General features: G+C 63.9%; 54 protein-coding genes (1 of these 54 only partly in view). 47 read left to right on the top strand and 7 right to left on the bottom strand.

All coding sequences use genetic code 11. The annotated features are described in order from the left end of the window. The first annotated feature begins 194 nt into the window (after nucleotides 1–194). The 34 genes from QT382_RS14070 to QT382_RS13915 all read left to right on the top strand — a co-directional run bounded on the left by QT382_RS14070 (nucleotide 195) and on the right by QT382_RS13915 (nucleotide 23,307). Nucleotides 195–611 carry a hypothetical protein gene (locus QT382_RS14070; protein ID WP_289254658.1) on the top strand — a complete coding sequence of 139 codons (417 nt, stop codon included), beginning with the start codon at nucleotides 195–197 and terminating at the stop codon, nucleotides 609–611. Between the two features lie 70 nt (nucleotides 612–681). Beyond that, nucleotides 682–1,080, top strand: coding sequence for a hypothetical protein (locus tag QT382_RS14065; protein WP_289254657.1), 399 nt, complete (start codon nucleotides 682–684; stop codon nucleotides 1,078–1,080). Nucleotides 1,081–1,160: 80 nt separating this feature from the next. Beyond that, complete coding sequence (locus QT382_RS14060) at nucleotides 1,161–1,454, top strand: hypothetical protein (RefSeq protein WP_289254653.1); 294 nt, start codon at nucleotides 1,161–1,163, stop codon at nucleotides 1,452–1,454. Nucleotides 1,455–1,572: 118 nt separating this feature from the next. Beyond that, complete coding sequence (locus QT382_RS14055; protein ID WP_289254656.1) at nucleotides 1,573–1,911, top strand: low molecular weight protein tyrosine phosphatase family protein; 339 nt, start codon at nucleotides 1,573–1,575, stop codon at nucleotides 1,909–1,911. A gap of 175 nt (nucleotides 1,912–2,086) precedes the next feature. Next, nucleotides 2,087–2,548 carry a hypothetical protein gene (locus QT382_RS14050; protein WP_289254655.1) on the top strand — a complete coding sequence of 154 codons (462 nt, stop codon included), beginning with the start codon at nucleotides 2,087–2,089 and terminating at the stop codon, nucleotides 2,546–2,548. Between the two features lie 73 nt (nucleotides 2,549–2,621). Then, on the top strand, nucleotides 2,622–3,197 hold the full coding sequence (locus QT382_RS14045) for a DUF4272 domain-containing protein (RefSeq protein WP_289254654.1): 576 nt from the start codon (nucleotides 2,622–2,624) through the stop codon (nucleotides 3,195–3,197). Nucleotides 3,198–3,277: 80 nt separating this feature from the next. Next, the gene (locus QT382_RS14040) at nucleotides 3,278–3,571 is read left to right on the top strand and encodes a hypothetical protein (RefSeq protein ID WP_289254653.1); all 294 of its coding nucleotides are present in this window, start codon (nucleotides 3,278–3,280) and stop codon (nucleotides 3,569–3,571) included. 128 nt (nucleotides 3,572–3,699) lie between these two features. Next, on the top strand, nucleotides 3,700–4,023 hold the full coding sequence (locus QT382_RS21095) for a hypothetical protein (RefSeq protein WP_353957273.1): 324 nt from the start codon (nucleotides 3,700–3,702) through the stop codon (nucleotides 4,021–4,023). Between the two features lie 856 nt (nucleotides 4,024–4,879). After that, nucleotides 4,880–5,209, top strand: a complete 330-nt coding sequence (locus QT382_RS14035; RefSeq protein ID WP_289254652.1) for a DUF6968 family protein — start codon at nucleotides 4,880–4,882, stop codon at nucleotides 5,207–5,209. 477 nt (nucleotides 5,210–5,686) lie between these two features. Further along, the gene (locus QT382_RS14030; protein WP_289254651.1) at nucleotides 5,687–6,013 is read left to right on the top strand and encodes a hypothetical protein; all 327 of its coding nucleotides are present in this window, start codon (nucleotides 5,687–5,689) and stop codon (nucleotides 6,011–6,013) included. An 85-nt stretch (nucleotides 6,014–6,098) separates the two neighbouring features. Then, the gene (locus QT382_RS14025; protein ID WP_289254650.1) at nucleotides 6,099–6,698 is read left to right on the top strand and encodes a PIN domain-containing protein; all 600 of its coding nucleotides are present in this window, start codon (nucleotides 6,099–6,101) and stop codon (nucleotides 6,696–6,698) included. 1,071 nt (nucleotides 6,699–7,769) lie between these two features. Continuing rightward, complete coding sequence (locus QT382_RS21125) at nucleotides 7,770–8,222, top strand: DUF6998 domain-containing protein (protein ID WP_502929875.1); 453 nt, start codon at nucleotides 7,770–7,772, stop codon at nucleotides 8,220–8,222. 82 nt (nucleotides 8,223–8,304) lie between these two features. After that, a complete protein-coding gene (locus QT382_RS14020; protein WP_289254649.1) occupies nucleotides 8,305–8,700 on the top strand; it encodes a hypothetical protein in 396 nt (131 codons plus the stop codon). Nucleotides 8,701–9,192: 492 nt separating this feature from the next. Continuing rightward, entirely contained in the window at nucleotides 9,193–9,690 is a 498-nt protein-coding gene (locus QT382_RS14015; protein WP_289254648.1) for a hypothetical protein, read from the top strand. A 569-nt stretch (nucleotides 9,691–10,259) separates the two neighbouring features. After that, a complete protein-coding gene (locus tag QT382_RS14010; RefSeq protein WP_289254647.1) occupies nucleotides 10,260–10,496 on the top strand; it encodes a hypothetical protein in 237 nt (78 codons plus the stop codon). A 1,251-nt stretch (nucleotides 10,497–11,747) separates the two neighbouring features. After that, the gene (locus tag QT382_RS14005) at nucleotides 11,748–12,053 is read left to right on the top strand and encodes a hypothetical protein (RefSeq protein ID WP_289254646.1); all 306 of its coding nucleotides are present in this window, start codon (nucleotides 11,748–11,750) and stop codon (nucleotides 12,051–12,053) included. 89 nt (nucleotides 12,054–12,142) lie between these two features. After that, nucleotides 12,143–12,577 carry a hypothetical protein gene (locus QT382_RS14000; RefSeq protein ID WP_289254645.1) on the top strand — a complete coding sequence of 145 codons (435 nt, stop codon included), beginning with the start codon at nucleotides 12,143–12,145 and terminating at the stop codon, nucleotides 12,575–12,577. Nucleotides 12,578–12,652: 75 nt separating this feature from the next. Continuing rightward, nucleotides 12,653–13,234 (top strand): MltR family transcriptional regulator, encoded by a 582-nt coding sequence (locus tag QT382_RS13995; protein WP_289254644.1) that lies wholly within the window; start codon nucleotides 12,653–12,655, stop codon nucleotides 13,232–13,234. A gap of 1,060 nt (nucleotides 13,235–14,294) precedes the next feature. Beyond that, nucleotides 14,295–14,723, top strand: coding sequence for a hypothetical protein (locus QT382_RS13990; protein ID WP_289254643.1), 429 nt, complete (start codon nucleotides 14,295–14,297; stop codon nucleotides 14,721–14,723). Between the two features lie 91 nt (nucleotides 14,724–14,814). Then, complete coding sequence (locus QT382_RS13985) at nucleotides 14,815–15,087, top strand: hypothetical protein (RefSeq protein ID WP_289254642.1); 273 nt, start codon at nucleotides 14,815–14,817, stop codon at nucleotides 15,085–15,087. 93 nt (nucleotides 15,088–15,180) lie between these two features. Next, on the top strand, nucleotides 15,181–15,519 hold the full coding sequence (locus QT382_RS13980; protein WP_289254641.1) for a low molecular weight protein tyrosine phosphatase family protein: 339 nt from the start codon (nucleotides 15,181–15,183) through the stop codon (nucleotides 15,517–15,519). 118 nt (nucleotides 15,520–15,637) lie between these two features. Beyond that, the gene (locus tag QT382_RS13975) at nucleotides 15,638–16,084 is read left to right on the top strand and encodes a DMP19 family protein (RefSeq protein ID WP_289254640.1); all 447 of its coding nucleotides are present in this window, start codon (nucleotides 15,638–15,640) and stop codon (nucleotides 16,082–16,084) included. Nucleotides 16,085–16,143: 59 nt separating this feature from the next. Then, nucleotides 16,144–16,665, top strand: a complete 522-nt coding sequence (locus tag QT382_RS13970) for a GNAT family N-acetyltransferase (protein WP_289254639.1) — start codon at nucleotides 16,144–16,146, stop codon at nucleotides 16,663–16,665. A 127-nt stretch (nucleotides 16,666–16,792) separates the two neighbouring features. Next, nucleotides 16,793–17,203: a hypothetical protein gene (locus QT382_RS13965; RefSeq protein WP_289254638.1), complete on the top strand. Its 411-nt coding sequence runs from the start codon at nucleotides 16,793–16,795 to the stop codon at nucleotides 17,201–17,203. A gap of 550 nt (nucleotides 17,204–17,753) precedes the next feature. Next, nucleotides 17,754–18,230: a GNAT family N-acetyltransferase gene (locus tag QT382_RS13960; RefSeq protein ID WP_289254637.1), complete on the top strand. Its 477-nt coding sequence runs from the start codon at nucleotides 17,754–17,756 to the stop codon at nucleotides 18,228–18,230. Between the two features lie 88 nt (nucleotides 18,231–18,318). Next, complete coding sequence (locus tag QT382_RS13955) at nucleotides 18,319–18,828, top strand: GNAT family N-acetyltransferase (RefSeq protein WP_289254636.1); 510 nt, start codon at nucleotides 18,319–18,321, stop codon at nucleotides 18,826–18,828. Nucleotides 18,829–18,910: 82 nt separating this feature from the next. Further along, on the top strand, nucleotides 18,911–19,312 hold the full coding sequence (locus QT382_RS13950; protein WP_289254635.1) for a hypothetical protein: 402 nt from the start codon (nucleotides 18,911–18,913) through the stop codon (nucleotides 19,310–19,312). 103 nt (nucleotides 19,313–19,415) lie between these two features. After that, nucleotides 19,416–20,090: an FG-GAP repeat protein gene (locus tag QT382_RS13945; protein ID WP_289254634.1), complete on the top strand. Its 675-nt coding sequence runs from the start codon at nucleotides 19,416–19,418 to the stop codon at nucleotides 20,088–20,090. 163 nt (nucleotides 20,091–20,253) lie between these two features. After that, nucleotides 20,254–20,640 carry a tautomerase family protein gene (locus QT382_RS13940; protein WP_289254633.1) on the top strand — a complete coding sequence of 129 codons (387 nt, stop codon included), beginning with the start codon at nucleotides 20,254–20,256 and terminating at the stop codon, nucleotides 20,638–20,640. A gap of 73 nt (nucleotides 20,641–20,713) precedes the next feature. Beyond that, nucleotides 20,714–21,055, top strand: a complete 342-nt coding sequence (locus tag QT382_RS13935; RefSeq protein WP_289254632.1) for a YciI family protein — start codon at nucleotides 20,714–20,716, stop codon at nucleotides 21,053–21,055. A gap of 63 nt (nucleotides 21,056–21,118) precedes the next feature. Continuing rightward, nucleotides 21,119–21,514: a GFA family protein gene (locus tag QT382_RS13930; protein ID WP_289254631.1), complete on the top strand. Its 396-nt coding sequence runs from the start codon at nucleotides 21,119–21,121 to the stop codon at nucleotides 21,512–21,514. Nucleotides 21,515–21,627: 113 nt separating this feature from the next. After that, a complete protein-coding gene (locus tag QT382_RS13925) occupies nucleotides 21,628–22,365 on the top strand; it encodes a hypothetical protein (protein WP_289254630.1) in 738 nt (245 codons plus the stop codon). A gap of 77 nt (nucleotides 22,366–22,442) precedes the next feature. Next, complete coding sequence (locus QT382_RS13920; protein ID WP_289254629.1) at nucleotides 22,443–22,868, top strand: RidA family protein; 426 nt, start codon at nucleotides 22,443–22,445, stop codon at nucleotides 22,866–22,868. Nucleotides 22,869–22,968: 100 nt separating this feature from the next. Next, nucleotides 22,969–23,307 carry a hypothetical protein gene (locus tag QT382_RS13915; RefSeq protein ID WP_289254628.1) on the top strand — a complete coding sequence of 113 codons (339 nt, stop codon included), beginning with the start codon at nucleotides 22,969–22,971 and terminating at the stop codon, nucleotides 23,305–23,307. 18 nt (nucleotides 23,308–23,325) lie between these two features. Here the strand turns inward: QT382_RS13915 and QT382_RS13910 are convergent, their stop codons facing one another. From QT382_RS13910 to QT382_RS13900, 3 genes are read right to left on the bottom strand one after another with little or no spacing between them, the layout of a single operon-like run. Continuing rightward, nucleotides 23,326–24,420, bottom strand: coding sequence for a rhodanese-like domain-containing protein (locus QT382_RS13910; protein ID WP_289254733.1), 1,095 nt, complete (start codon nucleotides 24,418–24,420; stop codon nucleotides 23,326–23,328). A gap of 31 nt (nucleotides 24,421–24,451) precedes the next feature. Further along, entirely contained in the window at nucleotides 24,452–24,871 is a 420-nt protein-coding gene (locus tag QT382_RS13905; RefSeq protein WP_289254627.1) for a DUF6691 family protein, read from the bottom strand. Between the two features lie 17 nt (nucleotides 24,872–24,888). Beyond that, nucleotides 24,889–25,332: a YeeE/YedE family protein gene (locus tag QT382_RS13900; protein ID WP_289254626.1), complete on the bottom strand. Its 444-nt coding sequence runs from the start codon at nucleotides 25,330–25,332 to the stop codon at nucleotides 24,889–24,891. Between the two features lie 63 nt (nucleotides 25,333–25,395). Here QT382_RS13900 and QT382_RS13895 point away from each other — a divergent pair, with 63 nt between their 5' ends. Beyond that, nucleotides 25,396–27,060, top strand: coding sequence for a helix-turn-helix domain-containing protein (locus QT382_RS13895; protein ID WP_289254625.1), 1,665 nt, complete (start codon nucleotides 25,396–25,398; stop codon nucleotides 27,058–27,060). Here QT382_RS13895 and QT382_RS13890 read toward each other — a convergent pair. Together QT382_RS13890 and QT382_RS13885 are read right to left on the bottom strand one after the other, a co-directional pair. After that, the gene (locus tag QT382_RS13890; protein ID WP_289254624.1) at nucleotides 27,057–27,947 is read right to left on the bottom strand and encodes an alpha/beta fold hydrolase; all 891 of its coding nucleotides are present in this window, start codon (nucleotides 27,945–27,947) and stop codon (nucleotides 27,057–27,059) included. The genes QT382_RS13895 and QT382_RS13890 overlap by 4 nt on opposite strands. Then, entirely contained in the window at nucleotides 27,944–28,681 is a 738-nt protein-coding gene (locus QT382_RS13885) for a substrate-binding periplasmic protein (protein ID WP_289254623.1), read from the bottom strand. The genes QT382_RS13890 and QT382_RS13885 overlap by 4 nt, the downstream gene beginning before the upstream one ends. Before the next feature lie 84 nt (nucleotides 28,682–28,765). Here QT382_RS13885 and QT382_RS13880 point away from each other — a divergent pair, with 84 nt between their 5' ends. Next, a complete protein-coding gene (locus tag QT382_RS13880) occupies nucleotides 28,766–29,302 on the top strand; it encodes a histidine phosphatase family protein (protein WP_289254622.1) in 537 nt (178 codons plus the stop codon). A 3-nt stretch (nucleotides 29,303–29,305) separates the two neighbouring features. On the opposite strand, the gene QT382_RS13875 is transcribed toward QT382_RS13880, so the two are convergent. Both QT382_RS13875 and QT382_RS13870 read right to left on the bottom strand, forming a co-directional pair. Beyond that, nucleotides 29,306–31,090, bottom strand: coding sequence for an ABC transporter substrate-binding protein (locus tag QT382_RS13875; protein WP_289254621.1), 1,785 nt, complete (start codon nucleotides 31,088–31,090; stop codon nucleotides 29,306–29,308). A 2-nt stretch (nucleotides 31,091–31,092) separates the two neighbouring features. Continuing rightward, nucleotides 31,093–32,919 carry an ABC transporter substrate-binding protein gene (locus QT382_RS13870; protein ID WP_289254620.1) on the bottom strand — a complete coding sequence of 609 codons (1,827 nt, stop codon included), beginning with the start codon at nucleotides 32,917–32,919 and terminating at the stop codon, nucleotides 31,093–31,095. An 88-nt stretch (nucleotides 32,920–33,007) separates the two neighbouring features. Here QT382_RS13870 and QT382_RS13865 point away from each other — a divergent pair, with 88 nt between their 5' ends. From QT382_RS13865 to QT382_RS13815, 11 genes are all read left to right on the top strand, one after another. Beyond that, nucleotides 33,008–33,946, top strand: a complete 939-nt coding sequence (locus tag QT382_RS13865) for an ABC transporter permease (protein ID WP_289254619.1) — start codon at nucleotides 33,008–33,010, stop codon at nucleotides 33,944–33,946. Then, nucleotides 33,943–34,971, top strand: a complete 1,029-nt coding sequence (locus QT382_RS13860; protein ID WP_289254618.1) for an ABC transporter permease — start codon at nucleotides 33,943–33,945, stop codon at nucleotides 34,969–34,971. The genes QT382_RS13865 and QT382_RS13860 overlap by 4 nt, the downstream gene beginning before the upstream one ends. Before the next feature lie 5 nt (nucleotides 34,972–34,976). After that, the gene (locus QT382_RS13855) at nucleotides 34,977–36,662 is read left to right on the top strand and encodes an ABC transporter ATP-binding protein (RefSeq protein WP_289254617.1); all 1,686 of its coding nucleotides are present in this window, start codon (nucleotides 34,977–34,979) and stop codon (nucleotides 36,660–36,662) included. Nucleotides 36,663–36,760: 98 nt separating this feature from the next. Beyond that, on the top strand, nucleotides 36,761–36,955 hold the full coding sequence (locus QT382_RS13850) for a hypothetical protein (RefSeq protein ID WP_289254616.1): 195 nt from the start codon (nucleotides 36,761–36,763) through the stop codon (nucleotides 36,953–36,955). Nucleotides 36,956–37,041: 86 nt separating this feature from the next. Beyond that, complete coding sequence (locus QT382_RS13845) at nucleotides 37,042–37,932, top strand: SPFH domain-containing protein (RefSeq protein ID WP_289254615.1); 891 nt, start codon at nucleotides 37,042–37,044, stop codon at nucleotides 37,930–37,932. Nucleotides 37,933–37,948: 16 nt separating this feature from the next. Then, the gene (locus tag QT382_RS13840; RefSeq protein WP_289254614.1) at nucleotides 37,949–38,563 is read left to right on the top strand and encodes a hypothetical protein; all 615 of its coding nucleotides are present in this window, start codon (nucleotides 37,949–37,951) and stop codon (nucleotides 38,561–38,563) included. 12 nt (nucleotides 38,564–38,575) lie between these two features. Continuing rightward, nucleotides 38,576–38,800: a type II toxin-antitoxin system antitoxin gene (locus tag QT382_RS13835; RefSeq protein WP_289254613.1), complete on the top strand. Its 225-nt coding sequence runs from the start codon at nucleotides 38,576–38,578 to the stop codon at nucleotides 38,798–38,800. Nucleotides 38,801–38,851: 51 nt separating this feature from the next. After that, nucleotides 38,852–39,457 (top strand): TetR/AcrR family transcriptional regulator, encoded by a 606-nt coding sequence (locus QT382_RS13830; RefSeq protein WP_289254612.1) that lies wholly within the window; start codon nucleotides 38,852–38,854, stop codon nucleotides 39,455–39,457. 77 nt (nucleotides 39,458–39,534) lie between these two features. Then, on the top strand, nucleotides 39,535–39,657 hold the full coding sequence (locus tag QT382_RS13825) for a hypothetical protein (protein WP_289254611.1): 123 nt from the start codon (nucleotides 39,535–39,537) through the stop codon (nucleotides 39,655–39,657). Next, complete coding sequence (locus QT382_RS13820) at nucleotides 39,657–40,532, top strand: alpha/beta hydrolase (protein ID WP_289254610.1); 876 nt, start codon at nucleotides 39,657–39,659, stop codon at nucleotides 40,530–40,532. The genes QT382_RS13825 and QT382_RS13820 overlap by 1 nt, the downstream gene beginning before the upstream one ends. A 132-nt stretch (nucleotides 40,533–40,664) precedes the next feature. Then, nucleotides 40,665–42,713, top strand: partial view of a diguanylate cyclase domain-containing protein gene (locus QT382_RS13815; protein WP_289254609.1) — the 5' portion only. It continues 54 nt past the right edge of the window; the window shows 2,049 of its 2,103 coding nt (coding positions 1–2,049); the start codon lies at nucleotides 40,665–40,667; its stop codon lies off the right edge, out of view.

Raw genomic sequence — 42,713 nt, 5'->3', positions numbered from 1 at the left:
TTGTGCGCGAGGAAGGCCGGATGGTCGACCGCGATCTTCGAGTCTGGGCTGGGTGGTTCAGAATCAGGCGCCACAGTTCAGTCGGTCTGAGTTTCGAGGTGTGTCCTGCGTGGCAGCGGAATCCAGACCTAACCAATCGTTCCACCGGACGGCCTACGGCCGCCGGTGAACTCAGACGTTAGGCATCACAACGCATGCTTTGGACCACCATAGAACTTCGGATTGAGCCCGATATTGAGCGCATTGGAGAAGGTGCGCTCGCCATCCAAGTCCAAATCAAAGAGCGAGATGAAGACCTTGACGCCGAGTACCGACTTTGGCGTGGCTCGCTGTTCGGCCCAGTGACAAGCGATCTAATGAAGCAGGCTGCAACTCAGCTTGACCCAGGCCTTGCTCTTTCGCTTTTGACAGAGCTGAGGTCCGCGAACATAGCCGCATGCCCAAGGTTTGAAGTCTGGTTGCATCCAGTTGTCTATCGCTTAGAAGTCAACTCAGGTTTCAACACCGCGCAGTACTCTTGGCAAGAGGAATTGCCGGAGCAATGGCATCAACTTGGCTCAGTCGTTGCGCTTCTCAAGCGCATTGCGGAAGAGGCAAGAAATGATGCCTAACCAGTCGCTCGAGCCGACTCGCGTCGGCAAGCCGCCGCTCGCGGCTCAGCTTCAACGTTAGGGCGCGCGAATGCTTCGAATTGCAGGAATGCTTGCGCTTGCTAGCCTCATTGGTGTCGTCGTCTCGACATCGGCTGCTTGCGCCATTGGACTTTCTCGGGGAACAGATACCTGGTGCGGCTTTGTCCTTGTCTGGCCTATCGGAACGATCATCGCTGCGCCATTCGCGGTGGTCGTCGGCATTCCGGCAGATGCACTATTTCGTAGAGTCGGGCTTAAGCACTGGATCTGGTACGTTTCGGGCGGCTTGGTCCTTTCTTTGCCAGTTTGGTACGAGCTCGCGCAGCCGTTCGATTCACCGCGCTGGAATAGCGCAGGTTTCTTTGACTCGCTTCAGTATCTGGGCACCGGGGCGGTAGCCGGTCTGGCGTTCTGGGTGCTTCGTCGTTGGAAACAAAATGCGCCCTAACCAGTCGCTCGAGCCGACTCGCGTCGGCGTGCCGCCGCCGCTCGCGGCTCAGCTTCAACGTTAGGTCTCAGGAAGAAGCGATGCGCGGAATCATCGGATTGGCTGTTGTAGTCGCCTTAGCCTTCGCGACCGATCATTGGTTCGGTGCTATCGGCGTGACGCGTCTGTTCGGCTTGTTGGTTTTGGGTGCTTGCGTGTACGCGTGCTTCGCTCCCTCGTTCACCATTGCAGCGGGAAACACAGAGATAGCGAAATTGACTGGCTGGAAGAAGGTAGCTGCGCTCGTGCCGCTTGGCGCGGTTGGCCTGGCGCTCGTTCTCTATGCTCCAGCAGTCACGTGCATTTCTTCCAAGTACAAGCATCTTTGTGCGTAGCCAAATCAAAATGCAGCGGGTCGCTCTTGCGCAAGGTCTGAGACCTAACCAGTCGCTCGAGCCGACTCGCGTCGGCAAGCCGCCGCTCGCGGCTCAGCTTCAACGTTAGGCCGCATACATGGTCCGTGCATTGTTCGTTTGCTCACAGAATCGCCTTCGCAGCCCGACGGCCGAACAAGTCTTCTCGCAATACGAGGGAGTCGAATGCGAATCCGCCGGGGTTCACGAGTCGGCGAACGTGCCACTAGACCCTGAACTAATTGCCTGGGCCGACATCATCTTCGTGATGGAGAAATCGCACCGGAACAAGATCGCGAAGAAGTTCAAGCGCCATCTCGACGGGAAGCGGGTTGTTGTGCTTGGCATCCCGGATGAATACGAATACATGGATCCGTTCTTGATCAGACTGCTGGAGGCAAAAGTGCCGCCACTTCTTCGCGGGCATGCATCAAGATGAAGTGCAACGTGCAAGCCAAGGCTGTTGGCATGCTTGCGGGCCAGCGGCCTAACCAGTCGCTCGAGCCGACTCGCGTCGGCAAGCCGCCGCTCGCTGCTCAGCTTCAACGTTAGGCCACACGATGCTTTCGATGACACCCGAGTACGCGAATCGCCTGGCGCTCGCATACCGAGACATGGACGATGTGCAGAGGTATTTGGCCGCACATATGGACCTCGATCACCTGCAGCGGCAGTCCGGCAATTCGCGCTACTTCGATCACTGTGAAGCTGCCCTTGTTGCTGCAGTGGTTGCCTATTGCCGATCCTTCAAGCGATCGGAATCCAAAGGCAATGCAACTTCCAAACTGCAAGGTACCGATCTAATCTGCATAGAGTCAAACACCGAATTTGAAGAGCTACATTCCCTTCTGCTTGAACGTCGAGACACGGCTATCGCCCATGCGGATTGGGTTCAGCACAACACTGAGCTACTTTCCGTCGAGGAGAACTCTGTTTTTCGTCGCGTTTCTGTTCCGAACTTAGTCCAAGGAATTGACGTGCAAAAGTTTATGCAGCTTTCCGAAGCCATTCGGCAAGAGGTCGTAGCGAAGAGCCACGCCATTGACGTAAATGGTGGTTCGCGTGGAGTGGCCTAACCAGTCGCTCGAGCCGACTCGCGTCGGCGTGCCGCCGCCGCTCGCGGCTCAGCTTCAACGTTAGGTATCAGAAATGAGCAGTGTGTTGGATGAAGAGCCCGAAGACGAAATTCGCGATGCGGCGGCGATTGCGCGTCGTGCCATGGCACTCTTTGTTGTGGTCGCAATCTCCCTGGGTGCAGAACGGCGTAGGTTGACTGAATGGCTTCGTGTTGAAGACCTATGGGCTGAGCTCTCGCCAATCGAGCTGGCGTTTGTCGAATCTGATGAGCCGAGTGACAGGCAAATCATTAACGCTTCGTGGCGGAGCGAGGCGCTTTTGGTCCTGCTATGGTCGCTTGAGCTTATTCCTTCCATTCCTTCTCCAGCAGAGATCTGTGACCCTGAACTGTTCAAGGCAATCATGCCGCCATACGTCGAGCAGTCGGCACAGCAGTTCATTGCATCAGCGCGCAGAAGATCGGACGATGAACTCTTGGGAATGTCCGAGGCACTTCTCGACTTTCATTGGGAGGCGCGTGATGCGGCAATCAACGGTGTGCCAAACCCGAATGTTCACATTGGCATCGCTCAAGAGCGGCATCACGGAATCAACTGGGTTGTTGGGTACTGCGGGCTTCCCTGGGATGAAGTTACGACTGATACCTAACCAGTCGCTCGAGCCGACTCGCGTCGGCGTGCCGCCGCCGCTCGCGGCTCAGCTTCAACGTTAGGTCTCAGGAAGAAGCGATGCGCGGAATCATCGGATTGGCTGTTGTAGTCGCCTTAGCCTTCGCGACCGATCATTGGTTCGGTGCTATCGGCGTGACGCGTCTGTTCGGTTTGTTGGTTCTGGGTGCTTGCGTGTACGCGTGCTTCGCTCCCTCGTTCACCATTGCAGCGGGAAACACAGAGATAGCGAAATTGACTGGCTGGAAGAAGGTAGCTGCGCTCGTGCCGCTTGGCGCGGTTGGCCTGGCGCTCGTTCTCTATGCTCCAGCAGTCACGTGCATTTCTTCCAAGTACAAGCATCTTTGTGCGTAGCCAAATCAAAATGCAGCGGGTCGCTCTTGCGCAAGGTCTGAGACCTAACCAGTCGCTCGAGCCGACTCGCGTCGGCAAGCCGCCGCTCGCGGCTCAGCTTCAACGTTAGACATCAGGAGAGTTGATCCGTGCCACTGCGAAGGATCGAGGAAGTCGCGCTTGAGAGTTCCGGACGTCTGTTGGTGCGGCCGGAGCTGGTTGGTGGCGAAGGCTACGAGCAAATCTATCGCGCTGCGAATGGGCTCAGATGGGACCCAGGTCAGAAGGTGTTCTTTGCCTCTGAGCCGGAGCGTTGGGCGCACTCAGAATTTCTTTCCCACCTGGTACGTACGCTCGCGAATGAGTGCGGTACAACCTTGCAGGTTTCGAATTCGACGCGATGGGTGAATATCTCGGGTGAACTTCTAGCCGAGCTTGCCGCCGCTGCAGCCGGAGATGCGCCAGATGTCTAACCTGTCGCTCGAGCCGACTCGCGTCGGCAAGCCGCCGCTCGCGGCTCAGCTTCAACGTTAGGTCTCGGGAAATGCTGCTGATCGCTTGCCCACGAAGTCAAAGTGCTGCATTGCCATGCGGCGAGAACGACGAGTGTGCGAGCGCGGGAGCAGCCGAGGCTTGGAGGCTTCGAAGTCAGTCCTTCGCTAGTCGCAGGCGCGTTGTTGTGGCGAGGCAGAACAGTCAGTTCGTTGCAGGCGCTTCGCGCCGCAGTGCTGCGCCTGGCAGTCGGTTTGTCGAGTGGTCTGCGAGAGGCTGCTCGGTGGCCTGGCGCAAAGCCAGCCTGCGCAGAGTTGCAGGGCGCTGCTTGTGCGCGAGGAAGGCCGGATGGTCGACCGCGATCTTCGAGTCGTGGGCTGGGTGGTTCAGAATCGGGCGCCGCAGTTCAGTCGGTCTGGGTTTCGAGGTACGTCCTGCGTGGCAGCGGAATCGAGACCTAACCAATCGTTCCACCGGACGGCCTACGGCCGCCGGTGAACTCAGACGTTAGGCCGCTTGAATGAAAGTGATGCTCGCCATTGCCGGAGGTTTCTTGCTCATGTGGCCACTCGGATGGCTATTCGGAGCAATGAACTGGCCCGTCTTCCACAGCTGGGGTCTGGTCCACGGCGCGTTTGTGCTGGCTTGGCCCCTGCTGTCGGTACTCTGCTTTATCGCCTTCTGGCTTCTCAGCCGTGCAAACCGGTCGGGGTCTTCGTGAGCAAGCTTCCTAGGCGGCCGCCTAACCAGTCGCTCGAGCCGACTCGCGTCGGCAAGCCGCCGCTCGCGGCTCAGCTTCAACGTTAGGCATCTGGCGCGTCAGGGAGATAAGTTGCGATGACCATGTTTGCGGAACGAATCCTTCAGGCTATTGCGCCTGACGATGAAGAGTTCGAGATGAAGATTCGCGTTGGTAGTCCTCGACCTGATGGCGATGACTGGTCTTGCTTGGTCAGCATCACGCGAATTTTTGAAACCCCGAGGGAACTGCTCGGTGTCGATTCTTGGCAAGCCGTTCAAGTCTCATTGCAATTCGTTTCGACAATGCTCGATGACTTTGTGCGTCGTGGAGGCCAGCTCTTCTGGCCAGGCACGACTGATGTCGTATGCCCGGCCAGCATGTTTGTGCAGCCAGCAGATCGCTTGGTAGGCAACGAAGATGCCTAACCAGTCGCTCGAGCCGACTCGCGTCGGCAAGCCGCCGCTCGCGGCTCAGCTTCAACGTTAGAGCGCAATACATGATTTCTTCTCTGCCACCAGAGGTCGTCTCCAACTTGCCGGCCGGTCGTCTCGCTTCGAATGGGGCCTGGTTGGTTTTGCCTGAGACCGACGATCTAAGGGACGGAATCAGCACCGTGAATCGATGGCTGCGCGCTGAAGACTGGTATCCGTCTACGCTTCAAGATGTGATTTGGTTTGGGGACGACGGAACAGGAAACTTCTTTGGTTGGAGGCCGGGGCCGCAGTGTGCTGTGCTTTGGAACCCCGAGGACGGTGCATCGCCTTGGAAAGAGGGTAGCGTTCATGCCCTTTGGGAGTTCGTGCTCAATGGCTACAAGAATGCGCCCTAACCAGTCGCTCGAGCCGACTCGCGTCGGCAAGCCGCCGCTCGCGGCTCAGCTTCAACGTTAGGCCGCAGTCCTGATGATCTTGCTCGACGATTCTCTTCAACCTGTCGATCCACCTGATCCCTATTCACGGGCGTCAGACGTGATCTCGTGGAGAAAGTCGAATGATGGGTCGCTCGTTCTCGAGGTGTTCCGGCGCAGCTCGGGGTTGATTGGTTTCCGATTTCACGCATGGGTTGGTTGGCGCGATGCGGCCGATGAAGTTCGTGCCCATGGTTGGCACGACGTGGAGCCTAGTCCTGCCTTAGTGACGGATGACGTTCCGGAGGCGCGTCGGCTTGCCGAAGTAAGTGCAGCAGATTTTTCGGTGGTCTATGCTGGTGAATGGAACCATGCGGCCTAACCAGTCGCTCGAGCCGACTCGCGTCGGCAAGCCGCCGCTCGCGGCTCAGCTTCAACGTTAGCCATCTTCAAGAGAGGTTCGCCCTTTGCGAAAGAACGTTGTTCTAGTGGACTTCGAAAGCGTGCAGCCGGAGTCCTTAGCATCGCTTGATCACGATCACTTCAAGGTGATGGTGTTTCTTGGCGCTAGCCAAGCCAAGGTACCCGTTGACCTGGCTATGTCAATTCAACGACTGGGCGAGAGAGCGGAGTACGTTCAGATCAGTGGCAATGGGCCCAATGCGCTGGACTTTCATATTGCTTTCTACATTGGGCAGCTCGCCGCGATCGATCCGACAGCCTTCTTTCACGTGATCTCGAAAGACAAAGGATTCGATCCGCTGATACAGCATTTGAAGTCACGGAAGATCTTTGCTGGTCGATCGGCTGACATAGCTTCCATCCCGTTGGTTAAGAGCTCATCCGTCAAATCGCCCCATGAGCGGGCGGTCGCCTACATGGCAAAGCTACATGAGCCCAAAGTCACTAGGCCGCGCGCGATGAAGACCTTGTCCGGCTCAGTTCGATCCTTCTTTCAGAATCAGCTTTCCGACGCGGAGGTGTCGGAAGTGATTGAGCAAATGCGGTCAAGTGGGTTCATCACAATCACTGAAGGGCGAGTGGCGTATGCACAGAAAGATGGCTAACCAGTCGCTCGAGCCGACTCGCGTCGGCAAGCCGCCGCTCGCGGCTCAGCTTCAACGTTGGGCATCATGAACGTCAGTCCGAGTCTTCTTCGAAAGATTGCAGCCTGGCTCTTCGCCGTCCCTAGTTTCGTGGCCCTTCTTGCTCAGGTCTCAATCTGGGCAATACCGGGATGCAATCCAAATCCTTATGCTGTCGGCGAGTGCTTGATTGGGGGCGCCAATATCGCGCAGGCCTTACTGGTCCTGCTTTTGGGCGGCGGGTACGCTGCCATGGTTCTCGGAGTCCTTGTCTGCGCGCCGCTGCTCGTTGCGTCGTTTGTCTTCGGTCTCTTGTTCAAGCGTCGGCAGCATGCTGCCCAACCCATCGCTCCAGCGGACGGCCTTCGGCCGCCGCTGAGCTAGTACGTTAGGCTTCAGAGAAATGCACGCCACTCTTTGCAGAATTGTTGCGTTCACTGCGATGCTTGGATCCTCCCTGGAAGTATCGGCCTGCTATTCGCCGGGCCACCACACCAATGAGGACCTCATTCGCGATGCTGAAGCAATTGTGGTTGCAAAGGTTGTCGCTGGAACGCTTGAACATTTTGGGAACCCGAACTGGCCATCGATTGAGATGACCCAGTTTCAGGACGGAGATGGACCCGGGCCAAAGGTGACATTCGAGGTAGTTCGAACGCTAAAAGGGGCACCCACGGCCATGCGCTTTGACCTCGTAGGCGCGCTCAAGTACTTTGGCCCGAACAAGGCGCCTGTTCCGTACGAGTTGGCGCGCCCAGGTGCGCAGAGCGGGACTTGCTTTGCGTATGACTACAAGTTGGGAGGCACCTTCTTGCTGTTCCTGAAGAACGGAAGTCCGTATTGGTCCGCAGTAAGACCGACCAATGAAGAGGTTCGTGGAATACGGGACAAGTGGTTGGCATGGGTGGAATCGAGAACTCGGCGGATCTCTACGCTCCGAATCGATCCTGAAGCGAGGAAACCCAATCAGCAGCCTAACCAGTCGCTCGAGCCGACTCGCGCCGGCAAGCCGGCACTCGCGGCTCAGCTTCAACGTTAGGTGCCAGAGCAGGTATGTCGCGTAGCTCGATCGATAGTGTCCCGGCCTTGGTTCAGCGCTTGTATGCACTGGTTGCCGAATTCGAGGAGCTCTTCCCGGGCCGAAAATTCACGCCTGACGGGCACTTGGTTGGAAGCATCGGTGAAGTCGTAGCTGCACACCGATACGGGTTAAATCTTCGTCGTGCGTCGACGGAGGCTCACGACGCGGTGGCATCGGACGGGCGGGCAGTTGAAATCAAGGCAACACAAGGCTCGTCCGTCGCGTTGCGGTCAGAGCCAGAGCATCTGGTTGTCCTATTCCTAGGAAAGGACGGGCAAGCCAGTGAGGTGTTCAATGGTCCGGGGGCAATTGCTTGGTCAAACTGTGGCGCAATGCAGAAGAATGGGCAGCGACCAATCTCATTGTCAAAGCTCCGAAAGCTTATGGCAGGGGTCACGTCCACCGAGAGGCTGCCATGCCGCTAGTGGCACCTAACCCTTCGGTCAACCGGACGTGCCTCCGGCACGCCGGTTACCTCAAACGTTAGCCCTCACGCCGGAATCAACGATGAGAATCTTTGCACTGCTATTGACCTGTTTCAGCTTGATCTTCAGCGCTTGCGGCCAAGACCAGGAGCGACTTATCGCGGGTGGCCTTTACTCCACGAGAGACAAGAACGGAAGCTACTCTGTCTTTAAACTCCTTAAGCTCGACTCACAGGGCGTCCACCTTCGCCTGTATAGCAATCAGTTTGCTGAGCATCCGGCAACTCTTGATGAGTCCAAGCTGTTCATTGCAGGAATGAATCGCAAGCCCAACGAGACGCTTGGCATGGGTCATGCGCCCATAAGCCGCAAGTCATTTGCGTCATGGGGTGCTCGTTTCATCAAGGTTGTGCCGGTGAAAGAAGAAGAGCTTGAGGGGTACAAGATGTGGAAAGAAGCCGATGGTGGCTATTTCTAAATCGAGGGCTAACCGGTCGCTCGAGCCGACTCGCGTCGGCAAGCCGCCGCTCGCGGCTCAGCTTCGACGTTGAGCCCACCATTGCCATCACCCCTTGCAACGTATCGTTCAGCGCCGCTTCGCGTGAGTCGGGCGGCTGCGTAATGCACGAAGCGCGCAAGAGCTTGGCTGGTGTCGCGGCTCTCTGCGGCGACAGCTCTGGTGCGTGGCTGGGGTTGGTCCGGGCTGCGGTCCGGCAAAGCCGGCCCGACACTTGCCACTTCGCCCGCCACGCAAATCAACCCATGAGTTTCGCCATCGCGCCTGCCGTGTCTCGCATGGGCCGCCTGTCCACAGGCAGGCGGCGCACGGTTTTGCGTTCGCCGCCAAACTCGTCTTTCATGTCCACCAGTCTGGTGGCGAGCGGGTGTAGTGGGCCCAACCCATCGCTCCAGCTGACAGCCTACGGCTACAGCTGAGCTCAGACGTTAGAGCGCATTAATACACTTGCACATGGCCAAGATCTTCTCGTACTCCTTCTCCCTGACACCGCCGGCTCCGGCCGAGCAAATGCACGAGTACTCCTACAGCGAGTTCTTGCTTGACCTACCGAGTCATTGGAAGCAGGTGCCGAACGCTACGGACAACACGCTCAACTTCTCATCCGAGACCCATAGCGCAGCGCTCATCATTTCCGCAGACTTCTATGAAATCCCAGATTCGAAGGCTCAATCGATTGCCGAGAAGTGTCTGGATAGCAGGCTTGAGGCCTTAGAGGAGCTGAGTCCGGGGCAAGTTGAGGTCCTTCACAGAACGATCAAACCTCATTCCGGTGGTAGTGGGCTCGAGCTGAGCTTCGCCGCTGAAGCTCATGGGCACGTCCATATCTACCTGGGCTATGTCACCTCAAGGAAGATCCTCAACGTCACGTTAATTGCGCCGCCGAGCAAGCAATCGGCAGCAGCGCTCTTCAACAAAACGGTTGCCAACTTCCGGCCAAAGCTTCCTTAATGGGACGCAACGTTTCGCCAAGAATGCGCTCTAACCAGTCGCTCGAGCCGACTCGCGTCGGCAAGCCGCCGCTCGCGGCTCAGCTTCAACGTTAGGCCCGGCAATAGTTCACCTAGGGGAGGGCTCTGTGTTTGCTATTGAAGACACTCTTCATTCCGAGACTCTGGAAAGCAAATTCAAGGAGTTCCACGAGGCCATGGCCGAACTTCGCCGCTTGGCTGCCATTCCTTGGGACCAGAGTCCAAACATCGCTCCATGCGTACAGTGGAAGACTTGCGGCAGGGATTACGAAATAGTTGAGTACGACGACACAACGGTTCCGTGGAGAGAGCTTGCGCGGACCCCAGTCGTGGCAGTGCGAGCAACAGGGATCAAGTGGAACACCTAGGAATGCTGCCTGTGCAATTGAAGGCCGCATGGCCTAACCCGTCGCTCGAGCCGACTCGCGTCGGCGTGCCGCCGCCACTCGCGGCTCAGCTTCAACGTTAGCCAACAAGGGTCGCATGGAACCGAGAGATTGGATCGCACTTGCCGCTCTGTACATTGCGATCTACTACGCAGTGGCTCGCATGGCCATGCGCAAGTTGCAATCCATTGATCCCGACTATTACTCCGAACTTGGAGAAAAGCCTCGCGTTGGAATGAGCAACTCAATTGCCATTGGACAAATGCTGTTTGATCGAGAGCTTCCAAAGCAGTCATATCCTGCAAGCGTGAGCGGCATGATCATGGTTGCTCGTTACATGCTCTTCCTTAGCCCTGTCGTGCTTCTTGGAGTCATCGGTGTCGCACGAATTGTTGGCTAACCAGTCGCTCGAGCCGACTCGCGTCGGCAGGCCGCCGCTCGCGGCTCAGCTTCAACGTTAGGCCGCAGAATCCACCAGATGACGAACGCAATGAATGCCCTGGCAGACCGTGTCCTTTCAGGCCCATTTCTGGTCACAGTGGGAATTTGCGCAATGCTTGAGCTGCTCATCATTTGGCTCGCGTACGGATACGTCGGCTCCTTGATGGGCTCTGTGATCGTCTCGGTCTTCTTCTTTGGCCCAGCCTCGCTATGGGTTGGTCCGCCGTTGTATCGCCACTTGGTTGGGGCCTGGCGGTGAGTTCGCGAGACTTGGCGTTCCAATCCAGCGTGCGGCCTAACCAGTCGCTCGAGCCGACTCGCGTCGGCAAGCCGCCGCTCGCGGCTCAGCTTCAACGTTAGGCATCAGTAGGAAGATCACCAATGAGCGGGAAGTTCTTACGGCGCGGCGCAATCATCGACACGATCAAGAGCGAGGAGCGCACAAACGCGAGGCAGAAGCGAGGTGGTACGCGGCATCCAGTTCGCGTAACGTCCTGCGGATGCCCCGACCCCAACTGCGGCGCCTGGCACACCATTCTTGAGGATCGAGACCTCCCCACTCCAGAAGAAGCGGAGGCAAGGCTCAAATCAAGGAAGGCAGCCGTTCGGGCGGTTCTGAAGGCACATGATGCCTAACCAGTCGCTCGAGCCGACTCGCGTCGGCAAGCCGCCGCTCGCGGCTCAGCTTCAACGTTAGGCATTGAGCTCAGGAACGTCGTTCTTCGAACAGGAGTTGAAATGCAAGTCTTATCACGTCAGGGCATCGCTTCGGTGCTTGCTGCCATCGCCGCAAGCACTGCGTCCGTCGGGTACGCACAGGGAGAGACCCGGATCCCGAGAAGCATGGCTGGTGACAAAGGCAAGTACTACTTGCTCGAATCAAGGAAGGTCGGTGACGTTGTCCACGCCTTGCACAAGCGCATTGGTGTTGACGCAGTTGATTTCACTCGCACAGAGACGAATTGCAAGACACGAAAGATGCGAGAGATTGGTACCGGCGAAGGTTCAATTCAGAAGATCAAAGTCAATCCGACAAAGTGGTTTGATCTAGTTCCTGGCTCTAGCAAATGCGATCTCGCGCAGTTCGTTTGCAAGTGGTAAGTGACTTGAGCAAGGCAATGCCTAACCAGTCGCTCGAGCCGACTCGCGTCGGCAAGCCGCCGCTCGCGGCTCAGCTTCAACGTTAGAACTCAAATTCAGGAGGCAGCTTATGCGCCGCGTTCTTCAAATGCTGTTGCTGTTCGTTGCGACGGTTCTTGTTGGCTGCTCCTCCGGAGATCCAGGTCGTTTGGGCGGATCCTGGCAGATGGTTGGTCCTGTGAAGATGAAAGTTCACTTCCGCCAAGGTGAGGTGGAAGCGCTTGGGATCATTGACAAAGTTTCGTATGAATCCAAAGGCAATGACGTGGTCGTTACCTATGAGTCTGGTCTGATGAAGGGTACTGCGATGCGCTACACCTTGATCGGGAACGACACGGTACGCTCCGAACTCGGCGACATGAAGCGCACGAAATGAACTACGAGTTGAGTTCTAACCAGTCGCTCGAGCCGACTCGCGTCGGCAAGCCGCCGCTCGCGGCTCAGCTTCAACGTTAGACCTCACAAATGCCGAAGTTTCGATCGCTGCAGGTCCGTGACTGCCCAGGGGTCCTTTGGGCCATTTATCGGGAGTACGAGGGGCGAGCTATTGCTTCCTTCGAGGGGGATCTCTCGGCGCTGCGTTTTGAAGAGTTTCTAGGCTGCACCTTTGAGCCCACAGCGGCGCTGCCGCGACAAACTCAAGAACCGTTGATGGACTTTGTTTGCGTTCCGATCACTTCGTGGAATTTGGTCGCTTTGCAGCGGTTGCTTGCCGAGCCTGGCATGTTTGGAGAGGACGGAGCCATCATCCACACTCAAGTTTCAATGCGAGAGGAACCGATCCTTGTTGCATGCGACAACTTCCACGATGACTGCACTGTCGCATCGGCTGTTGTGCCGGCATCCCTCCTTGCCCGGCTCCAGGCCAACGGTGTATTGCGGGGCTACAGTGAGGTCTAACCAGTCGCTCGAGCCGACTCGCGTCGGCAAGCCGCCGCTCGCGGCTCAGCTTCAACGTTAGGCCACAGAAATAGCATGCTCCTATCCACCGCAGAAGACCTGGCGAAGTTCGTCGATGAGCTAAGGCGCGAGACCGACCGCGGACTCCCTTTGGTTGCTGCCGCACTGATCGATGATCGTCTTACCGAGACACTGCGGTCGTTCTTTTGCGAAGTGCCAAGTGCCGCGAAGCTTCTTGATGACGGCAGTGCGCCACTGAGCAGCTTCTCGTCAAGAGTCGAAGCTTGTTTCGCACTGGGTCTCATCGACGAGTTTGAATACACAGAGATTGGGATCATTCGCAAGGTGCGGAACGAATTCGCTCACCAGAAGCATGGCATGTCCTTTTCAAGCCCCCGAATTCAAGGCTTGTGCTCTACGCTCAAGTCCGACGTACCAGTAGGCTCGGGCTACCCAGTTCAAGACCCGAGATTCCGTTTCACCAACGCGGTTGTATGTCTCGCACTACGCCTCTACCACCGCCCTGAATGGGTAGCGCTGGAGCGAAGGAGGCCAAAGACCTGGGTTGAGGAAGGTGCCACAAAGTGGCGGTCGGTCGAAGACGAACTGCCTCCGCCTGGTATGCCGGTCATGGTCATGGCAAAGCCCGGGAGCTGAAGCATGTCAGTGCACTGCAAGCTGTGGCCTAACCAGTCGCTCGAGCCGACTCGCGTCGGCGTGCCGCCGCCGCTCGCGGCTCAGCTTCAACGTTAGGTCTCGGGAAATGCAGCTGATCGTTTGCCCACGAAGTCAAAGTGCTGCATTGCCATGCGGCGAGAACGACGAGTGTGCGAGCGCGGGAGCAGCCGAGGCTTGGAGGCTTCGAAGTCAGTCCTTCGCTAGTCGCAGGCGCGTTGTTGTGGCGAGGCAGAACAGTCAGTTCGTTGCAGGCGCTTCGCGCCGCAGTGCTGCGCCTGGCAGTCGGTTTGTCGAGTGGTCTGCGAGAGGCTGCTCGGTGGCCTGGCGCAAAGCCAGCCTGCGCAGAGTTGCAGGGCGCTGCTTGTGCGCGAGGAAGGCCGGATGGTCGACCGCGATCTTCGAGTCGTGGGCTGGGTGGTTCAGAATCGGGCGCCGCAGTTCAGTCGGTCTGGGTTTCGAGGTACGTCCTGCGTGGCAGCGGAATCGAGACCTAACCAATCGTTCCACCGGACGGCCTACGGCCGCCGGTGAACTCAGACGTTAGGTCTCCGGAAATGCAGCTGATCGCTTGCCCACGAAGTCAAAGTGCTGCATTGCCATGCGGCGAGAACGACGAGTGTGCGAGCGCGGGAGCAGCCGAGGCTTGGAGGCTTCGAAGTCAGTCCTTCGCTAGTCGCAGGCGCGTTGTTGTGGCGAGGCAGAACAGTCAGTTCGTTGCAGGCGCTTCGCGCCGCAGTGCTGCGCCTGGCAGTCGGTTTGTCGAGTGGTCTGCGAGAGGCTGCTCGGTGGCCTGGCGCAAAGCCAGCCTGCGCAGAGTTGCAGGGCGCTGCTTGTGCGCGAGGAAGGCCGGATGGTCGACCGCGATCTTCGAGTCGTGGGCTGGGTGGTTCAGAATCGGGCGCCGCAGTTCAGTCGGTCTGGGTTTCGAGGTACGTCCTGCGTGGCAGCGGAATCGAGACCTAACCAATCGTTCCACCGGACGGCCTACGGCCGCCGGTGAACTCAGACGTTAGACGCCAGCACCGCCATGCGCAGAGGAATGCTTTTCGCCGCACTTGCTCTTGGCATTTCGATGCCATCCCATGCTCAGGATCTCTCCGGGCGGTGGAGACTTGAAATCCTGAATGCCAAGCGAGAAGTCGTGACGACGTTCACCGTTCGGTTTACTCGCGACCAGGCCCAGTCGTGCCTGGCCCTCGTCAATCCGAAGACGCGAGAAGACCTGAAGTGGCGAAAATTGAAGATTGAAGCGATGTCCACTACGGAGAGCACGTTCTATCCGGTCACCGATCCACTCGCCTACGGAATTGAAGAGGGGACATTGACCATCGGCAACGTTGAATTCTGCGACGGGTACGCACTCCTTGAAGGTGGCCTGGCAGTTCAGCCAGTACACGGCCGCTATTTCACTCTTGGTGTTGCGGGTAGCGTCGATCGTGGCTCCTTCAAACTGTCTAAGGTCGAGTAGCGGAGATGGCGTCTAACCAGTCGCTCGAGCCGACTCGCGTCGGCAAGCCGCCGCTCGCGGCTCAGCTTCAACGTTAGGCATGTGAAGAGTCATGATCTGCACTTCATACGTTTCGGTGACTGCGGCCGGCAATGAGACGATCGTCTCGATCGCTGATGCAGAGCTGTTCGACTACTTTGACGACTTCTTTACCGAGCGCGGCCTTGAATGCCTATACGTTCGCCTCGCTGAAGCAAGCGACGTTTCGATGAACTCGTTTCATTTCAGCTCTACGTATTCGCTAGCCATGCTTGAGAGCGCAATCTTGGAAGTGCCAACGTCCGAAATCGAGCGCATCATTTCGCTCAATGCGAAGTTGGGCTGATGTATGCAACCGCACATGCCTAACCAGTCGCTCGAGCCGACTCGCGTCGGCAAGCCGCCGCTCGCGGCTCAGCTTCAACGTTAGGCCGCACACATGGTCCGTGCATTGTTTGTTTGCTCGCAGAATCGTCTTCGCAGTCCGACGGCGGAGCAGGTTTTCTCGCAATACGAAGGCATCGAGTGCGAGTCAGCTGGGGTGCACGAGTCGGCGAATGTTCCGCTTGATCCCGAACTCATTGCTTGGGCCGACATCATCTTTGTGATGGAGAAGGCTCATCGGAACAAGATCGCAAAGAAGTTCAAGCGCTATCTTGATGGCAAGCGGGTTGTGGTTCTCGGCATTCCGGATGAATACGAATACATGGATCCCTTCCTGATTCGCTTGCTGGAGGCAAAGGTGCCGCCGCTGCTTCATGGGCACGCCGCTAGATGAAGCACAAAGCGCGGGCCGGGTTGGCAGAGAATCTGTGCAAAGAGCGGCCTAACCAGTCGCTCGAGCCGACTCGCGTCGGCAAGCCGCCGCTCGCGGCTCAGCTTCAACGTTAGGCACCATGAAACCAGGCGAAGCCTATTGGGCCATCCTCTATCCGATCTGGGATGAGGTTTCCATTTATGACGGGGCGGAGCGCTTCTCGGAGGACTTTGAGAAGTTGGATCGTGTCGCACAAGCCTTGTTCGCTGCCCATTGGTGTCAGTCTGAGGTCTGTAACGGTGGGTTTGGTCAGTTCTTCGGAAACAGCACGGGAGTGCTCGCTTTGGAAGCTGTGGCTGGCTTCGAGGCGCTTGGAATGCAGAACGTGGCTAGCGTCGTCCGCCAGGCCGTTTCGCTGTTTGGGTCAGCGTACCCTTCTGACCGAGCAGCACGGGAGGAACAGCTGGAGATGTTGAGGCATGAATCTCTCAATGAACTCGACGGTGAGTTCTTTAGCTTCATTCAGTCTGAACAAGGGGGCTTCGTAGCTGCGGCTGATACCTTCGCGAAAGCCCATGGTGCCTAACCAGTCGCTCGAGCCGACTCGCGTCGGCAAGCCGCCGCTCGCGGCTCAGCTTCAACGTTATGCGTCATAGCTACCAAATTCGGATCGGTCGAGCAGCGGATGCCAACCGTCTCGCAGTCTTGGCCACTCAGGTCTGGCTGCACACGTACGCCACCGATGGCATCAGTGACCTGACCGCCCAGTACATTCTTTCCGAGCTCACTCCGGCGAAGTACTCGCAGTCGCTCAGCGAGCCATCTACCTACTTCTTCGTGGCCGAGCGCGGCCAAGATCTCATTGGCTTTGCCGCGGTCAAGTTCGGCGCACAGTGCCCGGCGGAAGCGAGTTCGGCCGTCGAGCTGAAAACGCTCTATGTTCAGGAGCATCACATCGGCCACGGTGTTGGGAGGGCGCTCCTTCAGGCGGCCGAGGCCAAGGCACACGAGCAGTCGGAGTCCAAGTTGTGGCTGACGGTCAATGCCAGAAACGATAGGGCTATCGCTTTCTATGATCGTCAGGGCTATTCCAAGGTCGGTACCTCGTACTTCGTCCTCGGCGAGGGGCGCCATGAAAACCATGTGCTTGTCGGCCGTGACGCATAACCCCTCCGTCAAGGGGACGTCCCGCAAGCGGGCCGCCCCTTATGTCAAACGTTAGGCGTCACGAGTACCAACGCCGCGGCAACTTGATTCATTGCCTCAATTTAGGTCAGCCCTCGGAGATGAAGCCATGAGAGACGCACGTTTGCTTCTTGCGCTCACCGCAGCGAATGCCGTTCTCATGCTGGTTTTGCTGGCTCAGAACCTCGGCGTCGCCCACGCCCAGAGCACCTCGAACGTCCTTCGCGGTCGCGCTCTAGAACTCGTAGACGATCAAGGACGCTTGCGCGCCAGCCTGAACGTGCAGCCCGCCGGAGTCACACCCAACGGTGTCGCATTCCCCGAAACAGTTCTGCTTCGCCTCATCACCGAACGCGGTCGTCCCTCGGTGAAGATCGCCGCGTCAGAGCAGGCAGCTGGCCTGAGCTTTGCCGGGCCGACCGGTACGAGGGACACATACGTGATTCTGGAGTCGAAGGAGAACGCAAGTGTCCTCAGGCTTCGGAACGAGAACGGCTCCGAGCACGTTGTTAAACCGTGAGCTCAAACGTTAGGCAGCCAATGCCAGCATCGTTCTACTTCCGAGGCCTTGTGCTGGTGATGCTTGTGGGTGCTGCGACCAGTTGCGCGTCTGACGCCGATTCTCTAAGTGATGCGTCATGCCGGGTCCAGGATCCACCGCCTGAAGCGGGAGAGCTGGCTGCGCACGGGAAGCTGATGAAGGTCCATCCGAGGATTTCTAGTATTCCCGCTAGCTTTAGCGGATGCCAGACGCTATGGGTGCAGTCACCTGCCGGATGGGTGGCCTCGCGCATTCAGGTCCGTAAGGGACGAGTTGTTGGGCTCTTCGACGCAAAGCTTCAATGCAAATACGCGGCCGGAAAGTTGCAAAGCTCCAGTGGCGGAGAATGCCCTGCCGCGGAGCCGGAGCTCTTGCCATCAGAACCGGCCGGGTGCATTTCCCAGCATGCAGGCGGCCCGAAGCCAAGAGAGGTTTGTGTTGATGACTATCCGGCTCCATAACCATTCGCTCGAGCCGACTCGCGTCGGCAGGCCGCCGCTCTCGGCTCAACTTCAACGTTAGGCCTCACATGCCAGAAACTCTGCCTCCCCATGTTGTTCTGTCCGATGAATTGGCCGTGATCAACTGGGCTGAATTGAAGCGCGCAGTGGCCGAAGACAACTTCGACAACGGCCGCACACCGGCCGAGCTGCGAGACTCGTTCGCCGCAACAAACGTTCGGGTCTTTGCCCTGCTGGACGGAAGAGTAATTGGTACCGCGCGCGCTCTTGCGGACGGAGTTTGCAACGCCTTCGTTGTCGATGTCTGGACGAAAAGCGCGTTCCGGCGGCAAGGACTGGCCAAGCGAATGATGACCTTTCTTGAGCAGCGTCTTGAGGGTCATCACGTCGCGCTCTTCACAGAGCATGCTGTCAGCTTCTATGACAAGCTTGGCTACTCCGAAGAGCGTGTGGGTATGAGCAAGGTCGTTGGCACCTGGCTCCGCCGGACGCGCGATTCCAATGAACAGACTGCCCCATCAGACGGTACTGCGAGTGATGCCTAACCCGTCCATCAAGCGGGCCCGCTGCAACCGGCTGCGGCGGCTTCCGCGGGCCGGTTATGGCCAACGTTAGGCAACAATCCGAAGCGCCATGATCATTTCGACTCTACAAACGCCACGGCTCGACCTAGTTCCGCCGGATGTGACTTGTGATTCAGCGTATTTGCGCTTCTACACCGACCCTGACGCATCCGCTGCATATGGCGGCCCCTTGTCGCCTCATGCAGTTTGGTCTCGCCTTACATATGACCTAGGCTCCTGGCACCTTCAAGGTTTCGGAGTCTGGGCGCTTCGTCGCCGCTCGGATGCGGCGATCATCGGCGTTTGCGGATTTTGGCAAGGGCGCGATTGGCCACGAGAGCTTACTTGGTGGCTCCTTCCCGAAGCCCGCGGGCAGGGGTACGCGCTTGAGGCTTCGCGCGCTGCTGTTGAGCACGCATATGGCGAGTTGGGATGGGCGGCGGTAAATACCTACTGTGCCGACACGAACAACGCAGCAATTGCGCTGATATCGCGCCTTGGCGGAATGAAGATAGGACGGCAAGCGTTTCCAGACGGGGAGGACCGCAATGTCTATCAAATTCCACGACCTGCAGCCTAACCAGTCACTCGAGCCGACTCGCGTCGGCGTGCCGTCGCTCGCGGCTAAGCTTCAAGCTTAGACCGCAGAACACAAGCTCGCCATGATTTCGGACGCTCTAATTCGTATTGCCGCCCTCTGTGTCGTTCTCGCAGGGGCCGAGACGCTGCATGGAATTGCAAGAACGACGCTGGTCATTCCGCGTATCGGCAAGGAACGCGCAGTAAGGCTGAGTGCACTTACCGGCACCGTTCTCGCCTTCGCTATCTGCTGGCTGTTGGTGCCAAGCATTGGCCTTCAGTCGCAAGGTGCCCACCTTATGTTGGGCGTTGGTCTTGCGGTGTTCATGGCCGGCTTCGATATCGTTATTGGAAGGTGGCTGATGCGAAAGGCCTGGGCCAAGATTTGGCCCGACTTCAATCCAGGCACGGGGAACTTTCTGCTTTTCGGTCTGCTGGGCTTGTGCATCATCCCGCTACTGGTTTGGTATGGGCACCGCTTGTAGGCCTAAGGTGCGGTCTAACCAGTCGCTCGATCCGACAAGCGCCTGCAAGCCATCGCAAGACGCGCGGCGGCCGCATTTGCACCCGAAATTCGAGATCGCCTGAATGCGCAAATTCATCATCGCTTCCGTGTTGTCACTTGCCGGTTCGGCACATGCCGTGGCCGGCAATGAGCAATGGAGTGTGCTTGTACCGGGGGACTACCACGGCGATGAGGCGCCAAGACGGCCGGGGCTCGGCTGGCTCGCGCTCGTGGTCGTCGATGGCCTATGGCATCTCGTCCCTACCGTGGTTTCTGCGGAGCAGATTTACGACGCGGTGCTGGACGCGCAAGGCCAGACAACGGGCCTTCGAATCGGGTCCAGGCATCCGGAGGCGTTGGCCCTGGTTCGATCGCCGGCGCTTCGTGCCGGGAAGATCGACACACCCAATATGCGCTTCCTTGGCAAGCCAAGGGAAATTTCCCCGTCCTACGCCTTGGGCATCCCATTCAAGGGCGAGCAATATCAGCTTGTTGTCTCGCGAGGCGATATTTTTCTGGTGAACGGGGCGAAGCGCAGCAAGCTTGAGGACCTTGTCGTCAGTGAAGACCAGGCCTCAGATTTCTCGGCATCCGCCAGGCTCCTCTGGGCGGGTGACCTGGATGGAGATGGAAAGCTGGATCTTCTGGTGGCGTACAGCGGCTACAACCGTGGTGGCGCTTGTCTCTTTCTTTCGTCGAGAGCCTCCGGCGGTGCACTCGTGGCCAAGCTGGCCTGTCATGGCGGCATCGGGTGCTGAGCGACGTGTCTGACCGATTTCATCGAGGATCAAATGCAGGGCGCAACGACTGGGCAGGTAAGGCTGTTGCTGCGGGCCGAGGGGGCTGCCGTCTTCATCGGGGCGCTGTTTGCCTACTCACGGTTCGGGCAGCTCCTGCGCGTCGCGTGCAGAATCGACACCCATGCCAATTGCCAAGATCGAAGTCTGTCGCCCCCGCTCATCGACCGAAGTTGCTGCGCTGATCGACGCCGTGTACCAGGCCCAGTTGCTGGCGCTGAAGGTGCCTGAGGACGACAAGCAGATTCGGTTTGTCGAGCACAAGCCTGAGCATTTCCCGGTGCCTCCGAGCAAGACGGAGAACTACACCCTGGTCGAGATCCAGATATTTCCCGGGCGCTCGCTGGATGCCAAGAGAAAGCTGTACGCCGAGATTGCCCGGCGCTTCGACGAGCTGGGCATCGCGTCGTCGGACATCACGGTGATCCTGCATGAGCCCTCGCTCGACAACTGGGGCGTCGGCGGCAAGCCGGCCTCTGAAGTCGACCTCGGCTTCAGGCTCGACGTGTGAGCGCCCGCGTCTTTCGGTCGCCCCGGGCCCCCGATCGTCCAAGCCCTCCACCGACCCGCCAGGGAGACGCAGCATGGCCAAGTACCTGATTTCCTTTCCCAGCGCCGCGATGGTCGTGCCTGCGGAAGAGATGGAAGCGGTGGGTCGCGCTGCGCATGCGGTGATCGATGAGGCGAAAGCCGCGGGCGTTTATCTCTTTGCCGGTGGCATCGACGAAGCGGTGCCTCCCCTGCTGGTCTCGGCCGACGGCGCGTTCGCCGAAGGCGGCTACCCCTGGGCACCGCCGCTGAACGGCGGCTTCACCGTGCTGGAGCTGCCCTCGCGCGAGCAAGCGCTGGTGTGGGCGGCGCGCATTGCCAAGGCTTGCCGCTGCGAGCAGGAGCTGCGCGTCTTCGGGGACGATCCGCGGTCCTGAGCAGGGTGGCTGCTGCGGGCTAAGCTCGGGCTTCGCTGATCTACCCACCAGGAGAAGTCCGCCATGTCGTCCCGCCTAGCCTCCTGCACCTGCGGCCAGCTCAGGGCCCAGGTCCACGGCGATCCCGTGCGTATCTCCATCTGCCATTGCCTGGCCTGCCAGCGCCGCTCGGGCAGCGTGTTCGCAGCCCAGGCCCGTTATCCGCGGGCGCAGGTGTCGCTGACGGGAATCTCGACGAGCTATGTGCGTGTGGGCGACGAAGGCGGCCGGGCCCGCTTCCACTTCTGCCCGACCTGTGGGGACACGGTCTATTACGAGATCGAGGCCATGCCGGAGTTCCTGGCGGTGCCGATAGGCGCGTTTGCCGATCCGGGCTTTCCGACGCCGTCCGTCTCCGTCTACGAATCGCGCATGCACCGCTGGGTCGTGCCGCCTCCCGCGGCGGAACACTTTCCCTGAGTGGCGGGCCCCGGGCGTCGCTGATGTCGAGGACGTCGCCCGGCTTGATCATCCATGCGTCACGCGGGTTGCCCATAATCGGCGGCAGCAGGTCGCCACCGCGGAGCCCAGCCATGACGCCACCCCTGTCGAGCCCTCTCAAATTGGCCAAGCGCCTGGTGCGCCAGGGCCTGTTGCAGCCGGCCCAAGACCGGCTCGCCGCCCACCGGATCGCACAGTATGTGCACGCGGTCCGCAGAGGCTTCAGGCCCGACACCGAGGCCATCCGCCGCTTGCGCCATGCCTGGGGCAACGAGGCCTATTCGGCCGACGAGACCTATGTCGCCGAGGTGATCAGCCGGGCCGAGCTGAGCCAGGGCCCGGTGCTCGAATGCGGCAGCGGCCTGACCACGCTGGTCGTGGCCCTGGTCGCCGAGGCCCGTGGCCAGAACGTCTGGAGCCTGGAGCAGGATGCCGGCTGGGCGCGCTTCGTGCAGGGTCGGCTGCAGGCCTGCGCCATCGGCAACGTGGAGATCGTCCTGGCGCCGCTCAAGGACCACGGTGGCTTCGTCTGGTACGACGCCGAGGCGCTGGGAGAGCGCTTGCCGCGCCAGTTCGGCCTTGCCCTGTGCGACGGACCTGCGGTGCATCCCGAATGGGGGGCTGCCCAGTTGCAGTGGCGCTATGGCCTGCTGCCCACGCTGGCCCGGCTGGGCATAGGCTGCGACGAGGTCCTGCTCGATGATGCCGACGAGCCCCGGGCCGACAACCTGCGGCAGCGCTGGGCCCGGGAGTTCCATCTCGAATGCCAGATGCTGGACTCCAGCGACGGTGCCTGCGCGGTGTTCCGACGGCCGCCGCCTTCGGCCTAAGTCCCTGGCCTTCACCGGGTTGCTGCGCCGCCGGCAGGGCCCGGCTATAAGCACGCAGTTGCAGCCACGGGCCCGCCATGACTTCTGCTCCGCCTCGTCCTCCTTCTTCGCTCTGCTTCGTCAACCCCGACGGCGTCCATCCGCCGCTGGGGCTCTACAGCCATGTGGTCCGCGTGCCGGCCGGCGGCGAGCTGGTCTACCTGTCGGGCCAGCTGGGTGTGCGGCCCGACGGCAGCACGCCGCCCGGCATTGCCGAGCAGGCGGACCAGGTGTTCGCCAACATCGTTACCCTGCTGGCTTCGCAGGGGCTGCGGCCGACCGACATCGTCAAGCTGACCACCTACATGGTGGCCGGCCAGGATGGCGACGCGGTGCGCGCGGCGCGGCTCAAGCACCTGGGCTCGCACCGTCCGGCCTCGACCGCGGTCTTCGTCGCCGCCCTGGTCGATCCGGCCTGGTTCGTCGAGGTCGACGTGGTGGCCTGCCGGCCGTCGCCGGCTTGAATCTCCACAACAAGCAGGACGTGGGCGCTTCTTGTAAACGTTAGCCTCATCGCCCAGGCCCGATCGAGGCCATCCGTGGACGAGGGACAGGAGGAGCACCATGAGCCCAGAACAGGCGCGCCAGCTGATTGCCCAGCTGGCCGATGGCGTGGACCCGGAGACCGGCGAGATGCTGCCGGACCATCATCTGCTCAACCAGCCGCAGGTCTTGCGGGCCATGGTGCTGGCCGCCCAGGCCTTGCATGCCCAGGTGCAAAGCCTGGCGCGCGCCCGGCCGGCGCCGGCCAAGGCCGGCCTGCCCTGGAGCAGCGACGAGGAGCAGCGCCTCGGCAGCGAGTTCGACCAGGGCCTTAGCATGGCCGAGCTGATGCAGGCGCACCAGCGCAGCCGCGGCGCCATCACGGCCCGCCTGCTCAAGCTGGGGCGCGTGCGCGCCTGAGCTGAGTGGACTGAGTTTCTATTCCTGGCCGTCCTCGACCGGCAGCTGCTCGGCGCGCCAGCGCAGCATGCCGCCGGCCAGGTTGGCCACGCGCGCCAGGCCGGCCTTGCGCAGCAGCACCGTGGCCTGGGCCGAGCGGGCACCCGAGCGGCACACCGCTACCACCGGCCGCTCGCGGTCCAGCTCGTCCAGGCGCTGGGTCAGCTGGTTCAGCGGCAGCAGCTTGGCGCCCGGGATATGGCCCAGGGCGTCGCTGAACTCCTGCGGCTCGCGCACGTCGACCAGCTGGATCTGCTGCGGCGCCGTGCCGTCGGCCAGGCGCTCAGCCAGCACGCCGGCCTGGATTTCCCAGATGCCGCTGAAGGCCAGGGTCAGCGGTGCCCAGTCGGACTCGGCATCGGCGCCACGGGCCGTGCCGTCGGCCGGTTGGCCGCAGCGCAGGTTGGCGGGCACGGCCAAGTCCATCAGCTTGGGATGGGGCAGGCCCAGGTGGTTCATGTAGCCGCTGAAGTCGCCCTCGTTGACGTCGCCGCCCAGGCGCGGGTTGTAGCGGCGCTCCTCGGCCACGCTGGTGACCGTCAGGCCGCGGTAGTCGTGGCCCGGGTACAGCAGGCAATGGGCCGGCAGCGACAGCAACTGCTCATGGACCGAGCGGTACAGCATCGCCGGGCTGCCCTGCTGGAAATCGGTGCGGCCGCAGCCGCGTATCAGCAGCGCGTCGCCGGTGAAGGCCATGCTCTGGTCGTCCAGCACATAGCTGAGGCAGCCGCTGGTGTGGCCGGGCGTGGCGCGCACCTCCAGCCAGCGCTTGCCGAACGAGACCCGCTCGCCATGGCGCAGCATCCGGTCGGCGCCGCTGGCACCCGAGGCCTCGGCCAGCAGGATCTGGCTGCCCGCGTGCTGCTTGAGCAGCCAGGCGCCGGTCACGTGGTCGGCGTGCACATGGGTGTCCAGCGTGGCGACCAGGCTCAGTCCCAGCTCGTTCAACAAGGCCAGGTCGCGGCGCTCATGCTCGAACACCGGATCGATCAGCAGGGCCTCGCCGCTGGCACTGTCGCCGAGCAGGTAGGTGTAGGTCGAGGATGCGGTATCGAACAGCTGGCGGAAGATCAGCATGGATGTAGTCTCCAGAACGCGGGGCGGCCTAGGCGCGGTCACCCAGCCACAGGTCGTGCAGCAGCATGCCGGCCAGCAGGGCCGGCACGAAGATCAGGGCCGGGCCGAAGCCCGCACCCAGGGCCACCAGGGCCGGTCCCGGGCAGAAGCCGGCGATGCCCCAGCCTGTGCCGAACAGCAGGCCGCCGATCAGCAGCCGGGCGTCGATCTGCGTGGAAGTGGGCAGCAGCATGGCCTCGCCGCTCCAGGACTTGCGACGACCCTTGGCCAGGGCAAAGGCGACCAGGCCGACGGCGATGGCGCCGGCCATGACCAGGGCCAGGCTGGGATCCCAGGCGCCTGCCAGGTCCAGGAAGCCCAGCACCTTGGCCGGGTTGCTCATGCCACTGGCAAGCAGGCCGAGGCCGAAGACCAGGCCGCTGAAGAAGGCGAAGACCAGACGTTTCATCGCGAGTCCCAGTTCGCTCAAAGCAGGTGCCGCAGCACGTAGACGGTGACGAAGCCGGCACCCATGAAGGCCAGCACATTGGCCAGCGAGCGCGGCGACAGCCGGCTCAGGCCGCAGACCCCGTGGCCGCTGGTGCAGCCATTGCCCAGGCGCACGCCGAAGCCCACCAGCAGGCCTGCAATCACCAGGCCGAGCGGGCCCACGTCGACGCGGGCCACCGGCAGCGGCGCGAACAGCTGCCAGGCCCAGGGCGCGATCAGCAATCCGGCGATGAAGAGCAGGCGCACCGCGTCAGGCTTGATGCGGCCCCCGCTGCGCAGCTGCTGCAAGGCGCCGCCGACGATGCCGGCAATGCCCGCGATGCGGCCGTTGCCCAACAAGTAGAGCGCGGCCGCCAGGCCGATCAGCGCGCCGCCGAGCAGGGCGCTCCAGGGGGTGAATAGGCTCCAGGCGATGTTCATGCGGCACAGGGCTAGGGTTTCGGCGCGGCATCTTAGCCCTGGTGGCTTTCTAGAATCTTGGCCATGCTGCTGTATCCGCCCCAAGCCGACCTGGCTCTGCTGGAAACCGAGGCCGTCGCCGGTGGGGCCGCGGCCCTCACTGCCCTGGCCTGGGCCCTGCGCCAGCGCGACAGCCGAAGGGCCCTGACCCTGGCCGACCAGGCCCGTCAGGCGCTGGGCGACGAGACCGGTGCGGCAGCTCAGCGGGTGCTGATACGCCTGGCCCTGATCCGCTCCGAGATCGCGGCGATGTACAGCCAGTTCGACGAGGCCGAGGACCGCCTGGCCCAGGCACGCCGCCAGCTGGCCGAATGGCCGGATCCCATGGCCAGCGGCGACGCGCTGCTGGCCGAGGCCGCCGTGGCCAAGGCGCGCGGCCAGCGCGAGCGTGAGCTGGAAGCGTACGGCCGGGCGGCCGCCGTCTACGGCGAAGCGCGCCTGCTGGACCGTCAGGCCCAGGCCCAGGCCTGGGAGGCCTACGAGCGCTCCTTTGCCCAGCCCGAGCTGGCCTTGAGCGAAACCCTGGTGGCCGATCCGGCCTGCGATGCGCTGTGGAGCGCGGCCCGCGCCCTGCGGCTGTCGCGTCGCGAGCTGGCCGAATCGGCCTCGCTGTTCCTGCATGCCAGCGAACAGGCCCAGCGCGTGGGCCTGCTGCGGCTGGCCGTGGTCTGCGTGATGAATGCCGGCACGGCGCTGCAAAGCCTGGGCGAGATCGATGATGCCGTGGCCTGCTTCGACCTGGCCGAAGGCGTGGCCCAGCAGACCGGCTGGCCCGCCCTGCTGGGCGCCAGCCAGACCCGCTTGGCGGCCCTGTTCAATGAGCTGGGCCGGCCCGACGAGGCGCATGCCATGGCCGGCGCGGCCCTGCGTTCGCTGGCCGCCACGCCGGGCGGCATCAACCGCGCCAACGCCTGCGGCGAGCTGGCCCGCTCGCTGCTGCTGCTGGGACGCGGTATCGAGGCCGTGGCCCATGTGGCCGAGGCCATCCGCATGTATCGCGAGGCCAGTTCGACCGACAACCTGGCCCTGTGCCTGATCAACCAGGCCCGCGCACTGGCGGCTGCGGCGCAGCCGGAGGCCGCCCTGGCGGCCATCGCCGAATGCGAGCAGCTCAGCGCGATCCATGGTTTCAGCGCGCTGCAGGTCGATGTCTACGAGGCGCTGGCCGAGATCCACCGGCGCCACCCCGACCTGCCCGCGCCGGCCGGCATGACGGCCGCTACCGCGGCCCTGCACTACGCGCGGGCAACGCTGGAAGAAGGTCGCCGCCTGCCGGGCTGGAAGCCGCAGCCGCATCTGTTCCGCCTGCTGGCCGAGGACTGTGCCGCGGCCGGCGACTGGCAGGAGGCCTATGGCCACGCGCGCCGGGCGGTCGAGCTGCTGGAGACCCGGCCCATCGCCACGCCGGTCCGCGGCGCGCCGGTCAGCGATGCCGCCGGCCTGTGGCGGCCGGCTTTCGCCGCGCCGCTGCCGGACGAGGCCGACGGCCATGCCGCGCTGCGCCTGACGCCCAAGGAGCACGAGGTGCTCAAGCTGCTGGCGCTGAACTATGCGAACAAGGAAATCGCCACGGCCATGGCCATAGGCGACGAGACGGTCAAGTGGCACCTGAAGAAGGTCTACGCCAAGCTCGATGCCGGCTCGCGCAAGCATGCGGTGACCCGCGCCCGCGCGCTGGGCTTGCTCTAGCGCCGCTCCGCCACCTCGGCGATGCCGGCCACGAAATGCGGCCACAGCGCGGCCGGCAGGTCGTGGCCCAGGCCGTCTATCAGGTCCAGCGAAGCGCCCGGGATGCGGCGCTGCAGGTCGGGCGCGGCGGCCACCGGCACCAGCGGATCGGCCCGGCCATGGGTGATGTGGGTGGGCGTGCGGATCTGGCCCAGCAGCTTGGCCCTTTCTACATCGGCCACCACGGCCGCCAGCTGGCGGGCCACGCCGCGCGGGTGGTAGCTGCGCCTCACATGGGCCGAAACGCGCTCGCGCAGCTCGACCTCGTCGGGCGCGAAGCCGGGGCTGCCTATCAGGCGGTAGATGCCCAGCATGTGCTCGGTCACGCTGTCCAGGTCCTGCGGATTGGCCGGCCGCTTCATCAACGCGCTGCGCACCCGCATCGTCGGGCCGGGCAGGCGGCGCGAGCCGCTGCTGGTCATCATCAGGCTGAGACTGCGCAGCCGCTCCGGCGCCAGCAGGGCCAGGCGCTGGGCGATCATGCCACCCATGGACACGCCCAGCACATGGACGTCCGTCTTCAGGCCCAGCGCGTCCAGCAGGCCCAGCGCATCCAGTGCCATGTCCTGCACCGAGTACGGGGGATGCGGCGTGGGCAGGTGCATCGCGTACAGCATTGCCGTCAGGCCCAGATTGGGCAGGCCCTGCTCGTCCAGGAAGCTCGAAAGGCCAATGTCGCGATTGTCGAAGCGCAGCGTGCGAAAGCCGCGCTGGTGCAGCTGCCTGACCAGGCCTTCGGGCCAGGCGGTCAGCTGCATGCCCAGGCCCATGATCATCAGCAGCGGGCGGCCGTCACTCGGCCCCTCGTCCAGCAGTTCGAACTGCAAGCCATTGCTGGCCAGTCTCATGGCTTGTCTCCTGAGGGCGGCAGCTTGATCACCGGCAGGTAGGCCGCCGTGATCCGGTCCAGCACGCCCTCGCGGCGGATGCGGGCCAGGCCGGCGTTGAACTGCTCGCACAAGGCCTGGTTCTTGAAGGCGACCCGGTAGGCCACCGGCTTGAACAGCGGTACGTAGTCCACCGCGAAGGGCTGCTCAGTGAAGCGGCTGGCCGCCAGTCGCTTGAGCTGGTATTCGTAGATGTGGCGCTCGGCCACGATCACGTCGGCCTGGCCGCCGAACAGCATGCGCAGCTGCGAGAGCTGGTCGGCCTGCTCCTGGTAGCGCGGATTGGCCTTGACCGCGGCCGCGTACTCCGGCCCCAGGTGGTGCGAGGCCAGCTGGTAGGCCACCACGCGCAGCAGGGCCAGGTCGGCCAGCTTGATGCCCTTGGGGTAGCGGCCCTTGGCCGTGATCGCATAGTCCTGGTAGTGGATGTAGACCTCGGACAGGCAGGCATCGGGCGCATCCTGCGGCGACAGCGTGGCCGCGGCCTCGACCTCGCCGCTGCGCAGCGCCACCATCTTGCGGGCCGAGGGCATGAAGGCCGGGCGTATGGTGTGGCCGGCGGCCTGCAGGGCGGCGCGGATGATGTCGATCTCGAGGCCGGTGCCGTCGCGCGGATCGGCGAAGGGCGCGACCGAAAGGGCGAAGGCAATGCGCAGCTCGGCCGCCTGCACAGGCCGCAGGCCCAAGAAGAGCAAGATCAGCAATGCGCACAAGCACCGCATGGCCACCCCCAGTGAACCGAGCATACTGGCTGCCGCATCCGCTGAGAGGACCGACGCATGAGGATTTACCTGGGCGCCCTGCTGGCGCTGAGCCTGAGCCTGCCGGCCGTTGCCGCGCCTTCGCTGATCGTGCTGGCCCGCCATGCCGAGCGGGCCGAGGACGGCAGCAAGGACCCCGCCATCTCCGCCATCGGCCAGGCGCGAGCCCAGGCCCTGGCCGAGGCACTGAAGCACGCCGGCATCGATCACGTACTGACCACGCACTACCGCCGCACCCAGCAGACCGCTGCGCCACTGCTGTCCGCTCGCGGCCTGCAGCCCGCCGTGCTGACCATCAAGCCGGGCGGCCTGGCCGAGCATCTGCAGGAAGTGGCGGCGGCGGTGAACAAGCTGGACGGCGCCGTGCTGATCGTTGGCCACAGCAATACGCTGGCGCCCTTGGTCAAGGCCTTGGGCGGGCCGGAGCTCAGGACGATTTGCGAGACCTCGTTCAGCCACCTGTTGCTGCTGACGCCGGCGGCCGAGGGGCGGCGCCTGGTGCACGCCCGCTATGGCGCGCCGGACCCGGCGCCCGAGGGGCCGGAGTGCCAGTGAGGGCTAATGCGGCAGCACGTCCAGGAAGTGCCAGAACTCGTAGCGGAACAGCGGCCGCCGGTAGCCGTAGATCCAGGGCTGCTGCAGGTCCGGGATGATGCGGTGCACATGGCTCTTGAGCGGCATGTAGGCCGCCTGCAAGCGCTTGACCTGCAGGAACAGGGCCTCGCGCTCGGGGCCGTCGGGCAGCACCTGCAGCTGCTCGTAGATCCGGTCGAACTCGGGCAGCTGGAAGCGTGACATGTTGCGGGCGCCGATCTGGCGGCTGTACAGCCGCTGGATGCCATAGGCGCCATCGGCCTGGGTCGAGGTATCGGACAGGAACCACATGGCGATCTTGCCGGCCCGCGCGGCCTTGAGGTTCTCGGGCCACTTGGCCACGTTGAAGCGCACCTGCAGGCGCAGGCTGGCGAAGCTGCGCTTCCACAGCTCGTCGTAGGAGCGGCGCAGCGAGTCGGGCTCGGTGGCGAACTCGATCACCAGCGGCCGGCCGTCCGGCAGCTCGCGCCAGCCGTCGCCGTCGCGGTCCAGGTAGCCGTAGGTATCGAGCAGGGCATTGGCGCGGGCCACATCGTGGTCGGCGATCTCGCTCTTGAAATGCGGGTCGTAGCCGCTGGTGTGCGGCATCAGGAGCGACTGGGCCGGAATCGCCTGGCCGCGGCGCTGCAGCCGGATCTCGCGCTCCACGTCCCAGCTCAGCGAGATGGCGCGGCGCAGCGCCACCTTCTCGGGCGCGTAGCCGCCGACGACGGGGTCCTGCAGATTGAAGAAGGTGAACACCGTGTCGGCCGCCAGCGTGCGGGTCAGCTGGATGCCGCGGCGCGCCAGGTTGGGCGCGACCTTGCCATGCGGCAGCGCGATGTGGACGAACTCCGGCGGCACCCGGTCCACCAGGTCCTGCTCGCCGTTGAGGAAGCTGAGCCAGCGCGGCTGCGACTCCTCGATGATGGAAATCTCAACGCGATCCACCATGGGGATGCGGCGGCCGTTCAGCCGGGCGGCGATGGCCAGGCCTTCCTTGTCGTCGGCCGCCGGCTGGCTTTCGTAGAAGCGCTCGCGGTAGGTCGGGTTGCGTTCCAGCACGATCAGCGAGCTGCGCCGCCAGCGTGCCAGGCGGAACGGACCGGTGCCCACCGGGTGCGCCATCAGGTCGGCGCCCTGGGCCTCGACCACCTCGCGGGCCAGCGCGCCCATGCGGTCGCTCTGGGCCAGTGCCTGCACCAGGCGCGGCCGCGGCTGGGCCAGGCGGATCTCGAGCGTGTAGCGGTCGACCGCGCGCAGGCCCTCGATGGGCCGGTCGTAGTTGAAGGGCTGCTTCAGCTGCTGGGACTCGGTGCGCAGCTCGCGCAGGCCGACGATGCCCAGCTCCTCCACCGCCGCCCAGTTGGGACTCTTGACCGCCGGATCGGCCATGCGCTTCCAGCTGTAGACATAGTCGGTCGCCACCAGCTCGCGCGGCTTGCCGCCGAAGGCCGGGTCGTCGGCGAACAAGATGCCGGGCTTGAGCTTCAGGCGAAAGGTGCGGAAGTCGGCCGAGACCTCGGGCAGGGCCTCGGCGGTCAGCGGCACGATGCGCGGCGGCACGGCCAGCGGGTCGTAGCCGTAGGGCGCCTCGAAGATATGGGCCGTGATGGTCTGCGAATACAGGTCGGTCAGCTGGGCCGGGTCGAAGCCGGTCTCGGCCACCTGGAAGGCATAGCGCAGCAGCTTGGGTGCATCGGCAGCCGTTGCAGCTTCTGCCGCCAGAGAGGCCGCCAGCGCTGCCTGCAGCAGGGTGCGACGCTGCATGCTCAGGAGTCCTTGCCGGGCAGGCGGTTCAGATCTATGTCCACGTACTGCCAGAAGTTGCGCACGAACAGGTTGCGGTTGTAGCCCAGCACCCAGGGCTGGGCCATGTCGGTGAAGATGCGGTGCACATGGACCTTGTAGGGCATGTAGGCCACCAGCAGGCGCTGGGCCTCGCGCATCGCGGCCTGGCGCTCGGGGCCGTCGGGCAGCTCGGCGATGTGTTCGAACAGCTTGTCGTAGGCCGGCAGCTTGAAGCGCGCATGGTTGGACTGGCCGGCGTTCCTGCTGTAGCCCATGCCCAGGAAGTCCTCGCCGTCGGGGATGGAGGCGCTCCAGCCCAGGCCCCACATCATCAGCTTGCCGGCGCGCGAGGCCTTCTGGTTCTCGGGCCACTGGGCGATGGTGAACTTGATGCGCAGGCCCAGCGCGTCCATGTTCTTCTGCCACAGCTCTACCAGGGCGCGGCTCTGGCCGTCGGGCTGGGTGGCGTACTCCAGCACGAGCGGGCTGCCGTCGGGCTGCTCGCGCCAGCCGTCGCCGTCCTTGTCCACATAGCCGTGCATGTCGAGCAGGGCCTTGGCCCGGGCGCGGTTGAACTCGCTCATCTCGGTCTTGAGCGAAGCGTCGTAGCCGAAGGTGTTGGGGCCGACCATGCCCTGGCCCGGGATGGCCTGGCCCTTGCGCGCCAGCTTGATCTCCTGGTCCAGGTCCACGCCCAGCGAGATCGCGCGGCGCAGCGCCACCTTGTCGGCCGTGTAGCCGCCGACCACCGGGTGCTCCATGCCGAAGTAGGAGACGTAGATGTCGGCCCGCGCATAGCGGATCATCTGGATGCCGCGCCTGGCCAGGTTGGGCGCGAGCTGGTTGTGCGGCATCGCCGTGCTGGCGAACTCGTAGGGCACCTCGTCGATCATGTCGACCTCGCCGCCCAGGAAGCTCAGCCAGCGCGGCTGGTTCTCGTTGATCACCGAGATCTCGACCCGGTCCACCAGCGGCATTCGCCGGCCCTTGAGCCTGGCGGCCTGCTCCACCAGGCGAGCGTCGGCGGCCGGTGGCTGCTCGTCGTAGAGCACCTCGCGGTAGTTGGGGTTCTTCTCGAACACCATGCGCGAGCTGCGCCGCCATTCCTTCAGCACCCAGGGGCCGGTGCCGACCGGATGCTCCATGATCTTGTCGCCGTAATGCTCGACCACCTCGCGCGCCATGCCGGCCATCAGCGGGTCGGCGAACTGGTAGATCAGGCGCGGATTGCCGACCTTGGTGCGGATGCGGAAGCTGTAGCGGTCCAGCAGCTGCAGGCCCTCGACCGGCTTGTCGTAGTCGAAGGGCTTCTTGTTCTTGAGCGCTTCCTGGCGCAGCTCCGACAGGCCCAGGATGCCGGCCGGTTCCAGCGCAAACAGCGTGGGGCTCTTCCAGCGCGGGTCGAAGTGGCGGCGGATGGTGTACAGGTAGTCGGCCGCGGTCAGCTCGCGCTTCTTGCCTTGGAACACTGGGTCGTCCGAGAAGTAGATGCCGGGCTTGATGCGGAAGCTCAGGGTCTTGAAGTCGCCGGACACCTCGGGCATGGCGGCGGCAGTGCCGGGCTTTAGCCGGTAGGGCCGGGCCAGGTAGTCGTACTGCAGCGGTGTCTCGAACATGCCCGAGGTCACGATGCGCGAATACAGGTCGTTGATCTGCACCGGATCGAAGCCCGACTCGGCCACGCGGATCGCGTAGCGCAGCACCTTGCGAGGCTCGTCGGCCTGCGCGGTCTGCACGAGGCCGGCCAGCAGGGCAATCAATGCGATCGCGGCGCAAGGCAGGCGCCAGCGGGGCTTCACAAACAGCACGGCATTCACTCGGGCAGAGCAGCGAAGCCCGCAGTCTAGGGCCTGCACTAGACTGCAGGCCCTGTTGTGCGATGGAGGTCCGGCAGCGATGGCGGCATACCTGATACGGCGCCTGTGGCAGATGATCCCCACCCTGCTGGGCGTGGTGCTGCTGGTGTTCTTCCTGTTCAAGTGCTTCGGCAACGATCCGGCCGAGGTGCTGGGCGGCCAGAACGCGAGCGCCGAACAGATCGAGGCCATCCGCGAGCAGCTGGGCCTGAATAAGCCGGTCTGGGAGCAACTGCGCATCTACCTGGCCAGCATCGTCACCTTCGACTGGGGCAAGAGCTGGGCCACCGGCGAATCGGTCGCCAATCTGTTCAAGACCCGGCTGCCGGCCACGCTGACCGTGACCCTGCCCATCCTGGTCCTGGAGGTGCTGCTGGCGATTCCGTTCGCCATGGCCGTGGCCTACCGCCGCGGCAGCCTCACGGACCGCGCCGTGATGACGGTGGCCACGGTGGCGCTGTCGGTCTCGCTGCTGGTCTACGTGATCCTGGCCCAGTACTTCTTCGCCTTCCGGCTCGGCTGGTTCCCGGTCCAGGGCTGGAGCGACTCCACCTGGACCAATTTGACGACTTACGCACCGCTGCCCATCCTGATCGTGGTGGCGGTGGCGCTGGCGCCGCAGATCCGGCTCTACCGCAGCTTCTTCCTCGACGAGATAGGCCACGACTACGTGCGCACCGCGCGGGCCAAGGGCCTCTCCGAGCGCACCGTGCTGCTCAAGCATGTGCTGCGCAATGCGCTGATCCCCATCCTCACCAACATCACGGTGCTGGTGCCCGGCGTGCTGGTGGGCAGCTTCCTGATCGAGGTGTTCTTCTCCATCCCGGGCCTGGGCCGCGAGATCCTGCTGGCGGTCAACCGCAGCGACTACCCGGTGATCCAGGCCTTCGCCATCTATCTGTCGATGCTGACGATGAGCGTGAATCTCTTGACGGACCTGCTCTACCGAGCCGTCGACCCCAGGGTGGTGCTCAAGTGAGCGGCGCCGCGAACGTGCGCGCCCGCGGCGTCTGGCACGCGGCCTGGAAGCGCCTGCGCTCCGACCGCGTGGGCCTGCTGGCCATGGGCGTGGTCGCCTGCTTCCTGGTCCTGGTGCTGGCCGCGGCCCTGGGCTGGGTGGCGGACGACTGGCAGCAGGAAAAGGGTGTGGCCAATGCGCCGCCCACGCTGCTGGGTCCGGCGCCGCCGGAAGCCACCGGCGTGGTCGAGGTGCCCAAGGGTCCTAACGTGAGCCTGGCCGACATCGACCCGCTCGCGCCGCGCTACCAGGAGTGGAACGAGCGCGCCGCCAAGTTCAAGACCACGGACACGGTCAAGGCCGAGACCCTGGCCTTCGGCGGCGACCGCCTGGGCCGCGACGTGCTGGCCAAGGTGATCAAGGGCGCCGAGGTGTCCATCGTCGTGGGTCTGCTGGCCGCCCTCGTCGCCACGCTGATAGGCACGGTGCTGGGCTCGATCTCGGGCTTCTTCGGTGGCCGCATCGGCGACTTCATGGAGTGGATCTACAACGTCTTCACCGCCATGCCCAACATCCTGCTGATCTTCTCGTTCGCGGTGATCTTCGGGCGCGGCATAGGCTCGGTGGTGATGATCCTGGGCCTGACCGGCTGGACCGGCGCCTACCGCCTGGTGCGGGCCGAGTTCATCAAGCACCGTGGCCGCGAATACGTGCGTGCCGCCGAGGCGATTGGCGCGTCCAAGGCCTCGCGGATGTTCAAGCACATCCTGCCCAATGTCTCGCATGTGGCCCTGGTGCAGCTGTCGCTGAACGTGGTCAGCTTCCTCAAGAGCGAGGTCATCCTGTCCTACCTGGGCCTGGGCGTCAGCGTGGACCAGGTGTCCTGGGGCACGATGCTCTCCGAAGCCCAGGGCGAGCTGATCCTGGGCTACTGGTGGCAGCTGGTGGCCGTGGCCGGCTTCATGGCCGTGTTCGTCACCGCCTTCGCGCTGTTCACCGATGCGCTGCGCGATGCGCTGGACCCCAAGTTGCGCGGCCTGGAGTGACGAACATGCTGCTTTCAATTCAAGACCTCAAGGTCGCATTCAGGATGGGCCGCGAGGGCGGCGAGATGAAGCGCCAGCACGCGGTCAAGGGCGTCAGCTTCGACGTGCCCGAGAACGCCACCGTGGCCCTGGTCGGCGAGTCGGGCTCGGGCAAGAGCGTGACCGCCATGTCCATCCTCAACCTGCTGCCCAGCAATGCCGAGCGCAGCGGCAGCGTGTTGTTCCAGGGGCGTGACCTCCTGAAGGCTTCGACCCGCGAACTGCAGGCGCTGCGCGGCCGCGAGATCGCCTGCGTGTTCCAGGATCCGATGAGCTCCCTGAACCCGGTGCTCAACGTGGCCACGCAGATCTGCGAGCCCTTGATGAAGCACATGGGCATGAGCCGCAGGCAGGCCCTGGCGCGGGCCGAGGAGCTCTTGAACGAGGTCGGCATTCCCGAACCCAAGCGGCGGCTCAAGAGCTATCCGCACGAGATGTCGGGCGGCCAGCAGCAGCGCGTGATGATTGCCGTGGCCCTGGCCTGCAGCCCCAAGCTGCTGATCGCCGACGAGCCCACCACGGCCCTGGACGTGACCATCCAGCGCCAGGTGATGGAGCTGCTGGCGCGGCTGAAGCAGACCCACCAGATGAGCCTGCTGTTCATCTCGCATGACCTGGGCGTGGTCGGCGAGGTCTCGGACCAGGTGGTGGTGATGCGCCATGGCGAGGTGCGCGAGAAGGCTCCAGTGGCCGAGATCTTCGCCTCGCCCAAGGACAGCTACACCAAGGCCTTGCTGGCCTGCCGACCCTCGCTGACGGAGAACCCGGCGCGGCTGACGGTGATCGACGACCACATGGCCGGCCGCGGCGCGGTGGCGCCGATGGCCGCCAGGCCCAAGGACCCGGAGGCGCCGGTCATCCTCGAGGCCCGCGGCCTGCGCAAGAGCTTCTTCTTCAAGGAGGGCCTGTTCGGCAGCAAGGAGTTCCACGCGGTCAAGGACGTCAGCTTCAAGCTGCGCAAGGGCCACACGCTGGGCGTGGTGGGCGAGTCGGGTTCTGGCAAGACGACCATGGGCCTGACGCTGTTGCGGCTGCACGAGCCCAGCGGCGGCGAGGTGCTGTTCGAGGGCCGCGACCTGCTCAAGCTCGGCGGCAGCGAATGGCAGAAGATGCGCCGCCGCATCCAGGTCGTGTTCCAGAACCCGTACGCCTCGCTGAACCCGCGCTTCACCATCGCCCAGACCCTGGTCGAGCCGATGGAGATCCACGCCATAGGCGCCAACCATGCCGAACGCCTGGCCCGCGCCAGCGAGCTGCTGATCAAGGTGGGCCTGGACGACACGGCCCTGGCCAAGTACCCGCACGAGTTCTCCGGCGGCCAGCGCCAGCGCATCGCCATCGCCCGCTGCCTGACGCTGCAGCCCGAGGTGCTGGTGCTGGACGAGGCGGTGTCGGCGCTGGACGTGTCGGTGCAGGCCCAGGTGCTGAACCTGCTCAAGGACCTGCAGGACGAGTTCGGGCTGAGCTACATCTTCATCAGCCACGACCTGGCCGTGGTGCGCTTCATCTCGGACGAGGTGCTGGTGATGCAGCAGGGCGACGTGGTTGAGCAGAATCAGGCCCAGGCCCTGCTGGACGCTCCGCAGCAGGAGTACACGCGCAAGCTGCTGGGAGCGGTGCCGCGCGGCTATCAGGGCGCTGCTGCAGTCTGATCCGGCCGATCTGCATTTCGTCGATCTGGGCTGGGTCGCGTGGCTTGCGTTCGCCTACAGTCCGCCCCTTCGTTGTTCAACCGAGGGAGTTCCCCATCATGACTATCAAGCGCATCGCCACCCTGTCCCTGCCCCTGATCGCCGCCGCCCTGTGCAGCGCCTGCGTGTTCGCACCGCCGGTCACCACCGTGTCCGACACCGACCAGCTCGCCAAGATGGGCCAGCAGGCCGTGGCCACCTGCGGCTCGGGCAACGTCAAGGAAGTCAACACCAAGAGCTTCGTCTGCAAGTAAGCCCGCGAAGACTTTTTTGACCGGGTCGCTTGCAATCGGCCCGATTGGCTATTAAAGTGATATCACCTTTTAGAGGAGATATCACGATGAGCACGATTCAAGACGGCCGCCGGGAAAAGGCTGCAGCAACGGCCGACGGCTACTCGATGGTGGCCCTGGGCCTGGTCCTGGCCTTCCTCGGTGGCCTGTTCCTGTACCGTGGTGACGGCGCACCCGGCCTCACAGTCATTGGCGTCCTGGCCTTTGTCGCTACCGCCCTGATCTTTGCCGGGCTGTACATGCAGCAGCCCAACGAGGCGCGCATCCTGACCCTGTTCGGCGCCTACACCGGCACCGACCGCAAGGGCGGCCTGCGCTGGGCCAATCCGCTGGCGCTCAAGCGCAAGATTTCGCTGCGCGCCCGCAACCTCAATGCCCCCACGCTCAAGGTCAACGACAAGCGCGGCAACCCGGTGGAGATTGCCGCGGCCGTGGTCTGGCGGGTCGAGGACACGGCCCGCGCCGTGTTCGACGTGGACGACTTCGAAGCCTATGTGCGCATCCAGGCCGAGGCGGCAATCCGCCACCTGGCCGTGCAGTTCGCCTATGACGAGGGCGAAGACCTGGCCGAGAGCGAGACCACGCTGCGCGCCGGCCAGGACGCGGTCGTCAGGACCCTGATCGCCGAGCTGCAGGAGCGCTTTGCCGAGGCCGGCGTCACCGTGCTGGACGCCAAGATCACCCACCTGGCCTATGCGCCCGAGATCGCCCAGGTCATGCTGCGCCGCCAGCAGGCCGAGGCCATCATCAGCGCCCGCAAGAAGATCGTTCAAGGCGCGGTCAGCATGGTCGAGGAGGCGCTCAAGGGCCTGTCCGAGCGCGACATCGTCGAGCTGGACGACGAGCGCAAGGCCGCCATGGTGTCCAACCTGCTGGTGGTGCTGTGCTCCGACAAGGACACGCAGCCCATCGTCAACGCCGGCACGCTCTACAACTGAGCGGGAGGGTCAGGTCATGCCTTGGACTGAATTTCTGGCCCGGCCGGGCCTGGCCGCTGCCATCGGCCTGGGGCTGGCCCTGGGCGTGGCGGCCGGCGCCATCGTGCTGATCCGCTACCGCAACCGGCCGCCGGCCGTGCCGGTGGCCACGGAGGCGCGGCGCTTCGATGTCTCACGCAGCGACGAGCTGGTCTGGCGCGAAGTCCAGCCCATGTGGGCCCTGCTGATGGTGATGCCGCTGGCCGCGCTGGCTCTGCTGGCCGTGGCGCTGTCTACGCAGGCGCCAAGCCAGGTGCAGATCGTCGGCGCCCTGCTGCTCGTACCGTTGCTGCTGGTCGGTCGCCTGGTGACCGAGGTGCGGGGCAACAGCCTGTGCTGGCGCTTCGGGTGGCTGGGCTGGCCGCGCTGGCGCCTGGACCTGGACGACATCGTGGCAGCCGAGCCGGCTCGCAGCGGCTGGCTGGAAGGCTGGGGCATCCGCTTCACCAGCCAGGGCATGCTCTACAACTCCCATGGTTTCGAGGCCGTGAGCCTGACCCTGCGCAGCGGCCGCCGCCTGCGCCTGGGCAGCCAGGAGCCGCAGCGCCTGATCCAGGCCCTGGCACCGCGCATCGCCGTGCCGGCCCGCTGAAGGTTTGCCACCATGGCCAGTCCCGACAAGAAGAGCTTTGCGCTGCGCCTGGACCCGGCCCTGTGGGCCGAGGTCGAGCGCCTGGCCGCCCAGGAGCTGCGCTCGGCCAATGCCCAGATCGAGTACCTGTTGCGCGAGGCCCTGGCCCGGCGCGGCATCAAGCCGGAGCTGAACCCCGCCCGGCGCGGCCGGCCGCCCAAGGCCGACGACGTCGATGGCGGCGACGAATCCCCCTGATTTCGGCTGGGGCTTGCAAGTTCGCACGGTCGTGCTAAATTCGCGGCCATCATGGAAGCCGCCAAGACCGAACGCAGCGAATTGACCCAGAGCGCCATCGTCGATGCCGCGCTGGAGATGGCCGCGCTGGACGGCCTGGACAGCCTCAGCATTGGCGAGGTCGCCAAGAAGCTGAACCTGTCCAAGAGCGGCGTGTTCTCGCGCATCGGCTCGCGCGAGGCCTTGCAACGTGCGGTGCTGGAAGAGTTCGACCGTCGCATGCAGCAGGACGTGATCCTGCCGGCGCTGCGCGAACCGCGCGGCCTGCCGCGGCTGGACGCCATGATCCAGGGCTGGCTGGAGCGCATCTGCCGCCAGGGCTCGCGGGGCTCCTGTCTCTATGTGGCCGGCGCCTTCGAGTTCGACGACCGCGACAGCCCGCTGCGCGAGCTGCTGCTGGAGGGCGTGCAGCGCTGGCGCGGCATGCTGCGCCGCAGCCTGCTGCAGGCCAAGGACTGCGGCCATCTCAAGCCCGATGCCGACGCCGAGCAGCTGATCTTCGAGCTCGACGCCCTGTTCACCGGCCTGCTGCGCGAGGCCCGTTTCCTGCGCAATCCCGAGACGGCCAAGCGCGGCCTGACCGCCTACCGTCACCTGCTGTCCCACTACCGCGCCTGAGGTCCCATGAAGACCCGCAGCGCGTTCTTGCACAACCAACTTCGCACGGTCGTGCGCAAAGCCACAAGGAGGCTGCCATGCTGATTCCTCTGTTGTCCCTGGTCCTGATCCTCACCCTGGCCCGGGCCTTCGGCTCGCTGCGCCGGCTCTGGCAGTCGCTGCCGAGCAGCAACCACGACTTTTCTCTGGAGGAGCTGTGATGAGCCAGGCGACTGCCAATCCCGCCGCCCTGTTCTACGCCGATGGTTTCGCGGCGCGGCTGCTGAGGCAGGGCCTGCGCCTGGCCCAGGGCCTGGGGCCGCGCTACGGCGGCGCGCTGGCGCTGCGCCTGTTCTCCACACCGCTGCCGCCGAAGTGGGCCGGCCGACGGGCCCTGCCGGCGCCCTGGCGGGGCGAGGACTGGCAGTTCGACGGCCGTTCGCTGCGGCGTTGGCGCCACGCCGAGTCGGATGGCACGCGGCCGCGGGTGCTGCTGGTCCATGGCTGGGGCGGTCGTTCGGCCCAGATGCTGGCGCTGGCCGAGGCCCTGTGGCGTGAAGGCTACGACCCGGTACTGCTGGACTGGCCGGCCCATGGCCACAGCGGCGGCTGGACCAGCAACCTGCCGCAGTGGCGGCGCGCGCTGTTTGCGGTGGTGGCTGAGCTGGGTCCGCTGCATGCCATCGTGGCGCATTCGCTGGGCGCGGTGGCCGCGCTCAGTGCGGCGGCCCGCGGCCTGCCGGTCCAGCGCCTGGCCTTGCTGGCGACCTCGGCGCCGCCGGCCACGGTGCTGGGCTGGTTCTCCAATGCCTTCGGCCTGGGCGACGCCACCCGCCAGGAGCTGCGACGCCGGCTGGAGCGGCTCAGCGACGGGCCGCTGGAGCAGTTCGAGCCCGGCTGGCTGGCCAGCCGCTTGCACCTGCCGGTGCTGCTGATCCACGACGAGCAGGACCGTGCTGCCCCTTTCGAGCTGGCCGGGCGGTTGGCCCAGGCGCTGCCCCAGGCCCGCTTGATCTCAAGTCAAGGCCTGGGTCATCGCCGGGTTCTCGACCATATGTCACATCTGGAGGCGGTATGCGGCCATCTTCGGGGATAGCCCGGGGCGGGGCGGGCCCGGGCTTCACTACACTCGGTGCAGGCACCAACCCTGTCCCAAGAACAACTGAAGATCCCGGCTGGACAGGCGGCCGGTGGCGCGCTCGGCGCGCACAGCCCGCCCCCCTGTTCGATGAGCATGGCCCTCACCGCGACCGCTACCTCTCGCCCCGACCGCCGGCCCAGGCCGCGGGCGCTGGCGTTCGCGCTCGGCAGCCTTTGCGCCGCCCTGTTGCTGGGCTGCCAGCCGGCTGACCAGAACCTGCCGGCCGCCGTGAGCGCGGCCAGCGGTGTCCAGGCCTCCAAGCTGAAGCAGCGGCTCGAGCACATCGAGCGCGAAGCTCGCGCGCGTCCGCGCGAATTCCAGGCCGAGCTGCAGAAGCTCCAGGCCGACATGGCCCCGGGCAGCGACGAAAGGCTGCGCCTGCTGGGCCTGCGCGGCGAACTGGCCGGCATCTCGTTGGAGCGTGGCCTGATCGAGCAGATCGCCACCGAGCTGGAGCAATGGCCCAATCCCAAGACGGCGGCCGCTGCCAAGGTCGTGGCCGCAACGGCCTGGGCTCGGCTGCACCGTGAACGCGGCGACCTGCGCGAGGCCGTCAAGGTGCTGCGCCAGGCCAGTCCGGCTGCCGTCGCCTCGCTGCCTCCCGCGCTGGAGCTTCGCTACCAGCAGACCCGCTCCTTCGTCGAGGGCGACGCCGGCAACCTGGACGCCAGCATCGTGGCGGTCGACCGGGCCCTCAAGCTGGCCGAGGCCAGCGGCGAGGGCTGGCGCAAGGCCCTGGTCCTGGCCGACCTGGCCAATGTCTACATGCGCTCTCAGCAACCGGAGCGCGGCAAGCAGACCATAGAAGAGGCGGTGCGCATCGCTGACAGCGATTCCGACCTGATGACCCAGAACCAGGTCCAGACCGCCCGGGCCATAGTCTTCACCAACCTGAACGACCTGGCCGGCGCGCGCCAGTCCTTCGAGAAGGCGTTGGAGCTGTCGACCCAGGCCGGCGCGCCCAGCGTGATGGCCCTGAACCTCGGCAACCTGGCGGACTTCCACCTGCGCCAGGGCCAGTACCCGCGGGCACTGGAGCTGGCCACGCAGGCGCTCAAGATGGCGCGCGAGGCTCGCAACCACAGCGCCGAATCGGTCTCGCTGCACAACAGCGGCATCGCCAAGATCGCGCTCAAGCGCATCGAGGAAGGCAAGGCCGAGGTGCGGCAATCCATCACCATGGACGAGCAGCAGGGTGCCATCACCATCGCCGCCGATGGCTGGCTGGAGCTGGGACAGTACCTGGAAAAGGCCGGGGACCTGGCCGGGGCCATCGATGCCTACCACCGCTACCGCGAGCTCAGCGACCGGGTGCTGCGCGACGACGCCCGCAAGACCGTGCTGGAACAGCAGGAGCGCTACGACGCGGAGCAGCGTGCCAGGGAAATGGAGCTGATCAACCGCGACAACAGCCTCAAGAGCGAGCAGATCCGCGCCCGCGAGCTGCAGCTCAAGCTGTGGGCGGCGCTGGGGGGCTGCATCGTGCTGTCGGCCGTGCTGCTGGGCCTGGCCTACCAGCGCATTCGTCGTACCAACCAGGCGCTGGCCACCAGCAACGAGAAGCTCAAGGTGCAGAGCGAGCGCGACCCGCTCACCGGACTGGCCAACCGCCGCCATTTCCAGGCCGCCATCAAGCGGCTGGCCGCCAAGGGTGGGCTGACCGGCACCGTGTTCCTGATCGACATCGACCATTTCAAGCGCATCAACGACCAGCATGGCCATGCGGCCGGCGACTCGGTGCTGATCGAGGTGGCGCGACGGCTGCGTGCGGCGCTGCGCGAGGACGACCTGGTGGTGCGCTGGGGCGGCGAGGAATTCCTGATCGTGGTCGAGACCCGCGATGCGGCCACGGCCCAGCACCTGGCCCAGCGCCTGCTGGACCTGATCGCCCAGCCGGCCATCATGCACGGCAGCCTGCGTGTGCCGGTGACTGCCTCGATAGGCTACGGCAGCTTCCCGCTGCTGCCCAATGAACTGGCGGTGGACTGGGAGCGCGCCATCGATCTGGTGGACACCGTGATGTACATGGCCAAGGCCCATGGTCGCAATCGCGCCTACGGCATCGAACGAATTGATGTCGCCGACGAAGCCGGTCTGCAGGCGGTCAGCACCCGCATGGAAGCGGCCTGGCATGAA

The organism is Pelomonas sp. SE-A7, from assembly GCF_030345705.1.
In the GTDB taxonomy this organism is placed as follows: domain Bacteria; phylum Pseudomonadota; class Gammaproteobacteria; order Burkholderiales; family Burkholderiaceae_C; genus JAUASW01.
This window is presented reverse-complemented; position numbering and strand designations above follow the sequence as displayed.

Bases quoted from the DNA above. Each gene is read 5' to 3' on its own strand.
- QT382_RS14070 (WP_289254658.1), top strand. From the start codon at position 195: ATGCTTTGGACCACCATAGAACTTCGGATTGAGCCCGATATTGAGCGC.
- QT382_RS14065 (WP_289254657.1), top strand. From the start codon at position 682: ATGCTTCGAATTGCAGGAATGCTTGCGCTTGCTAGCCTCATTGGTGTC.
- QT382_RS14060 (WP_289254653.1), top strand. From the start codon at position 1,161: ATGCGCGGAATCATCGGATTGGCTGTTGTAGTCGCCTTAGCCTTCGCG.
- QT382_RS14055 (WP_289254656.1), top strand. From the start codon at position 1,573: ATGGTCCGTGCATTGTTCGTTTGCTCACAGAATCGCCTTCGCAGCCCG.
- QT382_RS14050 (WP_289254655.1), top strand. From the start codon at position 2,087: ATGGACGATGTGCAGAGGTATTTGGCCGCACATATGGACCTCGATCAC.
- QT382_RS14045 (WP_289254654.1), top strand. From the start codon at position 2,622: ATGAGCAGTGTGTTGGATGAAGAGCCCGAAGACGAAATTCGCGATGCG.
- QT382_RS14040 (WP_289254653.1), top strand. From the start codon at position 3,278: ATGCGCGGAATCATCGGATTGGCTGTTGTAGTCGCCTTAGCCTTCGCG.
- QT382_RS14035 (WP_289254652.1), top strand. From the start codon at position 4,880: ATGACCATGTTTGCGGAACGAATCCTTCAGGCTATTGCGCCTGACGAT.
- QT382_RS14030 (WP_289254651.1), top strand. From the start codon at position 5,687: ATGATCTTGCTCGACGATTCTCTTCAACCTGTCGATCCACCTGATCCC.
- QT382_RS21125 (WP_502929875.1), top strand. From the start codon at position 7,770: ATGTCGCGTAGCTCGATCGATAGTGTCCCGGCCTTGGTTCAGCGCTTG.
- QT382_RS14020 (WP_289254649.1), top strand. From the start codon at position 8,305: ATGAGAATCTTTGCACTGCTATTGACCTGTTTCAGCTTGATCTTCAGC.
- QT382_RS14015 (WP_289254648.1), top strand. From the start codon at position 9,193: ATGGCCAAGATCTTCTCGTACTCCTTCTCCCTGACACCGCCGGCTCCG.
- QT382_RS14010 (WP_289254647.1), top strand. From the start codon at position 10,260: ATGGCCATGCGCAAGTTGCAATCCATTGATCCCGACTATTACTCCGAA.
- QT382_RS14005 (WP_289254646.1), top strand. From the start codon at position 11,748: ATGCGCCGCGTTCTTCAAATGCTGTTGCTGTTCGTTGCGACGGTTCTT.
- QT382_RS14000 (WP_289254645.1), top strand. From the start codon at position 12,143: ATGCCGAAGTTTCGATCGCTGCAGGTCCGTGACTGCCCAGGGGTCCTT.
- QT382_RS13995 (WP_289254644.1), top strand. From the start codon at position 12,653: ATGCTCCTATCCACCGCAGAAGACCTGGCGAAGTTCGTCGATGAGCTA.
- QT382_RS13990 (WP_289254643.1), top strand. From the start codon at position 14,295: ATGCTTTTCGCCGCACTTGCTCTTGGCATTTCGATGCCATCCCATGCT.
- QT382_RS13985 (WP_289254642.1), top strand. From the start codon at position 14,815: ATGATCTGCACTTCATACGTTTCGGTGACTGCGGCCGGCAATGAGACG.
- QT382_RS13980 (WP_289254641.1), top strand. From the start codon at position 15,181: ATGGTCCGTGCATTGTTTGTTTGCTCGCAGAATCGTCTTCGCAGTCCG.
- QT382_RS13975 (WP_289254640.1), top strand. From the start codon at position 15,638: ATGAAACCAGGCGAAGCCTATTGGGCCATCCTCTATCCGATCTGGGAT.
- QT382_RS13970 (WP_289254639.1), top strand. From the start codon at position 16,144: ATGCGTCATAGCTACCAAATTCGGATCGGTCGAGCAGCGGATGCCAAC.
- QT382_RS13965 (WP_289254638.1), top strand. From the start codon at position 16,793: ATGAGAGACGCACGTTTGCTTCTTGCGCTCACCGCAGCGAATGCCGTT.
- QT382_RS13960 (WP_289254637.1), top strand. From the start codon at position 17,754: ATGCCAGAAACTCTGCCTCCCCATGTTGTTCTGTCCGATGAATTGGCC.
- QT382_RS13955 (WP_289254636.1), top strand. From the start codon at position 18,319: ATGATCATTTCGACTCTACAAACGCCACGGCTCGACCTAGTTCCGCCG.
- QT382_RS13950 (WP_289254635.1), top strand. From the start codon at position 18,911: ATGATTTCGGACGCTCTAATTCGTATTGCCGCCCTCTGTGTCGTTCTC.
- QT382_RS13945 (WP_289254634.1), top strand. From the start codon at position 19,416: ATGCGCAAATTCATCATCGCTTCCGTGTTGTCACTTGCCGGTTCGGCA.
- QT382_RS13940 (WP_289254633.1), top strand. From the start codon at position 20,254: ATGCCAATTGCCAAGATCGAAGTCTGTCGCCCCCGCTCATCGACCGAA.
- QT382_RS13935 (WP_289254632.1), top strand. From the start codon at position 20,714: ATGGCCAAGTACCTGATTTCCTTTCCCAGCGCCGCGATGGTCGTGCCT.
- QT382_RS13930 (WP_289254631.1), top strand. From the start codon at position 21,119: ATGTCGTCCCGCCTAGCCTCCTGCACCTGCGGCCAGCTCAGGGCCCAG.
- QT382_RS13925 (WP_289254630.1), top strand. From the start codon at position 21,628: ATGACGCCACCCCTGTCGAGCCCTCTCAAATTGGCCAAGCGCCTGGTG.
- QT382_RS13920 (WP_289254629.1), top strand. From the start codon at position 22,443: ATGACTTCTGCTCCGCCTCGTCCTCCTTCTTCGCTCTGCTTCGTCAAC.
- QT382_RS13915 (WP_289254628.1), top strand. From the start codon at position 22,969: ATGAGCCCAGAACAGGCGCGCCAGCTGATTGCCCAGCTGGCCGATGGC.
- QT382_RS13905 (WP_289254627.1), bottom strand. From the start codon at position 24,871: ATGAAACGTCTGGTCTTCGCCTTCTTCAGCGGCCTGGTCTTCGGCCTC.
- QT382_RS13900 (WP_289254626.1), bottom strand. From the start codon at position 25,332: ATGAACATCGCCTGGAGCCTATTCACCCCCTGGAGCGCCCTGCTCGGC.
- QT382_RS13895 (WP_289254625.1), top strand. From the start codon at position 25,396: ATGCTGCTGTATCCGCCCCAAGCCGACCTGGCTCTGCTGGAAACCGAG.
- QT382_RS13890 (WP_289254624.1), bottom strand. From the start codon at position 27,947: ATGAGACTGGCCAGCAATGGCTTGCAGTTCGAACTGCTGGACGAGGGG.
- QT382_RS13880 (WP_289254622.1), top strand. From the start codon at position 28,766: ATGAGGATTTACCTGGGCGCCCTGCTGGCGCTGAGCCTGAGCCTGCCG.
- QT382_RS13875 (WP_289254621.1), bottom strand. From the start codon at position 31,090: ATGCAGCGTCGCACCCTGCTGCAGGCAGCGCTGGCGGCCTCTCTGGCG.
- QT382_RS13865 (WP_289254619.1), top strand. From the start codon at position 33,008: ATGGCGGCATACCTGATACGGCGCCTGTGGCAGATGATCCCCACCCTG.
- QT382_RS13855 (WP_289254617.1), top strand. From the start codon at position 34,977: ATGCTGCTTTCAATTCAAGACCTCAAGGTCGCATTCAGGATGGGCCGC.
- QT382_RS13850 (WP_289254616.1), top strand. From the start codon at position 36,761: ATGACTATCAAGCGCATCGCCACCCTGTCCCTGCCCCTGATCGCCGCC.
- QT382_RS13845 (WP_289254615.1), top strand. From the start codon at position 37,042: ATGAGCACGATTCAAGACGGCCGCCGGGAAAAGGCTGCAGCAACGGCC.
- QT382_RS13840 (WP_289254614.1), top strand. From the start codon at position 37,949: ATGCCTTGGACTGAATTTCTGGCCCGGCCGGGCCTGGCCGCTGCCATC.
- QT382_RS13835 (WP_289254613.1), top strand. From the start codon at position 38,576: ATGGCCAGTCCCGACAAGAAGAGCTTTGCGCTGCGCCTGGACCCGGCC.
- QT382_RS13830 (WP_289254612.1), top strand. From the start codon at position 38,852: ATGGAAGCCGCCAAGACCGAACGCAGCGAATTGACCCAGAGCGCCATC.
- QT382_RS13825 (WP_289254611.1), top strand. From the start codon at position 39,535: ATGCTGATTCCTCTGTTGTCCCTGGTCCTGATCCTCACCCTGGCCCGG.
- QT382_RS13820 (WP_289254610.1), top strand. From the start codon at position 39,657: ATGAGCCAGGCGACTGCCAATCCCGCCGCCCTGTTCTACGCCGATGGT.